This window comes from Bradyrhizobium sp. MI1.3 (genome assembly GCF_055811695.1).
Genome location: NZ_JBVVPQ010000003.1, coordinates 84250 through 139998 on the forward strand (window position 1 = coordinate 84250; position 55749 = coordinate 139998).

Here is a 55749-nt window from a genome sequence, read left to right on the forward strand (position 1 = left end):
TTAAAAAAACGCGGGGGGGTTAAAAAAACCGCGGTGGGGCTAAAAACCCAACCCCGGGCCCCCCCCCCCGGGGGGCCCCCCCCCCCCGGGGGCCCCCACCCCCTTTCCCTTCCGGTCCGCTTCGATGCGCATGATCCGCGCGCCGACGGATATGTCCGGCAGATCGAGCTTCATCGCGAACGTGTCGTGCTGCACCGTGCCGTCCGCGGCATGCGGATGGCGATCAACGTCCGCGTCAGCGACTTCATCGGCGTCGCGCTGCGCGGCAACGACGAGGCCCAGACCCTCGTCCTCGTGCATCGCGATCCCTCGCTCTCCATTCCGCTGCTGGTCAGCGCCGATGGCGACGAACTCGTTGAGGCCTGGGCGATCTGGAGCGAGCTGTTCGCGCTTCCGCAGCTCGACGAAGGCGCACGCCAACCCGCGCCGCGGCGTCGCCGCGCCAACGCGATCCGCCACCGCCGTCCGAAATTTCTGATGCGCCGCCGCACCGGTGTCGCACGCGAGTTGTCGGTGCATCGCGACGAGCGCGAGATCATCGCGCGGAGTTAGGCCGCTCGCAGCACCGCGTCGGCCAGCAAACCCGCAAAGAGCAACAGCCCCGCATCGCGATTCGAGTAGAACAGGCGCTTGCAGAGATCGCCGTCGCTGATATTCAGCCGCGCGATCTGCGAGGCCAGATGCACGGCGAAGGCCCCAAGTCCGAGCCAGGCCGGCCAGCGCGCATCGCCCGACGCCAGCGCCACGCCGATCAGCAGCATCGCCAGGCCGTAGAACAGGATCAGCGCCTGGTGCGTATGCGCGCCGAACAGGCGCGCGGTGGACTTGATGCCGATCAGCGCATCATCCTCTGCGTCCTGATGCGCGTAGATCGTGTCGTAGCCGATCACCCAGGAAATCGCGCCGGCATAGAGCACGAGTGCGGTGACGTCGATGCGCCCGAAGGTGACGGCAAATCCCATCAGGGCGCCCCAGGAGAACGCAAGCCCGAGCACGATCTGCGGCCACCAGGTGATGCGCTTCATGAACGGGTAGATCGCGACGATCAGCAGTGAGGCAATGCCGGTCAGGATCGCGAAGCGGTTGAACTGCAGCAACACCACGAGCCCGATCAGCGCCTGCGCGACCATGAAGGCCAGCGCCTGCTTCGCGCTCACCTGGCCCGACGGCAGCGGTCGCGAGCGGGTGCGCTCGACCTTGTCGTCAAGATCACGGTCGGTGATGTCGTTCCAGGTACAGCCTGCCCCCCGCATCACGAAGGCGCCGATGAAGAACAGGACGATGGTGAGCGGCAGCCCGCGGACGTCATGCGCCATGCCGGCGGCGAGCGCCGCCGACCACCAGCACGGCATCAACAGGAGCCAGGAGCCGATCGGACGATCAAAGCGGGACAAGCGCAGATAAGGCCGCGCCCATTGCGGCGCACGCGTATCGACCCAGTTGCCGGTGGAATCGGCAACTCGGGCGGATGTGTCGCTCATCGCGTCAGGACGTTGCCGTTGAGTGTATCGAAGGTGCTGCCGCCCTTCTTGCCGGCATTGGCCTCGGGCGCCGAGCCCGAACCCAGCACTTCGCTCAGCGACGGACCGGCCGGTCCGCGCGGCTGGTTCTGCATCTGCTGCGCGACGTTGCAGACCTTCGCCGTCATGGCCTCGGTGTTCTTGTGGCCGTCCTTCATCTGCGCGCCGACCTGCGCCGGAATCCCGCATTTCGAGGCGTTGGCCTCGATGTACTTGATCATCTTGGTCTCAGCCTGGCTGAAGTTGCGGATCAGCTTGCAGGCCTCGTCAGGTGGAGCGTGACGGTCGCTCGCGGCCTTGATCAGCTTGCCGCGCTTTTCGGCATCCTCGCGCAGAGGCATGAACGCCTTCATGCAGTCCTCGCCGGGACCGGCTTGCGTGGGGGGCGCGGCGGGGGAGGGGCCCGGGGCCCCCCCCCCCGCCCGGGCGCGGGGGGGGGGGGGGGGGGTGGGGGCGCCCCCCCCTCCCCCCCCCCCCCCCCCCCCCCCCCCCCCCCCCCCCCCCCCCCCCGCCGCGCGGGGGCCCGCGGCGGGCCGCCGGCCCCCCCCCCCCCCCCCCCCCCCCGACAGGCGCGGCGCCGTTTACGGGGAAGGACGATTGCGGCGCGCCGCCGACGGAGGCGACGGGCGCCGAGCCGTTCACGGGCGGAAACGCGGAACTTGTTGGGGCCTGGCCCGGCAGCGGCGCGGGGAAACCCTGCGCATAGGCACAAACGGCGCCCATCGTGACCATGGCGGCAGTGATCGGAACCATCAAATGACGGATCATCAAGGCAGTCTCTCCGGCAGGAGCTTGCGGGGTTCGGCGTCTTCCCAATTGAAGCGCAACCAGCGTGCTCGCGATTTTACGATTCCCGCCGGCCCTTAACAACCCGTTGAATAGGGCAGGAGCGCGGCGCGCCGACGCACCATTTTGGCAAAATTTACCCCGAAAGTACTGCTTTCGGTTAAGAACGGCGGCAAATTGGACTTTTGAACGATGCCCTCCCACGATTTCCGCGGCCCCCGCCTGTTCGTCGATGCCCCCCTGGCCCAGGATGGCAGGGTCGAGCTCGACCGCGACCAGAGCAATTATCTCGGCAATGTGCTGCGGCTTGCCGCCGGGGCCGAGGTCTTGGCGTTCAACGGCCGCGACGGCGAATGGCAGGCCGCCATCGAAGGCCGCAAGCGGCCGGACGGCCTCGTCATCCTCCAGCAGACCCGGCCGCAGGACAGGCTGCCCGACCTCTCTTACGTCTTCGCCCCGCTCAAGCACGCCCGGCTCGACTACATGGTGCAGAAGGCCATCGAGATGGGCGCTGCCTCGCTTCAGCCGGTTCTGACCCGGTTCACCCAAGCTTCCCGCGTCAATACCGAGCGGATGCGCGCCAATGTCGTCGAGGCGGCCGAGCAATGCGGCATTCTCAGCATCGCCACCGTTGCCGAGCCGGTGCCGCTGGAGCGCTTCCTGACCCAGCGCGCCGCTGGCAGGCTGCTGATCTTCTGCGACGAGGCGGCGGAGCTCGAAAACCCCATTCAGAGCCTGCAAGGCGCAGGCGCGGCAGAGGGAATCGACGTGCTGATCGGCCCCGAAGGCGGCTTTGCCGGGGAAGAGCGGGCGCTGCTGCTGCGGCAGCCGAATATCCTGCGGCTGGCGCTGGGACCGCGGATCATGCGGGCCGACACGGCCGCGGTGGCCGCGCTGGCGCTGGTGCAGGCGGTGCTGGGCGATTGGCGTGGCAAAATGGCCTGATGCCGATATTGGCCGACCGTTAAGCGATTGATCCTTTGGAGGTCGAAACCGCTTTCGGGCCATGCTAAGGCCTGCGGCAATTCGCTCCCCTTGCTTGCCCTGCCCGGTTCCACCGGGACGATGGACCCCGACATGACCGCGACTGCCACCTCAAATGCTGCCGGCTCCGCCGCCTGGGCGGACACGCTGCTGCTGTCGTTCGCGCAGGCGGGCTATGTCAGGGCCGAGCCCGCGATCCTGCAGCCGGCCGAACCGTTCCTGGATCTCTCCGGCGAGGACATCCGCAAGAGCCTGTACCTGACCACGGACCTCTCCGGCGAGGAGCTGTGCCTGCGCCCGGACCTGACCATTCCGGTGGCCCGCGACTATCTCAGCTCTGGCCGTGCCGGCCAGCCGGCCGGGTTCAGTTATCTCGGCCCGGTGTTTCGCTACCGCAACGGCCAGAGCAACGAATTCCTGCAGGCCGGCATCGAATCGTTCGGCCGCCAGGACCGCGCCGCGGCCGATGCCGAGATGCTGGCGCTGGCGCTGGAGGCGACCGCCGCCTTCGGCGTCGGCGACGTCGAGATCCGCACCGGCGACGTAGCGCTGTTCAACGCGCTGCTCGACGCGCTCAACCTCTATCCGGTCTGGCGCCGCCGCCTGGTCAAGGATTTCAACCGCAAGATCAGCCTGGAGCAGGATCTGGAGCGGCTGGCAGCCGCGACGACCGCGACCCGCAGCGAATATGAGGGCGTGCTCGCGGCGCTCGCAGGCTCCGACCGCAAGGCGGCACTCGCTTTCGTCACCGATCTGATGTCGATCGCCGGCACCACCAATGTCGGCGGTCGCACCACCGCCGAGATTGCCGATCGCTTCCTCGAGCAGTCGACGCTGAAGGGCGGCGCGCTGCCGCGCGAGGCCATGGCCGTGCTCAAGCGTTTCCTGTCGATATCGGGTAACCCCGATGACGCCGTCGCCGAGCTGCGCGCGCTCACCAATGACGCGAAGCTCGACCTCAGTGCTGCGGTCGACCAGTTCGAAAGCCGGGTCGGCTTCATGGCCGCGCGCGGCATCGATGTGAAGGGGACGCGCTTTTCGACCGCGTTCGGACGCGGGCTCGATTACTACACCGGCTTCGAATTCGAGCTGCATCACCGCGGCAACGGCGCCGAGCCGCTGGTTGCCGGCGGCCGCTATGACGGGCTGATGACCCAGCTTGGATCGGCCGAGCCGATCCCCGCAGTCGGTTTCTCGGTCTGGGTGGATGCGCTGACCCGGATCGGCCGCAAGGTGGGAGCTTAAGTCATGAGCGCGCCATTCGTTCTGGCCGTTCCCTCCAAGGGCCGCCTGCAGGAAAACACCGAGGCCTTCTTCGCCCGCGCTGGGCTGAAGCTGTCGAAGGCGGGCGGCGCCCGCGACTATCGCGGCACGCTCGCGGGTCTCGACAATGTCGAGGTCGCCTATCTCTCGGCGAGCGAGATCGCCTCGCAGTTGTCCCGCGGCTCGGCGCATCTCGGCGTCACCGGGGAGGATCTGGTGCGCGAGACCATCGCGGACGCCAACAAGCGCGTCTCCCTGATCGAAGGCCTCGGCTTCGGCTATGCCGACGTCGTCGTCGCGGTGCCGCAGGCGTGGATCGACGTCCGCACCATGGCCGACCTCGACGACGTCACCACCGGCTTCCGCGAGCAGCATCACATGCGGATGCGGGTCGCGACCAAGTTCATCAACCTCACCCGCGCCTTCTTCCAGAGCCAAGGCATCACCGATTACCGCATCGTCGAAAGCACGGGCGCGACCGAAGGCGCGCCGGCCGCCGGCAGCGCCGAGTTGATCGTCGACATCACCACGACCGGCGCGACCCTCGCCGCCAACGGATTGCGGGTGCTCGACGACGGCGTGATCCTGCGCAGCCAGGCCAATCTGGTCGCCTCGAGAGACGCCGATTGGTCGCCGCAGGCGCGGGAGACCGCGCGAATCATCCTCGATCACATCGCGGCGCGGGCGCGGGCCAACAAATACCGCGAAGTTCGCACCCGCTTCCGCCAGTGCGACGCGGCCATGCTCACCGAGGCCCACGAGCGCTTCGGCGTCGAAGCCCCGTTCGGCGGACCGACCTCGTCGGGCATGCTCACGCTGCACTGCCCGCCGGGCCAGCTCTACGCACTCGCGAGCTTCCTGCGCGGGCATGGCGCCGAGACCGTCTCCGTGGTTTCGCTGGATTACGTGTTCGACCGGGAGAACCCGCTGTTCGCCAGGCTCGAGGCGTTCCTGCGGCAGTGAGCCCAAAGTTTGTTGAGCAATTCCGTTCAGCGTAGCGACAGCAAACGGCAGCTACCATATGCTGTCGGGATGACCTTGCAAGAAAACCTGATCGCCTCTGGAACCTTGATCCATGACGCTGGGCTCTGACGTTTCCGGCATGACGACCACCGCGGCCAGCGCCGCCGCGAAGGGACTGTCGATTGTCGTCCCGCTCTACAACGAAGCGGCGGGCCTCGCCGCCCTGCACCAGCGCATCTGCGATCTCGCAAAGACCTTGCGGCAGCGCTATCGCCTGGCTTGCGAGATCGTTTATGTCGACGACGGCAGCGCGGACGCGACACTGTCGATCGCCCGCGCACTGCCGGCCGACGCGGTCGACGTCCAGGTGGTGTCGTTGTCGCGCAATTTCGGCAAGGAGGCCGCGCTGATGGCCGGCCTCGACCATGCCCGGCTCGGCGCGGTGCTGTTCATGGACGGCGACGGCCAGCATCCGCCGTCGCTGGTCGAGCGACTGGTGCGGCACTGGATCGAGGACGGCTACGACGTCGTCTATACCGCCAAGGCGCATCGCGACAACGAGCCGTTCCTGCGGCGGCTCGCCGGGCGCGGCTTCTATGCGCTGATCAATTGGGGCGCGCGCCAGAAGATTCCGGAAGACGCTGGCGATTTCCGCCTGCTGTCGCCCCGCGCCGTCGCAGCACTGAGGCAGCTGCCGGAGCGCAACCGCTTCTTCAAGGGCCTCGCGAGCTGGATCGGCTTCCGCCAGATCCGCGTCGATTACGAGCCCGCACCGCGCACCCATGGCGTGACAACCTTCAGCGCCGCGCGTCTGCTTGGTCTTTCGATCGAAGGCGTCACCTCGTTCTCGGTGGCGCCGCTGCGCTTCGCCAGCCTGCTCGGCGTGATCCTCGCCGGCGGAGCGTTCCTGTTCGGTCTGTCGATCCTCTGGGAGGTCTTGACCACCGGCAAGCAGGTGCCCGGCTATCCCTCACTCGTGATCGGCCTGATGACGATCGGCGGCGTGCAGCTCATCATGATCGGCATCGTCGGCGAATATATCGGCAAGATCCTGTCCGAGCTGAAGGCGCGCCCGATCTACTTCGTCGCCGAGCACAGTGAAAAGCATTTCGAGACCGACAAGGCCCAGGATGCTTCAAGCCTGGACGCCTCGAAGAGGACGGCGGCCGAATGAGCGCGGCCGCGCCGCCACGGCGGATCTGGCTCTGCGCCGACGATTACGGCATCAGCCCGGGCGTCAATCGCGCCATCCGCGACCTGATCGAACGCGGCCGTCTCAACGCGACGTCGGTAATGATGGTGGGACCTGCGGTCGAGCGCAGCGAGATCGAGGCGCTCCAGGCGGCGGCGCAAGCGAGCCCGCGCTGCGCGATCGGATTGCACGTGACATTGTCGGCACCGTTCCGGCCGCTCACCATGCATTTCCGCCCGCTCGACGGCGACATGTTTCTCCCGTTTCCGAAGCTGCTCCGCGCCGGTCTTGCGCGAAGGCTCGACCGCGAGTTCTTTCGCAACGAGGTCAAGGCGCAGCTGGCAGCCTTCGCGAAAGCGTTCGGGCGCGCGCCTGACTTCGTCGACGGTCATCAGCATGTGCAGCTCTACCCGCAGGTGCGCGACGGCTTTGTCGACGCAGTCGCCGAAGCCGCGCCAAAAGCCTGGGTGCGCCAGGGCGGCCGCGACCTGCCGTTGCTGCAGCGGCTGGCCTCGCCGAAAGCCATGGTGCTCGATATCCTCAGCGCGCAATTCTGCCGCCGTGCCGGCAGCGCGGGCCTCAGCTTCAATCCCGGTTTCGCCGGCGCCTATGATTTCACGCAGGCCGCCGATTTCGGTGCGCTGATGCGGCAATTCCTCGAAGGCCTGCCGGATGGCGGCCTCATCATGTGTCATCCCGGCTTCGTCGACGACATCCTCACCGGGCTCGACCCGATGACGGATGTCCGCGAACGCGAGCACGCCTATCTCGCCGGCGATGCCTTCGCGCGCCTGCTGACGGACAGCGGCGTCACGCTGGGGTGAACCGGTGGAAGTTTGCGAGAAAGCCGCCCGCGAGGCAGCTTGTCGCATACCGAAATTTAATCCTGCCGGCACTGTTGGGGCCACAATGGAACCCTACATCTGCCTCGCGCTTGTTTTGCGCAAGGGAGACTGACCATGACGCCGCAGGAACGCCAGCTCGTCGACGAGCTTTTCGATCGGCTTTCGAAACTGGAAAATGCACCGCGCGATCCCGACGCGATCGCCGCAATCTCCGACGGCCTGCGCAAGGCCCCCGGCGCTGTCTATGCGCTGGTTCAGACCACGCTGTTGCAGGACGAGGCGCTGAAGCGCGCCCACAACCGCATCCAGGAGTTGGAGGCGGGGCAGGCGCCCGAGCAGGCGCAGTCCGGCGGTTTCCTGGACACCATGCGCGACACGCTGTTCGGCGGGGGTCCATCGCGCGGCTCGGTTCCGAACGTACCGCCGCGTGACTCGCGGCCGGTCTGGAACAGCGGCCAGGCGATGCAGCAGCCTCAGCCCGGTTACGGCCAGCCGCCTTATGGGCAGGCATACGGTCAGGGTCCAAATCAGGGTCCAGGCCAGGGCTATGGCGCGCCGCCGGTCGGCGGTGGCGGCTCGTTCCTCGGCACGGCGGCGGCAGCCGCGGCCGGCGTCGTCGGCGGCTCGCTGCTGCTGTCCAGCATCCGCGGCATGATGGGCGGACCGCACCAGCAGGCTTTTGGCGACACCAATGCCCTGGGCGACCGCAGCGCTGGTGGAGGCCCCTGGAGCGGCGGCGACCAGTCCGGCGGATCGCTCGCGCGCGATGCCGGCCTCGACGACATCGGCTCGAACCGCGACCGCGGCGATGCGTCCCGCCAGGGCTTCGCCGACCACGCATCGAACGACGACCAGAATTACAACGATCAGAACGACAATGACGACAATGTCGACCTCGCCGACGACAGCGATTTCGGCGGCGGAGACGATGGCGGCAGCGATTACGCCTGACGCTTCTTACCCGGTGCTCCAAACGAGAACGGCCGCCGATGAGGCGGCCGTTTTTGGTTCCGAGCACTATGCGCCTACATCACGACGACCTTGGTGCCGACGTTGACGCGGCCATAGAGATCGATGACGTCTTCGTTGCGCATGCGGATGCAGCCCGAGGAGACGTTGGTGCCGATGGTCCAGGGCTCGTTCGAACCGTGGATACGATAAAGCGTCGAGCCGAGATACATCGCGCGCGCACCGAGCGGATTTTCCGGGCCGCCTTCCATATGCCTCGGCAGGTCGGGACGGCGCGCGATCATTTCCGCCGGCGGCGTCCAGGCAGGCCATTCGCGCTTGGCCGTGATCGACTTCACGCCGGACCAGGTGAAGCCGGGACGCCCGACGCCGATGCCGTAGCGCATCGCACGACCGCTGCCCTCGACCAGATAGAGGAACTTGTTCGGCGTATCGACCACGATCGTGCCGGCGCTTTCGTTGCCGCTATAGTCAACGAGTTGTTTCTCGAATCTCGGATCGAACTGACGCTGCCGCGGATCGACCGCCTCCTGCTGGAGACCTGCGCCCTGTGTCTGCGGCTCGCCCATCGGCGGCAGGCGACGCTGGTCATAATAACCAGGCTGCTGTTGGTACACCGGCTGCTGCGGAGCGTAGGCCGGACCGCGGCCGGGCCCGTCGCCGAAGATGAACTCGATGAAGCCGCCGCCCATGTTCGAATTGGAGGCGACACGCACCGGCGCAGGCGGCACCTGCGGCTGGTACAGCACCGCGGGCGGATCGTTCGGCACGCTATTGTCGAAGGCGCTGGCGCTGTTGACGCCGGCAATGAAGGTGCAAGCGCTGCCAAGCAGCGCAACAGACATTTTCTTGAACATCGACGTACTCTGTACTGTTTCGTCTAGATCACATGCGTCGTGGCGAGGTGATGGCTGATCCGCACCCGCGACGTGGTCAATAAAGAGCAAAAGCCGTTTTGTTTGGTAAACGGAAACGCCATTTCGATTCACCACGTCGTCGGCAGCGGTGCAATTTGGCGATCAGCGTTTATTTTCGATGAACGCCGCGCACGCATGGTTAATCGCCCGTTTGCAAGCCGTCGCGCACAACCGCACGACAGTTCCGGCTGTGAACTTCGTGTTAAATCGCTTCTGCCTACAAAGACGCGTGAGTGAGGTGGGGGGAGTTCTTGATGGCTATTCACCGCAAACGTTTTCGTGTCGAAGAGGCTATTGTCGGCGAGATGCCAAGCCCCGAAATGATTGAGGAGGCTGCGCCGATGCATAGCGAGATCATGGCCGAGTTGCGTGCGATCCGTGCACAGATGGCGAAGGGCACCGTGCCCTTGTCCGGCAGCGCCGCCATGGCGGCGATCGACGCCTCCACCGCCCATGAGCTCTCCGAAGCCCGTACCATGCTCGATACTTACCGGGCGCAGATCGAGCAGTGCGAGAAGCTGAAGGTCGAGCTCGACCTCATCCACGACGCCATCGACCGCACCAAGCGCGAGATCGCGACACTGCATGGCAAGAGCTTCGACGGCGGCGAAATGGCCAAGGTCAATGGCGAGCTCGGCGCGGTCGTCGGCGGCACCGAACAGGCGACCCAGCAGATCCTCGAAGCCGCCGAGTCGATCGACCAGGCGGCCAGCGCGATGGCCAAGGTGCAATCGGCCGATCAGCAGAAGCGGCTCGCCGACGATATCCAGGAACGCGTCATCTCGATCTTCGAAGCCTGCAACTTCCAGGACCTGACCGGCCAGCGCATCAGCAAGGTCATGAGCACGATGAAGTTCATCGAGCAGCACATCAATTCCATGATGGAAATCTGGGGCGGTGTCGACGCGATCAAGTCCCACGTCGTGCCGCAGGTCGACACCCGCAGCGACGACGACAAGCTTCTCAACGGCCCGAAGCTCGCCGGCGACGTCGGCCACGCCTCGCAGGACGACATCGACGCGCTGTTCGACTGAGCGGACGCGACGCTACGGAAAACAAAACGGCGGCGAGAGCCGGCGTTTTTTTGTTTTGGACGTCATTGCGAGCGAAGCGAAGCAATCCAGATTGTGTCCGCGGAGGCAGCCTGGATTGCTTCGTCGCTTCGCTTCTCGCAATGACGAGTGGCTAGGCCGGCGCCGCGATCACGCCCTCGGCGCGCAGCGGACGTAGACCATATTGCCGTAGCGGGTGGCGGCGTCCTTGTCGATGAAGCGGGTGATGAGGACGCGACCGTCGAAGGAGACGATCTCGCGGTCCTGCTCGCCGGGCGTCGGACCCGCCGGCCCGATATAATTCTTGCCGCTGGGCGACCCCTTCAGCCGCAGCTCCTGCGGTGTTGCCTGGTCCGCCAGATGCATGATCACGCCGCCGGAGGAGCCGGCGGTGATCACGTAAGGATTTTTGCATTGGGCCCGGGCGGCAGCCTCGGTGCGGGCGCGGTCGGCCGGGTTCTGGAACGAGGCGAGGCCCCAGCGCCCAACGATCTCGTCGGCGCGGATCGACGCGGGCATTTCCGGACCGGTGCCGGGCTCGGCCTCGGGGGGCGGTGAGGACGAAGAAAAGGACGGCAGGCTCATGCCGCCGCCGCAGGCGCCAAGCAGCAGCGCCAGGCAAGAAGCCGCCGCCAGATTGGCGACCGTGCGCGCGTGAGCTGAACTGATCATGGCATTCCCCCGGACAGAACCATGGCCGCACCCCTTCCGCAGCCAAGCGCAAAACCGCTGCCGGAGCAATGACGTCCTTTAATACGCCGGCGCCCCGAACAAGTTTCCAATGTCACCATCCTATATCCGTCTCACCAATCGCTTAACCACCTTTGCTTGACAGGATCGCGGCCAAGCCATATTCCCGGACGCACCATTAGCACTCTGAAAGATGGATTGCTAACGCGCGCCGATCGATCCTCGGGAAGGGTGGACGGAAGCGCCGCCCGCCCACTTTCACTCCTTCCGAAGCGAGCCTCCAAAGGGAAACGTCATGACTAAATCCAAATTTCGTCCGCTGCATGACCGTGTCGTGGTCAAACGTATCGACGCCGAGTCAAAGACCAAGGGCGGCATCATCATTCCGGACACGGCCAAGGAAAAGCCGTCCCAGGGCGAAGTCGTCGCCGTCGGCCCCGGTGGCCGCGACGAGGCCGGCAAGCTGATCCCGATCGACCTCAAGGTCGGCGACCGTGTGCTGTTTGGCAAGTGGTCGGGCACCGAGGTCAAGATCGACAACGATGAGCTCCTGATCATGAAGGAGTCGGACATCATGGGTGTGATGGCCTAAGGCCAGACGCCTGAACGGCCGCTGAATGCATGCCCGGGTCACTCGATCCGGGCATGCATCATTCCGCCGGGTTCGATCGCAGATCCCGGAATGAGGCCACCCAATAAACAAGACACATCACGAAAATAGAAGAGGAATTGCAGACCATGGCTGCCAAAGACGTCAAGTTTTCCGGAGACGCGCGCGATCGCATGCTGCGCGGCGTCGACATTCTCGCCAACGCCGTCAAGGTGACGCTCGGCCCGAAGGGCCGCAACGTGCTCATCGAGAAGTCGTTCGGCGCGCCCCGTATCACCAAGGACGGCGTCACCGTCGCCAAGGAGATCGAGCTCGAGGACAAGTTCGAGAACATGGGCGCCCAGATGGTGCGTGAGGTCGCCTCCAAGACCAACGACCTCGCCGGCGACGGCACCACGACCGCGACCGTGCTGGCCCAGTCCATCGTGCGCGAAGGCGCCAAGTCGGTTGCCGCCGGCATGAACCCGATGGACCTCAAGCGCGGCATCGACATCGCGGTCGCGGCCGTCGTCAAGGACATCGAGAAGCGCGCCAAGCCGGTCGCCGCCTCCTCCGAGGTCGCCCAGGTCGGCACCATCTCGGCCAACGGCGATGCCGCCATCGGCAAAATGATCGCGCAGGCGATGCAGAAGGTCGGCAACGAGGGCGTCATCACCGTCGAGGAGAACAAGTCGCTCGACACCGAGGTGGACATCGTCGAGGGCATGAAGTTCGACCGCGGCTATCTCAGCCCCTACTTCGTGACCAACCCCGAGAAGATGACCGCCGAGCTCGAGGACGCCTACATCCTCCTGCACGAGAAGAAGCTGTCCGGCCTGCAGGCCATGCTGCCGGTGCTTGAAGCCGTGGTGCAGTCGGGCAAGCCGCTCGTCATCATCGCCGAGGACGTCGAGGGCGAGGCGCTGGCCACCCTGGTCGTCAACCGCCTCCGTGGCGGCCTGAAGGTCGCCGCCGTCAAGGCGCCGGGCTTCGGCGACCGCCGCAAGGCCATGCTCGAGGACCTCGCGATCCTCACCGGCGGCCAGCTGATCTCCGAAGACCTCGGCATGAAGCTCGAGAACGTCACGGTGAAGATGCTTGGGCGCGCGGGCAAGGTGGTGATCGACAAGGAGAACACCACAATCGTCAAGGGCGCCGGCAAGAAGCCGGAGATCGAGGCCCGCGTCGGCCAGATCAAGGCCCAGATCGAGGAGACCACCTCGGATTACGACCGTGAGAAGCTCCAGGAGCGTCTCGCCAAGCTCGCAGGCGGCGTCGCGGTGATCCGCGTCGGCGGCGCCACCGAGATCGAGGTCAAGGAGAAGAAGGACCGCGTCGAGGATGCGCTCAACGCCACCCGCGCCGCGGTGCAGGAAGGCATCGTCCCCGGCGGCGGCGTCGCGTTGCTCCGCGCCAAGAAGGCGGTCGGCCGTCTGACCAATGCCAATGCCGACGTCCAGGCCGGCATCAACATCGTGCTGAAGGCGCTGGAAGCCCCGATCCGCCAGATCTCCGAGAACGCGGGCGTGGAAGGCTCGATCGTCGTCGGCAAGATCCTGGAGAACAAGTCCGAGACCTTCGGCTTCGACGCCCAGACCGAGGAGTATGTCGACATGGTCGAGAAGGGCATCATCGACCCCGCCAAGGTGGTGCGCACCGCGCTCCAGGACGCCGCCTCGATCGCCGGCCTGCTGGTGACCACCGAGGCCATGGTCGCCGAGTCGCCGAAGAAGGACGCCGCGCCCGGCATGCCGGCAGGCGGCGGCATGGGCGGCTTCTAAGGCCCGCCCGTTCCATTGCAGTGTTGCGAAGGCCGCCTCCGGGCGGCCTTCTTTTTTGGCAATCGTGCCCCGTGCTTTCCAATTCAACCGGCGGCCAAAACCCACTACGGTGACGCCCGATTCGAATTGTTTGGGCATGATCTGATCGGAAAACCGCTTCACATTTTTCCGGATCATGCCCCATTGCCTCAGGGATTTCCTCGATGCGCGCGCTTGTGTTTTGCTCCACGGCCGTTCTGACGGCTCTGCTTGCAGTTTCGCCTGAGGTCGCATCCGCCCAGATGAAGCTGTCGCCGAAGGCCACGGCGCCCGGCGGCGTCGAGACGCGCTATTTCACCTCGATCGACGGGCTGATGGACGGCAATGCCGACGTGATCCTGAAGGAGACACGCCAGGGCAAGACCGTCACCGCAGCCGTGCTCGACGTCTGTTATCCCGTCGCGAAGAATTCCGACCGCAAGGACCGCTTCGTCGTCAATCTCCAGGTCGCCGGCCAGAACCTGACGGGTACGACGCAGAGCCTCGGCGCGAAGGCGCCGGTCACCGTCAAACTGCTGCGCAAACAGGCCGGAGACACCTTCGAATTCCGCGGCCAGATCAGCATCGGCCAGGCCGTGACCGAGGTCACCTCACCCGACAATTCCGATCTCAGCGAGAAGGAATTCCTCGACAACCAGACCTCCGACGACGGCATCACGCCGCAGCCGAAGGATTTCACCGACGTCTCGCCGGAAGCGATCGCGGTCAAGGTCAAGCTGGATGCCGCGACCGAGTTCCTCAAGAGCCTGAAGGGCCAGGACGTCGAGGTGACGCTGGCGAGCCTCACCGTCGGCTGCGACGCGCTGCGCGCGGGCGAGCAGACCATCAACATGTCGGTCGATCCGGAGCGCGCCAGCGCGCTGCTGGCAAAATTCAAGGCGACGCCCGGCGTCACCGCCGCGGGCTGGACCGCGGGCATGACCGAGATGGACCGCACCATCCGCATTGCCGCCGCCGATTGGCGCGAGGGCGACAAGATCAACCGCGACAAGCTCGCGGCCGCGGTGGCCGGCGTGCTGAGCAGGACGCTGGCGGCAAAGCCGGTCTCACAAGGCTTCAACCCGGCGACCGGCAAGCTCAAGCTGGTGTTCAAGCGGCCGAACCAGGATTTTCCGGCGCTCGAGCTCACCGACACGATCGAGGTCGCGGGCCTCGTCTCGCCCGACAAGCCCGGCACGACCGACAAGCTCATGCTCTGGGTCGGGAATCCCGTGACCACGACCACCGACGAGAGCAGCGGTGCCAAGCTCAATCTCTCGGACGAAGCGACCGCCGACGAGGAAGGCGATCAGCCCGACGACAACGGTTCGGTCGAGGCGCTCGCCAAGGAGCTGAAAGGCCAGCGCTGGGACGCCGACAAGTCGGTGTGGAAGTAGCCCGCTGAACTATCGTGCCCCGGACGCAGTGCGGCACGTCAGTGATGCTGCTGAGCCGGGGCCCAGAAGCCGCGCACGAGATCGACGATAGATAACTGGGTCCCGGCTCTGCGCAGCAGCGTTGCACGCTGCAGCGCGTCCGGGACGCGAGAGATCTAATTCCCGTTGACGCGGAAGCGCAGCGGCTTGGGGCCGACGAGCGTGAGCACGTCGCCCTGGCGCTTCCAAGTCTCGACGCTGCCCAGCGCTGCAACGAGATCGTCGTCGGCCTGGGCCCGCGCCGGCGGGCAGGAGCGGTCCTGGATCTGGCCGGGCACGAAGATCACGGTGTTGCCGGCGACCGAGAACTGGCCCTTGCCACCCTTGCACCAGAGCTCCAGCACGACCTCGCCATTGTCGCCGATCTCGATGTTTGGAATCCGCTTCGAGCCCGGCTGCGGCAGCGCCTCCAGCGTCATCTCGGTGCCGAACGGAAAACCGTCCTCCGCACGCGCGAGCGTGGACATCGCCAGCATTGCAACCGCCGCGCACACCGTCTGCCTGAACGAAACCATGAGACCTCTCGACCGACCTGATTTGCGGCACCTTCTATAAGACGGCGGCGCCGTTGAGAAGGTTCGCCCATGCACGACGCAAAAATCCCCGCGAGGACCAACCTCGCGGGGATTTGCGTCGAAGGCGGGCGTGGCCTGCTACTTCAGCACCATCGCCGTGAACGGCCAGACATAGGCCTGCAACGTCACGAACACGCCGACCAACGAGGCCAGCACGATCGAGTGCCAGAACACGAAGCGCAGGATCGTGCCCTCATGGCCGTACCAGTTGGTCGCGGTCGAGGCGACCACGATCGACTGCGCGTCGATCATCTTGCCCATTACGCCGCCGGACGAGTTCGCCGCAGCCATCAGGATCGGCGACAGGCCGAGTTGCTCCGAGGTGATCTTCTGCAGGTTGCCGAACAGCACGTTGGAGGCAGTGTCCGATCCCGTCAGGGCCACGCCCAACCAGCCGAGCAGCGTGCCGAAGAAGGGATAGAGCACGCCGGTTGCGGCGAAGGCGAGGCCGAGCGTCGCGTCGACGCCGGAGAGCCGCGTCAGCGTACCGATCGCGAGCATCGCCGAGATCGTGATCAGCGAGATCGCGCACAGCCGGATGGTACGCCCGTATTCCGTCAAGAGCCGGCCAGGACCGACGCCCATCAGGAAGCCTGAGATGATCGCCGCAATCAGCATGCCCGTGCCGGTGAAAGAGAGATAGGTGAAGCCGAACACCGCGCTCTCTTTCGTCGGCCCTGGCGCGACCGGCGGCATCTTGTTGATCATCTGATGCAGCTCGGGAACGGGATAGTTCCAGGTGAAGATCGAATTCGCCCAGGTCTTGAATCCACCATTGCCCCAGATCAGCATCACGATACAGACGATGATCCACGGCAGCAGCGCGCTGAACAGCTCGCTCTGCGTCAGCGGCGTCTTGTCCATCGGTTTTGCCGCAGCCATGGTGGCGGCCGATTCATCGCGGCCGCGCAGCGCGGGGGACAGCCAGAGCTGCCTCGGCTGCCAGACCTTCAGGAACAGGATCAGCGCGCCCATCGAGATCAGCGATGCGCCGATGTCGACGATCCAGGGATTGATGAAGTTCGAGATTAAGAATTGCGGGACCGCGAACGACACGCCGGTGACCAGGATCGCCGGCCAGACATCCTTCATGCCCTTCCAGCCCGCGAACGCCCACACCACCCAGAACGGCACGATCAGCGAGAAGAACGGCAATTGCCGGCCGACCATCGCGCCGAGGATATAGGGATCAAGCCCGGTGACCGAGGCCAGGCCCTGGATCGGTGTGCCCAGCGCGCCATAGGCGACCGGCGCGGTGTTGGCGATCAGCGACAGGCCGCTTGCTGCAAGCGGCGAGAAGCCGAGGCCGATCAGGACGGCGCCCGTGATCGCGACCGGCGTGCCGAAGCCCGAGGCACCCTCGAAGAACGCGCCGAACGAAAACGCGATCAGCAGCAATTGCAGCCGCCGGTCCTCGGTGACGCCGCCGACCGCGCGCTTGAGCAATTCGAAGCGTCCGGTGCTCACCGTCACCTGGTAGAGGAAGATGACGTTGAGAACGATCCAGCCGATCGGGAAAAAGCCTGTCACGATGCCCAGCACCGAGGCGCGGATCGACATGTTCGCCGGCATGGTGAAGACGAAGATCGTGATCAAATTGGCCACGATCACGGCGACGACCGCCGCGATATGAGCCTGGACGCGGCCGCTCGCGATCAGGACCAGCAATGTGACGACAGGGACTGCCGCCGCGATCGTCGACAGCACGGGGCTGTGCAACGGGTCATAAACTTGATTCCACATGATCTTCCTCCCCCACGCATGTGTGCTGCAGGCGGCCCGCGTGGACAGCCGATCCTGCTTGACGCTGAAGCGATAACCCCCGAGCCGGACGCGAATTCCTCGCGAATGCAGCGGTTCCCGTCCGCTCACAAGCTCGCGAAATCCCGGAGGCCCCCACCCCGCGCCGATGAGCCCCATGCTAGGGTTGCAAGCTGCGACAAGCCAACGCAAATTGCAGGACTCGCGACTTTAGTCTAAGCGCGCCGATTTCCGTCGTCCCAGGTCTTTGGCCCGGGCAGTTGTGCACATCCCCTCAGGAGACAGAGCTCTGTGAAGAACATCAGCGCCACGCTCGCGATCGTCTGGCGAATCGCCGCCCCGTATTTCCGATCGGAGGACAAATGGGCCGGCCGCGGTCTGCTCGCCGCGGTCATCGCGATGGAGCTGGCGCTGGTCGCGATCGACGTCCTGGTCAACCAATGGCAGAACCGGTTCTACAGCTCGCTGCAGGCAAGCGACTGGGATAGCTTCGTCAGGGAGATCTGGATCTTCATCGGCCTCGCCTCCGCCTTCATCGCGCTGGCGGTCTACAAGCTGTATCTGAACCAGTGGCTGCAGATCCGCTGGCGGCAATGGCTGACCCGGCACTATCTGGGCGAATGGCTGCAAGGCGCCACCCACTACCGCATGCAGCTCAAGGGCGATGCGGCCGACAACCCGGACCAGCGCATCACCGAGGACGTCAAGAACTTCGTCGAGCAGACCCTGACCATCGGGCTCGGCCTGCTCTCGTCGATCGTGACGCTGTTCTCCTTCGTGATCATCCTCTGGGGGCTTTCCAACGCCGCGCCGTTGCACCTGTTCGGCGCCGACCTCATGATCCCCGGATATCTCTGCTGGGGCGCGTTGGTCTACGCGATCTTCGGCACGGCGCTGACGCACTGGATCGGTGCCCCGCTGGTCAATCTCAATTTCGAGCAGCAGCGCTTCGAGGCCGACTTCCGCTTCAACCTCGTCCGCGTCCGCGAGAATTCCGAGCAGATCGCGCTGCTCAAGGGCGAAGGCGCCGAGCGCGGCCGCCTGCTGGATCGCTTCGGCTTCGTGATCGGCAATTGGTACGCCATTATGAGCCGTACCAAGCGCCTCACCGCGTTCACCGCGAGCTATCAGCAGGCCGCCGTGATCTTTCCCTACGTGCTGGTGGCGCCGGCCTTCTTCGCCAAGAAGATCCAGCTTGGCGACATGATGCAAACCGCTTCCGCCTTCTCGAGCGTACAGGGCGCATTGTCGTTCTTCGTCACGGCGTACCGATCGCTGGCGGAATGGCGCTCGATCGTCGCCCGCCTCGACGGCTTCGAGATGTCGGTCGATGCGGCCGCGCACCTGCCGCCGCACGAGCCTGCGATTGCCCTCAAGGCCGCCGGCGGCAATCGCAATATCGCCCTCGAACAGCTCTGCGTGAACCTGCCGAGCGGCACGCCGCTGGTCGCCGCCGACGCCTTCTCCGTCCAGACGCCGGAGCGCGTGCTGGTGACCGGACCGTCCGGCTCCGGCAAGTCGACGCTGTTCCGGGCCATCGCCGGCATCTGGCCGTTCGGCACCGGCACCATCTTCGTCCCGGAAAAGGCGAAGCTGATGATGCTGCCCCAGCGCCCCTATTTCCCGGTCGGCGTGCTGCGCGACGCGGTGGTCTATCCGGCCGCGCCGGGCGCGTTCGAAACCTCACGCGTCAGGGATGCGCTGATCGCGGTCGGATTGCCTGACCTGGCCGAGCGTCTTGAGGAGGACGGTCATTGGAACCGGATGCTGTCGCTCGGCGAGCAGCAGCGGCTCGGGCTCGCCCGCGCGCTCCTGCATGCGCCGGACTATCTGTTTCTGGACGAGGCCACGGCCTCGCTGGACGAGCCGTCCGAGGCCCGCCTGTACCGGCTGCTGGCGGAGAAGCTGCCACAGGCCACCCTCGTCTCGATCGGCCACCGCTCGACGCTGGAAGCCTTCCATACCCGCAAGGTGACGATGGTGAAGCACGGCGCGATCCACGTCCTCGGTGACGGTGGTGTGCCGGTCGAGAAGGAGCCGAGCGCGGCGCGCTGAGACGGCTCGACCAAGCCCTGAGGCTATCGCCCTTCGTTGCGGCCATCCTTCGAGACGCCCGCCCTTGGCGGGCCCTCAGGATGAGGTCTGTCCTCGCGGTGAAAACCGTGCCCCCTCATGGTGAGGAGCCCGCCGGAAGGCGGACGTCTCGAACCATGCAGGCCCTCAGCCTGCGCCCCAAAAGTCCCAAAGCAAAAGGGCGGCAGGTTGCCCTGCCGCCCTCATCAAGTCGCTTCGGGAAGAAGCTTACTTCAGGTTGCTCATCGCCGTCAGGTCGAACGACAGCTTGGCAATGCCGGCCGCGCCGCACCAGTTGGATCCAGCGCCGCCCGGATTGATCGCGGTGACGTTGGTGGTGCCGGTGGCGTTGAAGGCGCTGGTGAAGGCGTTGCAATCACCCTTGTTCAGGTCGGTGTCGGAGTAACGCAGGTCCAGCGTGAACACCTTGTAGGTGAAGCCGATGCCGATGTTCCAGGTGTTGTAGTCCTTGTAGGGGATACCGTTGGCGAAAACGGTGCCGACGCCGGTGCCGTAGAAGGCGTCCGAAGTTCCGAACCACTGCCGGCCGAACTCACCCGACACGTACATGCCCATGCCGGAGGGACCGAAGGCCGTGCTGGGCGCCGTGTATTTGGCGGTCAACGAAGCGTAGTTGCCCCAAGCACCCGAGTTCAGGAAGTTCGGCGAGTAGTACTCGGTCGCGCCGACCGTGAAGCTGTCGTTGATGGTGTAGTTCACCTTGCCGTAGACTTCGACGAAGCTGACGTCCTTCTTCATGACGTTGCCGTCGGCGAGGAAGATCGTGGTCGTGCTGACGCCGCAGACGTTGCCGCCGGGAATGCCGCCGGTGAGCACGTTGTCGGCGCAGCTGCCGCCCGGATACAGGTAGCCCCAGACACCGATGTCGAACGCGAAGGCGCCGAAGGTCGGGCGGATACCGCCGTAGATGTCGACTTCAGCAGCGGCGCGATTGGCGAAGGAGATGCTCTCGGCGGACACGCCGACGTAGAGCTGGAGGTCCTTGTTGACGTTGTAGCGCGGCTCGAAATAGGCCGCGACCGACGCTTTGTGGTTCGACTGCGTGACGCCGCGGAAGATGTAGTCGCTCATGATGGCGCCGCCGAAGGCGATATCCCAGGGATCGAACGCAACCACCGGGGCCTTCTTAGCCTTCACCGCCATGTCTGCCGCGAAAGCCGAGCCCGTCACCATTGCCAGCGCCGTTGCCAACAAAGCCACTTTTTTCATTTCGATCCCCATCACCAGTTCTATGACCCCAGCCGGATCCCGGAAGCCCCCGGAACGCACGACCTGATTGCAAATTTCGTAACTGCGGCAATCTGGATGGAGTGGCGCAAACCGAGAAGCAAAAAACGCGGGCATCTGCCGACTTTTTGGGCGTTCTGACGATTCCACGGCAGGTTGTCAGCCTGTGTGTCTTCTCGAACACATTATTTGCAATCCAAAGTGCACTGGGAGGCCCGGGTTAGTACGGGTCCTGCGGTACCGTGCTGCCCGCGCCACGAATCAGGCTGCTTCCGGACAAGACCATCCCTCGCGGCCCGTCTCGCCGATGCAAAAAGGCCGCAGCATCACCGCTGCGGCCTTCCTGTTGTCGATCATGGTCGTCGGATTGGACCCAGCCCTTTGGCCTAACCTTGGGCCTGAACCTTGGGCCTAACCTTGTCCTTCGGCCGGCGTCGAGTCCGCAGAAGACGAAGGCATCGCCCAGCTTGTCTCGGCGGCGGGCTCAGGAGCCGGAGCTGCCGGCGTTGACGGCTTCGGCGCGGGAGCTGCCTTCGCCTTCTTCGGCGCCGCTTTCTTCGCAGCCTTCTTGGCGGCCTTTTTGGGCGCAGCCTGCTTAGCGGCCTTCTTGGCCGCCTTCTTCGGCGCGGCCTTCTTCGCAGATTTCTTTGTAGCCTTCTTGGCAGACTTCTTCGCAGACTTCTTGGCTGCCTTCTTTGCGGTCTTCTTCGCCGCTACTGCCTTCTTGGCCTTTTTGGCCTTCTTGCTTTTTTTCTTCTTCGCTTTCGCCATCGTGGTCCTCCTGTTGCCGCCGAACAATGGTCGATCGGGTGTCTTCAGCCGTCACCTCCGGACGAAAGCTCAGCCCTCGAAAGCTCGGTCTTCGAAAGCTCAGTCTTGCGCGTTCAATGCCGGCCGCGACCCGCCCGTAGCCCAATCGAGAAGCTCAATCGTGTGTACGACCGGAACTGACGTGCCACTGGCAATCTGCACCATGCAGCCGATATTGCCTGTGGCAATCATGTCCGGCTTGACGCTCGCGATGTTGGCGACCTTGCGATCACGCAACCGGCCCGCAAGCTCGGGCTGGAGAATGTTGTAAGTCCCCGCCGAACCGCAACACAAATGGCTCTCGGGCACATCTTTCACCACGAATCCGTTATTGGAAAGCAATTCTTTCGGAAGGCCCGTGATTTTCTGCCCGTGCTGCAACGAACACGCCGAGTGATAGGCGACGACGATGTTGTCCTGTCGCGCCGTGGCCGCGAGTCCAAGGCCGGCGACATATTCAGTGATGTCCTTGGCGAGCGCAGAGACCTTCGCCGCATCGGCGGCAAGCGCAGCGTCCTCGCGCAGAAGGTAGCCGTAGTCCTTGATCACGGTGCCGCAGCCGGACGCGGTCACCAGGATGGCGTCGAGCCCCTCGCCGGCCGCTTCCGCGCGCCACGCCGCGACATTGGCGCGAGCCCGCGCCAATGCGTCCTGGTCGTTGCCGAGGTGATGAGTCAGCGCGCCGCAGCACTGCTCGTCCCTGACCAGGACGACCTCGATGCCGTGGCGCGTGAGGAGACTGATGGCAGCCTGGTTGATGCGCGGCGCCAGCACCTGCTGGGCACAGCCCTGGAGCAGCGCGACCCGGCCGCGCTTCTTGCCGAGAGCCGCGAACACACTGCCGGCGGCGGGCCCCGGCGGCGGCAGCCGGCTCGGCGCCAGCGCCAACATCGCCTTCAGGCGCAGGATCAGGCCGGGCGTCGCCGACGGCCGGGGCGTCGGCAGGAACGCGGCCAGCGGGCGGGCCAGCCGCGCCAGCACCATGCTGGCGCGGAAACGCTGCGGGTCCGGCAGGACGAAGGCCAGCACCCGGCGCAGCAGCCGCTCGGCCAGCGGCCGCTCGTAACGCTGCTCGATCCTGACCCGGGCCTGATCGACCAGATGCATGTAATTCACCCCCGAGGGGCAGGTCGTCATGCAAGCCAAGCACGACAGGCAGCGGTCGACATGTTTGACCACTTCGGCGGTCGGCGTCTGGTCCTTCTCCAGCATCTCCTTGATCAGATAGATGCGGCCGCGCGGGCTATCGAGCTCGTCGCCAAGCAGCACATAGGTCGGGCAGGTTGCGGTGCAGAAGCCGCAATGGACGCAGGCGCGCAGGATCTTGTCGGCTTCCGCGATGTCGGGATCGGCGAGCTGCGCGAGTGAGAATTCGGTCTTCATGCCGCAACGCCCCGCGACAGCCGGCCCCGGTTGAGGATGGTCTTCGGATCGAAGCTGGCGCGGACCCGCTCGCTCAAGGCGGCAAGGCCAGGGCATTGGGGGTGGAATACATCGATCGTGCGCCTGATGTCCTCGGCCGCCCGGATCAGCGTAGCGTGCCCGCCGGCCGCATTTGCACGTTCGCGCACGGCCGCGGCATGCGCGTCCGGCTTCGGTGGCAACGCCGCCCAGATCAGTCCACCACCCCAATCGTAGATCAATTCGCCGCCGGTCTCGCGCGCCAGCAGCGTCCCGAGCGCCGCGCCCGACGCCGGCGGACAGACGATCCGCCAGACTGGCCACGCCCCCAGCGCGCCGTCAGCCGCGAACGGCAGGACGTCGCGGATCGTGGTCCACAGCGCCGCTGACACCGTGTCCTCGACGAGAGTTGCGGTTCCGAACGGCGCCAGCAATTCGCGCAGCGAGCCGGCACGGTGAGCGGCCGAGGCGGTAATGCCCTCGAGCCGCAGCACGGTCAGCGCCTCGCTTTGGCCTGCGATATCGCCGAGACCTTCGATCTTGGTCTGGAACGCCGATGTCGGCAGATGCGCGGCCCCGGAGACGTCGAAGGGCGAGCCGAGCGCCGCCGTCATCGCCTTGTTCGCGGCGGCATCGTCGAGCCCGCGCAGCAACAGCGTCCGCTCCGCCTCCGGCTTCGGCATCACCTTCAGCGTGACCTCGGTCATGATCGACAGCGTGCCCCAGGAACCCGCGAGAAGCTTACAGAGGTCGTAGCCCGTGACGTTCTTCACCACCTTGCCGCCGGTCTTGAAGCTGTCGCCGAAACCGGAGACAGCATGCGCCCCAAGCAGATGGTCGCGCGCCCCGCCCGCCTTGATCCGGCGCGGACCGGCCAGGCCAGCCGCGATCATGCCGCCGATGGTGCCGAGCGCGGGCGTGCCGAGCAGCGGCGCGGTGTTCATCGGCTCGAAGGCGAATTGCTGGTTCTTGGCATCGATCAGCGACAGCACGTCGGCCAGCGGCGCCCCGGCCTGGAGCGTGACAATGAGTTCGTTGGGCTCATAGGCGGTGATGGCATTCAGCGCGGAGACGTCGAGCACGGCGTTGGTCGCCATCGCATGACCGATGGCACGCTTGGAGCCATGGCCGATGATCTCGAGCGGCTGCTCATTGGCAATCGCCGCGCGCACCACCTCTTCGACGTCTTTGGCGTCTCGTACCTTGAGCGTATCCACGCCTGTAGCGGGTACCGAAGTTTGCAGCGAAAATCAAATTTGGCGCGTTGCAGCGAGGCGGCTCTAGAACCGCGGAATGTCGGGAAACGCCAGCTTGCCGGCATGGACGTGCATGCGACCGAGCTCGGCGCAGCGGTGCAGGGTCGGAAACACCTTTCCGGGATTGAGCAGGCCCTGCGCGTCGAAGGCGCATTTCAGGCGCTGCTGCTGGTTGAGGTCGATCTCGCTGAACATCTCCGGCATCAGATCGCGCTTCTCGATGCCGACGCCGTGCTCGCCGGTGAGCACGCCGCCGAACTCGACGCAGGCGCGCAAGATGTCGGCGCCGAAGGCTTCGGCGCGCTCGATCTCGCCGGGCTTGTTGGCGTCATAGAGGATCAGCGGATGCAGATTGCCGTCGCCGGCATGGAACACGTTGGCGCAACCGAGCTGGTATTTTTCGGATAGCTCGCGGATGCGCGCCAGCGCCTTCGGCAGCGCACCGCGTGGGATGGTGCCGTCCATGCAGAGATAGTCCGGCGAGATGCGGCCGACGGCGGGGAACGCGGCTTTCCGGCCGGCCCAAAACAGATTGCGCTCGGCCTCCGAGGTCGATATCTGGCAGGTGGTCGAGCCGCAAGCGTTCGCAATCGTCTCGACCCGCGTGATCAGCTCATCGACCTCGATCTTGGGACCGTCGAGCTCGATGATGAGGAGGGCCTCGACATCGAGCGGATAGCCGGCATGGACGAAGGCTTCCGCGGCGTGGATCGCAGGCTTGTCCATCATCTCCATGCCGCCTGGAATGATGCCGGCGCCGATGATGCGCGCCACGCATTCGCCGGCCGCCTCGACTTGCGCGAATCCGACCATCAGCGCACGCGCCGTCTCCGGCTTTTGCAGGATGCGCACCGTGATCTCGGTGATGACACCGAGCAGGCCTTCCGAGCCGGTGATGACGCCCATGAGGTCGTAGCCGGAGTTCTCCGCCGATTTGCCGCCGATGCGCAGGATCTCGCCGCTCATCAGCACGATCTCGCAGCCGAGCACGTTGTTGGTGGTCATGCCGTATTTCAGGCAGTGCACGCCGCCGGAATTCTCCGCAACATTGCCGCCGATCGAGCAGGCGATCTGCGAGGACGGATCCGGCGCGTAGTAGAACCCGGCATGGGCGACGGCCTGGCTGATCGCGAGGTTGGTGACGCCGGGTTCGGTGACGACGGCGCGGTTGTCGAAATCGATCTCGCGGATGCGCTTGAACTTGCCGAGGCCCAGGAGCACGCCGTCTTCCAGCGGCAGCGCGCCGCCGGAGAGCGAGGTGCCCGAGCCGCGCGGCACCACCTTGATGCCTTGTCCGGCACAATATTTCAGGACGAGCGAAACCTGCTCGGTCGTGTCGGGCAGCACCACGACCATCGGCGGCTGCCGATAGGCCGTCAATCCGTCGGATTCATAGGCCCGCATCTCGGCAGGCGTATCGATCACGCCTTCGCCTGGGACGATTGCGCGCAATGCAGCCACGATCTCGGCGCGGCGCGCGAGCACGGCCTGGTCGCTCGCAGGCATCATGATGGCCATAACATTTCCTTCATGGCGTATCCTTCCGGCTGAGGCCGCACGATCGAATTGTCGCGGCAAATCAACCACGTCCGCGGTGGTTTGGGTAGGCCATCCGAAAGTCGGATCGACGATCTTGCGCGAGTTCGCTCTGGGACAAGTAGGAAATCGTGAAACCTGCCATGGTTTGGCGGCTTGTCCAATCCGGACAGGCCTGCCAAAACCGGCAGGTCCGACCATTGCCGATCAGGCATGCAACTGACCAGACCCCAGGGAAGAGACGAAGAGCACCCGATGACAAAACTGATTTTTGGCGCATTGACCATCCTCACCGCGATTGCCACCGCACCCGCCGCGATGGCGCAGGACGTCGCGGCCGGCAAGTCGTCGTTCAACAAATGCCTGGCCTGTCACGCGATCGGCGAAGGCGCCAAGAACAAGGTCGGCCCCGAGCTCAACGGCCTCGACGGCCGCAAGTCCGGCACCGCGCCGGACTACAATTATTCCGACGCCAACAAGAATTCCGGCATCACCTGGAACGAGGCGCTGTTCAAGGAATACATCAAGGACCCGAAGGCCAAGATCCCCGGCACCAAGATGGCGTTCGCCGGCATCAAGAACGAGAACGAGATCAACAATCTCTGGGCCTATGTGTCGCAGTTCGACAAGGACGGCAAGATCAAGCAGTAAGCGCGTAAGCGGCGGCCGCTAATCGGCGGCCGCCTGCGCCGGGACGATGTTTCCGATCATCGTCTCGATCTCCGTCTTGACGAGATCGGGCACCGCGTTCTGCACCATGTGGCCGAGATCAGGCAGCACGATCAGCTTGGCATTCTGCACGGTGGCAGCGAACGGGCGCGCGTGAATGTCGGTCTTCACCGTCTTGTCGGGTTCGCCGGCGATGATCGTGACTGGCGCCGATATCTCGCCGTAGCGGACGACCTGCACGGCGACCGCTTCCTTCAGCGTCACCAGATCATAGGCATTGGCGATGAACTCGCGCGGGCGCAGCAGCAGCGGCGTCGCGGAGTCCCGCACGAAACCATCCGGCATCATTTGCGGCAGGAAGACGTTGCGCGCGCCGGGCTCGCTCAGGAAATAGCCCAGCGGCAGGGTTATGGTGTAGGCGAGCAGCGGGCCGATCACGGGCGTTGCTATGATCTCGTTGTAGCGGCCGACGCCGCCGCGCCAGGGATGGGTGACGGGCGCGAGCATCACAAGGCCCGCGACGCGGCCAGGATGATCGAGCGCCAGCCGCGCGCCAAGCGCGCCGCTCCAGGAATGCACCACGAAGACCGCGCGATCGATCCCGAGTTTGCCGAGCGCCTCATCGATCATCCGCGCCTGCACCTCCGGGGTCGAATCCTGCCGCCGCGCCCGCGTGCTCCAGCCATGACCGGGACGGTCGATCAGGATGACGCGATGATCCCTGGCGAGGAGATCGCCGAGCGGCCGCCGCATCGCCTCGAGGTTGGAGCTCGCGCCGTGCAGCATCACGATCGGCAGGCCCGAATCGCGCGGGCCGATATCGACGAGGTGAAGCACGGCGCCATCGACCTCGATCATCCGGCCTTGCGGTGGAAAGGCGCGTTGCACGGCAAGGACGCCGGCCTGCGTGACCAGCGCCAGCACAACCAGCGCGGTCACGACTGACATCACGATCATGGATGGAATCCGGGCGATCCAGGGCACAGGGCAGTTACGTGGCTTGCGGGCGGCAGTTTCGCCCGGGGAGCCCCCGCGCTCCACTTGAAATACCGGGGCTGTGGATATGTGCATAATTCAAGCGGTAAAAACGCAACGAAATCAATGCTACTCCCCGCAGCACGCAAGCCTCGAAACAGCTTCATGCAGTCGTCATCGCGGCGTCCATATAATCGCCACGGTCGGTTCCGCCATTTAGACGCAGGTGGGCGCCGATCCTGCTCGCAACCCTCGGGGATGCGGGAAAGACCGGCAGGATTTATCCTGATTTGAACCGGAGAATTTCGATGAGCCTGAGATCCAAAGATACTGCGATCGACGAGATCGTGGCAAGCTGCCACGGCGACCTGCGCGGTGCTGTGCGCGCGCTGCTGCTGATCAACGAGCACCTCGAGACGGAGCTTGCAAAGGCCTACGCCGCAGCAGTCGATCGCGGCCTCGCCGAGCGCGAGGGCAGCGTTTTGCACTAGGTCGCTGTCGACCTAGTTCGTGCTGTCCTCGTCCTTTTCCTCGTCAGGCGTGGGTGCGGGACAGGCGCGGATGGTCGAACGGGCAAGCTTGGCGTCGGCCTTCGATTTGTAAGGACCGTCACCGAACCAGACGTCGCCGATGATCACGGGATTGCTGGTCACGATGTTGCATTTTCCGGTGGCGCGATTGCCGACCACCCAGAACAGTCCGTCGGCGAGGCTCGCCGTGCCCGACGCCAACAGCAATGTACCTGCAAAGATCAAACGCTTCATGGCTGTGCTCCCGCCATGAAGGTAGGCCTGCGGCGGTGCCACCCACACCCCTCGTGACGCAGCGCGTGTCATCGTGGTTAATCCGCCTGCGTTGCATTCGCTCGAGCAATGATCGACTTGTCCGCTAAATATCGCGGCCTTCGACCTTCTCGGTCAGCGCCTTGACCTGATCGGGGATCTTCTCGAGGTGCGGATTGACGGCGAGCGCCTTGCGGTAGGCCTCGAGTGCGCGCTTTTCGTCGCCGACCTCCTGCATGATCATGCCGAGGCCTGCGAGCGCGCCGAAATGGCGGGGCTCACGGATCAACACCTCGCGAATGTCGGCGAGCGAACGGCCATAATCGTTCTGCATGTAGTAGAGCGTCGCGCGACGATTCCAGGCCTCGATATAGTCGGGCCTGAGCTTGACGACCGAATCCAGCAGCTTGATCGCGACCTCGATCTTCTTTGCGTCGACCGCGGTCTTGGCCCGCGCCATCAGCAGCGCCGCGGTGTCGCTCGGGGTCTGGATCCAGATCGCCCAGATCCGCGCCTCGACGTGCTTGGCGCTGGCCTCGTCGGGCGCAGCTTTCAGCGCGCCGAACAGGAAATCGAGATTCTTGGTGCGGTCGACCTTGGGCAGCTTGGCCGGCGCTTCCGGAAGTTTCTTCTGCTTGCCGGGTGGGGTCGGTGGATCAATCTGCTGCGCCAGCGCCGGAGCGAGTCCGGCGGCTCCCAGCACAAGAGCCAGACACAGGGTGCGCGCGACGAAGAATCTCACTGCCATGGCCGAAGTCTAAACGCGCAAAGCCGCCCTTGCAAAGCAGGGGCGGCGTCAAACTCGTGTGAGACCGTGGTCTTGCGGGGCGCTCGCGAGCGTCCGGCAGGGCGAAATCAGCCCTGACGTGCCTTGAAGCGGCGCTGCACTTTGTTGATCACATAGACCCGGCCCTTGCGGCGGACCAGGCGGTTGGCGCGATGGCGACCGCGCAGCGATTTCAGCGAGTTACGGACCTTCATGGCAGAATCCTGAACGTTCGAAAGGCCGTGTTCGGCACTACCGTTTCGGCACGCGCGAATGAGGCAAAATGAGATTTTCCCGCTGGCGGACCGACCGCCCGGGACGGGGCGGTTCTTAAGGCATGGGAGGACCGGATGTCAATGTTAACTGGCCCGATCCCACCCAGCAAATTCAGGAAAACAACCCCATGCAAAGTAGAAGCGGCCGGATCGGCCCAATCAGCATCTCGGGCGACGCCTGTCCCACGACGCCTTGTCCCACAATGCCTTGCCAAATTCGTTATATCATATAATCAATTCGACAACCCGTCGGGAGGAAACCCATGCCGAAGCTGAAGCTGCCCAATATCGACGACGTCGTCGCCATCGATATCCACACCCACGCCGAGGAGCCCTGCGGCACCCATCCCGACGACGGCTATGACGATTTCCAGGCGCAGATGGCCGACTATTTCAAGTCGCCGCACAAGCATCCGCCGACCGTGCCGGAGACTGCCGCCTACTATCGATCCAAGAACATCGCCGCGGTGATCTTTCCGGTCGACGCCGAGCGCGAGACCGGCTTCCGCCGCTACAAGAACGAGGAGATGCTGGAGATCGCCTCCGACCATCTCGACGTTCTCATCCCCTTCGTCTCGATCGACCCGCACAAGGGCAAGCTCGGGGTGCGCGAGGCGCGCAAGCTGATCGAGGAATACGGCGTTCGCGGCTTCAAATTCCACCCGACCATGCAGGGCTTCTACGCCAACGACCGCATGGCCTATCCGCTCTATGAAGAGATCAACAATGGCGGCGCGATCGCGCTGTTCCACACCGGCCAGACCGGCGTCGGCTCGGGCATGCCCGGCGGCATGGGCATGCGGCTGAAATATTCCAACCCGATGTACATGGACGACGTCGCGGCCGATTTCCCCGACCTCAAGATCATCCTCGCGCATCCCTCTTTCCCCTGGCAGGAGGAAGCACTGTCGGTCGCGACCCATAAGCCCAACGTTTACATCGACCTCTCGGGCTGGTCGCCGAAATATTTCCCGCCGATCCTGGTGCGCTACATCAACTCGATCCTGCAGGACAAGATGCTGTTCGGCTCGGACTGGCCGGTGATCACGCCGGACCGTTGGCTGTCGGATTTCGCCAAGATCGACATCCGCGATGAGATCCGGCCGAAGGTGCTGAAGGCGAACGCAAGGAAGCTGCTGGGGATCTAGGGGCGCACTCGTCAGCGCATTGAGGGCTTCGACGCTGCTATCGAAGCCCTCATGCTCAGGTCCTCAAGGCTTAAGACTCAAGGCCGATGCTCGCGCCGCGCAGGTCCAGCACCCAGCTGCGGCCCAAGTTGCGGATGGCGGCCTTGGCGCGGTGAATCCGATGGCGGCGTCGCGCGCGATCAGTTCACGCTTGCGAGGAAGCCGGCCAGGATTGTCCGGCTTTCGCTGAGCGTCTCGATACGTTCGTCGATCAGGCCGACCTGCTGAGTGAGTATTTTTCGCAGCTCGTTGCACGGCGTGAAAGCCGGATCGTTGTTCCTTACGCAGGGGAGCAACCGCTTGATGGTTTCGAGCGTCATCCCCGCGCCGCCGAGCATCTTGATGCGCCGTACGGTTTCCTCTTCGGCCGTGCCATAGTCGCGATAGCCGGAGTTCGTCCGCAGCGGCGCAAGCAGTCCTTCGCCTTCGTAGTAGCGCAGCATTCGGACGCTGACCCCCGTCCGTCGGGAGAGTTCGCCGATTTTCATCTGAAGCCTCTTGACCCTCACAGCGCTGTCAGACCTTACAGACTTCGCTCGTCCAAGTGAATGCCACTTGTGAAGGGAGCAACGATGAAAGCCTACCATTTGAATGGCCATGCTGGTGCTGGCCGCCTTGCGTGCGTCGACGTCGGCAAACCCGAACCCGCCAATGGCGAGGTCCGCATTCGGGTCGAAGCGGCAAGTCTGAATTACCGCGACCTCCTGGTCCTCGACCGTGGAGGCCAAGGCGAGCTCAACGGACGCGTTCCACTCTCCGACGGTGCGGGTGTCGTTGACGCCATCGGCGCCGGCGTCGCGCAATGGCGGCTCGGGGACCGCGTCGCTGCATCGTTCTTCCGCGATTGGATCTCGGGGCCGTTCAAGTCCAGCTATATTCCGTTATCCCTCGGTGGCAACACGATGGACGGAATGCTGGCTGAGTATGTCGTGCTGCCGGCGACCGCGCTGGTCTCGGTGCCGGCGCATCTGTCCGCGGTGGAGGCAGCGACCCTGCCCTGCGCCGGCGTCACGGCTTTTCATGGCCTCATCGCACGCGGCGGGATGCGCAAAGGCGACACGCTGCTGGTCCAGGGAACAGGCGGCGTCGCGCTGTTCGGGCTTCAATTCGCAGCGGCGCTGGGCGCGCGCGCGATCGTGATATCATCCTCGGACGAAAAACTCGCCCGCGCCAAGGCGCTGGGCGGTTCGATCCTCATCAACTACCGCGACACGCCGGACTGGGATGTCGCCCTGATGAAGGCGACGAATGGCGCCGGCGCCAGTCATATCCTCGAACTCGGCGGTCCCGGCACCTATGACCGATCGCTGCGATCGGTCGCTTCGGGTGGCAAGATCGTTCAGATTGGGGTTTTGACGGGGTTCGGTCCCAAGCCCGACCTCGCACGCCTGCAGTGGGAGAATGCCGACATCATCGGTGTCACCGTCGGATCGGCCGAACACTTTGTCGCGATGAATCGCTTCCTGACCGAGCATGCGATCCACCCGATCGTCGATCGGGTCTACGACTTCGACGAGGTTCCCGAAGCATATGCGCACCTGCGGACCGGCTCACATTTCGGCAAGGTCGTGATCAGGCTTTAGAAACCAGAGGCCCAAGTCGCGATTGCCTCTTGGACCGATTTCGCTGCGCCTTGTATAGTCCGTGGACCGCAACGATCCCGGGGGACAGGTGAATTGAGTCTCAAAGCCGTTGTCTTCGACGCCTACGGAACGCTTTACGATATCCAATCGGTCGCGGAGATCACCGAGGATGCGTTTCCCGGCTACGGTGAGATCATCACGCAGATCTGGCGGATCAAGCAGCTCGAATACACCTGGCTGCGCTCGCTGATGCGGCGCTACCAGGACTTTGCAGCCATCACGCGCGACTCGCTCGCCTATACGTTGCGCGTGCTCGGGCTCGCTTACGAGAACGAGGCATTCGAGCGCGTGATCGAGAAGTACCTGCATCTCGATCTCTATCCGGATGCGACGGCAGCGCTCACGGCTCTGAAACCGCGAAAACTCGCCATCCTCTCCAACGGCAGTCCGGACATGCTGAATGCGCTCGTGCGCAACTCCGGTCTCGACGCCCTGCTCGATGCCACGATCAGCGTCGACGCGAAGAAGATCTTCAAGCCGAGCGCGGAGGCCTATGAGCTGATCGGCGAGGTGCTCGGCACCGCGCCGGACGAGGTGCTGTTCGTCTCCTCCAATCCCTGGGATGTCGCGGGCGCGAAAGCATTCGGGCTGAACGTTGCCTGGATCGAACGGGTGACGCCGGAAGCGATGGCCCTGGCTTGCGTCGAGAACGAACTCGTGGCACCGCTGACGATGTTCAAGGCGATCCGCACCCAAATGGACGAGCTCGGCTTTGCGCCGGATCATCGCGTCCGGGCGCTCTCGGAGCTGCCAAGGATTGTTTAGGCATCGCCGCCCGCCCATAAGTCTGGAATGAGCCGATCTGAATGAGCCTTCAATCCGTTCGCGATTTTTTCGCTGAAAAAGCCCCCGACATATCAGTCATCGAATCCCCGATCAGCTCCGCGACCGTGCCGTTGGCCGCCGAGGCTTATGGCGTCGAGCCCGGACGCATCGCCAAGACGCTGTCGTTACGGATCGGCGAGCGCGTGATCCTGATCGTCGCGGCCGGCACCTCGCGCATGGACAACAAGAAGGTGAAGGCGGCGTTCGGCGGCAAGCCGAAGATGCTGGGGCTGGAAGAGGTCGCGGAGGTCACCGGCCACGAGGTCGGCGGCGTCTGCCCGTTCGGACTGAAGGCGCCGCTGCCGGTCTATTGCGACATCTCGCTGAAAGCGTTCGACGTGGTGGTGCCGGCTGCCGGCTCGACCCATAGCGCGGTACGGATCACGCCGGAGCGGATGGCCGAGCTGACCGCGGCGGAATGGGTCGATGTCTGCGAGACCAGATCCGAAGCGCGCTAATCATCCTCGTCGTAAGGCCGGGGCTGGGTCGCCGGAGGCGGCGGCGCAGCATTGTATCGTGGCGCCGGCGCGGCGCGATTGCCCGGAACCTGCTGCTGCGGCGGCATCTGGTTGTTGGACTGGAACACCGCGCGACAACCGCTGGAGAGCTGGGGCGTATTCTGCCGCAAGCAGGCCGTAATGCGGCTCACATCAGGGATCTGGTCGCTGCACAGCCGCCATACATCCGGCGTGCAGGCCATCTGCTGCTCCATGGTTCCGCGATACTCTTCAGCGGATGCAACGCCCTGCGCGGCGATGCCGCCGATCGCAAGCGCCACACCCAGCGCAATCCGCTCTGTTCGCATGTCCGATTCCTTCGCGAGTCTCTCGAATTCTGCTGAATCAATGAGACGCGGGGAGGTTCTGGACCAACAAAAAATTGTGAAAACGGGCCAGGAACCTATTCGACCTTGCCGATCTTCTTCACCGCCGCAATCAGCCGCGCGCTGTCGACCGCCACGAACTGGGCAAACGCCGGCGCGTCCTGATAGGCAACGAGACTGCCCGACGTTTCGAAGGCCTTGAGCACGTCGGGGCTCGTCATCACCTGCGCCATTGCCTCGCGCAGGCGAGTCGCGATCGGGGCAGGAAGTGCATTCTGGGCAAAGAGTCCGGCCCAGATGTACATCTCGACGTCCTTGTAGCCGAGCTCCTGGAAGGTCGGCACATCGGGGAAGCTTGCGATGCGCTTGGCGCCGCAATTGCCGAGCACGCGCAGCTTGCCGTCCTCCACTTGCGGCTTCAGCGTTCCCGGTGCGGCGGCGATCGCCTGCACGGTGCCGCCGAGCAGCGCGGTGAGTGCCGGTCCGGCGCCGCGAAACGGCACATGGAGCAGCTTGATGTCGGCGCTGCTCGCAAACATCTCCATCGCCACATGCAACGTGCCGTAAGGCCCCGACGAGCCATAGGTGATCTGGCCGGGACGCTTCCTGGCATCCTCGACAAAATCCTGCGCGGTCTTCCACGGCGCCGAGGCCGGTACCGCGAGCAGCGTGGGATCGGCCAGCACCCGCGCGATCGGCATGAACTGCGAGAGCTCGTAGGCGACCGGACGGTCGAACAGCCGGTCGGCCTCGGGCAGCACCGCGAGCGAGGACAGCGTCATCAGCAGCGTGTAGCCGTCAGGCTCGGCGCGCGCCGCCGCGGCGTTGCCAACGGATCCACCGCCACCGCCGGCGCGGTTGTCGACGATGACCGCCTTGCCGAGGATTCGCTCCAGCGCCTGTGCGACGGGGCGCGCCGCGAGATCCGCCTGGCCGCCGGCTGGAAACGGCACGATCATGGTGACGTTGCGAGTGGGATAGGCTTGCGCGAAAGCCGCGCTCGACAACACAGGCAACAACGGCAATGCGGCAGCGGCGCGCAGGACATCGCGGCGATCCATGGCAGATTTCCCCCTGTTTTCTTGTTTCGCTGCCAGCCTAGCGTGACCCTCCGCAAGAACAAGCCGCGCGGCGGGATTAACGAAGCATTATCCATGTTCCGCCCGGTCAGGAACGTCCCCTGGACCCTCCCGTTGCCTCCCAGGGAGTGGAGCGATGAATAGACTTCAGACCATTGACGTGGCGCTGGACGAGATGCTGGTGAATCTCGCCGCTATCGTGTTGCGGCTTTCAAAGCCTGACGTGACACGAACGCCGGAAGCGCAACGCGCATTGGCGCAATCCGTGCATCAATACGCGGTGTGTGCGGCACGCTCGAGCGATCCGCGCGTGCACGAATTGAAGACACAGCTGGAGGGGACGTTGCGGCCGGCCTTGCGCGTGGTCGCGATCGACGGCGTGAAGGTATCGTAGTCGAAGATTGGTGGGCACGCTTCGCTTTGCCCACCCTACGATAGCTGTGCGACGAGGTGCCGTAGGGTGGGCAAAGGCGCGCTCTTCGCGCGCCGTGCCCACCATCATTCGCCGAATTGCCCGGCAACGTCCCGCATATCCCCTCCCCAATCCACGGGAAGGGTGCCTTGATCAACATAGCGGTGGAAGCTGCTGAACGACCAATCGCGCACACGCGTGACGAGGCCATGCTTCACGGGATTGAAGTGTATGTAATCAACGTGCCGCTCCAAGTCAGCATCGTCGCGAATTGAGTGCTCCCAGAAGCGGCGCTGCCAGATGCCCTTCTCGCGCTTCCTCGACTTACTGATTGAACGCTCGCCGGCCTCCAGCCGCCGCGAAAACCCACCCTTGATCAGATTCCATCGCGACGAAAAGTCGGCGTCATCCTAAGGCAACGCCCAGATCGCATGGAGGTGGTCAGGCAAGATACAAATCGCGACGGTCTCGAACGGCCGGCGTTGCACGACCGTTCGGTAAATCTGGCGTAGGCGATCAACCTGGTCGACGAGTAGCGTACTTGACCGATCAGCTAGCACGACGGTGAAGAAGAACATGTTGCCTTGCGCTCGGCGGTACTGAGGCACTTGCGATTCCTCGCGTGAATTGGTGGGCACGCTTCGCTTTGCCCACCCTACGGCACCTACGCTGTTCGCTCGCTCTTCTTCACCCGCCGTTTGCACGTACCCGGCAGTTTCGCTGCGAGAAAATCGCCGAGCGCCTCGACGCGTGCGGGGCGCGGGCCGCCGGGTGGCGTCACCAGATGCACGGCGCCTTCGACCTGCTTCCAGTCCTTCAGGATCACTTCGACCTCGCCGGAGGAGATGGCGTCGCCGACGATGAATTCTGGAAGGTCGGCGATGCCGAGGCCGGCGATCAGCGCCGGCATCACCGCGTCGCCGTTGTTGGCACGGAGCTGTCCGCCCGGACGCACGCTGGCCTGCTCGCCGGCCGCATTGGTGTAGTGCCAGACGTTCGGCGTCGAGAGATAGGCGTAGCTGAAGCATTTGTGCGCGGCCAGATGCATCGGATGCGTCGGTCGTCCCTCGCGCTTCAGATAGGACGGCGCGGCCACAGTGAAACGCGGCATGGTGAAGAGGCGCCGCGCGATCAACGAGGAATCCGGCAGCCGCGCGATCCGCACAGCCATGTCAAAGCCCTCGCCGATCAAATCGATGGTCGCATCGCTCAGATGCAGGTCTACCGAGACTTCGGGATAGGTTTCGAAGAACTCCGGCAGCAGCGGCGCCACCGCCTTGATCCCGAATGTCATGGGCACGGCGAGCCGCACCAGGCCGCGCGGCGCGACCGACTGCGCCAGCGCCTCGTTCTCCGCGGCTTCGCCATCGGACAGCAGGCGCGTCGCACGCTCGGCGAGCTTATGGCCAGCATCGGTCAGCGCGAGCCGGCGTGAGGTGCGGTTGAACAGCCGGGCGCCGAGCCGCTCTTCGAGGCGCGTGACCGCCTTGGACACCGTCGCCTTGGACATCGCGAGCTCGCTCGCGGCCCCCGCAAACGACCGTAATTCCACGACTTTTGCGAAAATCGCGAGTGCCTCGAAATCGGGAAGTTTGGCCATGGCGGGTCCGATCGGGATGTTTTTGGAAACAATACGTTTCAACAGTTTCTATTTATATACCACAGGCGGAGGCTTATCCAGGGGTCATCAGACATTCAGGGCTGGAGAAATCCAATGACCAAGAAGCTCTCAGGCAAGGTTGCCCTCGTCACCGGCGGCTCGCGCGGTATCGGCGCGGCCTCTGCCCGCGCACTCGCCGATGAAGGCGCTGATGTCGCCATCAGCTACGTTGCCTCTCCCGAAAAGGCGGAAGCGGTCGTCACCGAGTTGAAGGCCCGGGGCGTCAAGGCCCGCGCCTTCAAGGCCGACCAGGCCTCGGCCAAGGACGTGACGCAGCTCGTCAACGCCGTCGCGAAGGAGTTCGGCCATCTCGACATCCTCGTCAACAATGCCGGCGTCGCGAGCGGCGGCGCGATCGACGATGCCAATGCCGACACCGAAGCGCTCGCCCGCCAGGACGCGGTCAACGTGCATGGCGTGATCGCGGCGATCCGCGCCGCTTCGCAATTGATGGGCGAGGGCGGCCGCATCGTCACCGTCGGTTCGATGCTTGCCGACCGCGCCTCGTTCCCGGGCCTTGCGGACTACGTCGCCACCAAGGCGGCCGTGGTCGGTTACACCAAGGGCGCAGCCCGCGACCTCGGCCCGCGCGGCATCACCGTGAACGTGGTGCAGCCCGGCTCGATCGACACCGACATGAATCCGAAGGACGGCGGCGAGTTCGCCGAGACCCAGCGCAAGCAGCACGCGCTGCAGCGCTTCGGCCGTCCCGAGGAAGTCGCCGCCGGAATCGTCTTCCTCGCAAGCCCGGAAGCCTCCTTCGTCACCGGCGCGGTGCTCAACGTCGACGGCGGTTTCGGCGCCTGATCAAGGCGCCACCCGCCAAAACAAGGAATTACGCAGATGATCGAACTCAGACCTTTCGCAAAGCTCGGCGGCGCCGATCACGGCTGGCTCAACGCCAAGCATCATTTCTCCTTCGCAAGCCATTATGACCCCGACAACATGGGTCACGGCGCCTTGCGGGTGTGGAACGACGACGAGATCGCGCCGAACACCGGCTTTCCAGCCCATCCCCACGCCAACATGGAAATCATCACCTATGTGCGCGAGGGCGCGATCACCCACCAGGACAGCCTCGGCAACGAGGGACGCACCGAAGCGGGCGACGTGCAGGTGATGAGCGCCGGCAGCGGCATCCGCCACTCCGAGTACAATCTCGAGCCGACCAAGACACGCATCTTCCAGATCTGGATCGAGCCGACCGCGCGCGGGGGGCAGCCGACCTGGGGCTCGAAGCCGTTTCCGAAAGGAGACCGCTCCGGCAAGCTCGTCACCATCGCGAGCGGCTTCGAGCAAGACACCGACGCGTTGCCGATCCGCGCCGATGCGCGGGTGCTCGCCACCACGCTGAAGGCAGGCGAGAGCGCGGAGTACGTGCCGCACAAGTCGCGGCACCTCTATCTCGTGCCCGCGGCGGGGTCGGTCGAGATCAACGGCGTGCGCGTCAACGCCCGCGACGGCGCCGCGATCCGCGACGAAGACAGGCTGAAGATCACGGCTCTGGAAGATTCCGAGATCGTGCTCGTCGACGCGGCTTAGCAACGCATTCGTCATGCCGGCTTGTCCCGGCATGACGCTCCCGACACCCACCATCAAATCTGCATCCAACGGAGATCATCATGACCAAAGTTCTCGTCCTCTATTATTCCGCCTATGGCCACATCGAAGCGATGGCCAATGCCGTCGCCGAGGGCGCGCGTGAAGCCGGCGCCACCGTCGACATCAAGCGCGTGCCCGAGCTGGTGCCGGCCGAGGTCGCGAAAGCCTCCTATTACAAGGTCGACCAGACCGCCCCCGTCGCGACGATCGAGGACCTCGCCAATTACGATGCGATCATCGTCGGCACCGGCACCCGCTTCGGCCGCATGGCCTCGCAGATGGCGAACTTCCTCGACCAGGCCGGTGGTCTCTGGGCCAAGGGCGCGCTGCACGGCAAGGTCGGCGGCGCCTTCACGGCGACCGCGACCCAGCATGGCGGCCAGGAGACGACGCTGTTCTCGATCATCACCAACCTCTTGCATTTCGGCATGGTCGTGGTCGGCCTGAACTACGGCTTTGCCGGCCAGATGAAGCTCGACGAGGTCACCGGCGGCGCGCCCTATGGCGCCACCACGATCACCGGCGGCGACGGCAGCCGGCAGCCCAGCGCCAACGAGCTCGCCGGCGCACGCTATCAGGGCCGCCAGATCGCGGAGACGGCCAGGAAGCTGCACGGCTGAGCGCGGTTAAGCTTTACGCCTGAACCACTGCATGGCAGGTGCGATCTGGGCGGCATTCTCTTCGGGGGATGCCGCCCCATCTCTGTGGTCAGGATATTTCACCAAAAGCGATACGAATGGCTTTCGAACTCTTGTTGATCGCGCAGATGATCCGCAGGCCCGCTCAGGCGCTGGCGCGGCGATGGTATTGCCGAAGCCTGTTCCGCGCCTCGCGCGGCCGCTTTCATTGTGCCGGCTGCACGAAGGCGTGACCGGCTAGGCCTGCGTGATGTCCGCGTTGGGCTTGATGGGCGCAGTCGCGACAGGCGCCGGTGCCGTCGAGAGCCACCAGCCGTCACCGCCGAACCAGCACGTCTCGTCGGGAGCGCCCTCTCTCCGCAACGACTGCACGCCCTCCCATCCCCTTGCGAACGCCTCCGCCAGTCGCCGGGCAGCATCCGCATCCTGCAATCCCGCGCAGCCGATGAATTGGGCACGCCCGAGGAATTTGACGGGCCAGGCTGCACCCTCGTCCGGGCGCGTGATCATCAGCATGCCGCCGAGCATGCCTTCAGGCGCGAGCGGAAACACCAGCCGCCCACCGGGCAGCAAGGCATCGAGCCATTCGGCAGCCGGCTGCGCCGCACCCGCGCAGACATAGATCACGTCGGCTCTGGGCAGATCGGACGCGATGCCCGAACGATCCCACACATCCACATGGTCGATGTCCTTCAGATTCTCGCGCGCGAGCCCTGCCAGACGTTCGTCGATCTCGTAGGCATGGACGCGGCCGCCGGGGCCGACGAGATGCGCGAGGATCGCGGTGTAGTAGCCGCTCCCCGCGCCGATCTGGATCACGATCTCGCCTTGCTTCACCGCGCAACCGCTGAGCCAATAGGCGTGCGCGCCGGGCATCCCGATATTGAGACCCCGCGCGCTGTCGAGCGCGAGCAGCGTGTTCTGGTAGAGGAAGGCGGGATCATCGTCGGGCGTCACGACATAGGGGTGTCCGCCAACCGAGATCGACCACGGCCCGGGTCCGGCGAACGGCTCGCGCCTGACGGTGCGATAGGCTTCCTCGATACGGGGGTCTGTGGCCCTCGCCGCGGCGCAGATCAACTGCGCATAGAATGCGCGATATTTTGCCGAACGATCTTTCATGTCGCCTCCGGGAAACAGGCGACGATAACACAACGATTGCGATAATCGCGTGACCCTGCAATCCAGGGCAGCGCGTCAGCGCGCGCTCTTGCCCATCGCCTGCGCCGCAAAGGCGGCAAGCCTGGGGTGACGGCGCAGGCCCTGCGCGACATGGTCACGCCACGCGAAGGGCATGCCGCGCCAGGACAGCGCGACGCTGACATCAGTCAGCGGCACCGGCTCGGCGCCGAAGCGGCGCTTGTAGTCCTGGTTGCCGATGCTGAGGTCGAAACGGCGCACGCCGTCCGCATGCAGCGCCGCCATGGTGCGCTCGGTCACGAGCAGCCCCGGCGAGCAGTTCGACCAGGAATCGCCGGCGTGGCTGATGCGCAGCAGGAAATAGGTCGCACCAGACCTGACGCCGAGCGTGGTGGCAACGACGGCCTCGTCGCAGACCAGCGCCGAAATGACGGCGTAACCGTCCGCAGCACCCTGGCGGGCGACCTCGCGATAGAACTGCGCATGGGTTTCGTCGTTGAGGACAAAGCGCGAGCCGAGCTTTCGCATGCGCGCCTGCTGCTGGGCATCCATCACGTCCAGCAGCTCGCGCGCACGCGCGACATCGGTGGCGATCTCGAATCGCGCGCCGGCGTGACGGCTGAAGACGCGCCAGCAGCGTGGCATCTGCATGCGCTTGATCGAGGCCTGGTAATCTTCATAGTCGTCGCCGGTCAGCACGAGGTTGCCGTTGAGCGAGCAGGATCCGATCCGGCCGAGCGACACCAGCGGGTTCGGGTTGCTGCCAATCTGGGCCGGCATCTTCTTCAGGCGCAGCAAATCGAAGCGGTCCGGCAATGCGCGCAATGCGTCGATCAACGCCTTGCCGATCGCATCCGCCGCCGCCGCCGCGTCCAGCGCGGCATCGAGCGCCAGAATCGGCGCGTTGTTGTCGGAGACGCCGAGATCGGCGAATTCGACGATGCGGATGCCGCGCCTGAGATGGCTGATCATCGGCACCATTGCGATGTCCTTGCCGGTCGTGGCATCGGAGATCAATGCAATCAGCGGCGAGAGATCGTGGAACGCCTCGTACCAGGCGCTAAGCCAATAGCCATGCTGGAATGCAGTGCGATGGCCAGCGTTCAGGCGCGATGCGGCCTGCTTCCAGTCACGCACGAAATCGACCGCGATTCCCGACGTGCTGGACACAAGACCATCTGGTTGCTCGACGCTGAGGATCGTCATCCGCGGGACATACGATTACTGGGTGTTTCCAGATAGATTATGTTTTGTCGCGGCCACAAGTGACCTCTGCTTATCGTTAAGCCGATGCCACTGCGGCAGCACCGGCTGCGACAAGTCGTCCGGTTCCGTTTCCGCGACGCATTGGAACCTGGCCAGGAAGTGCAGGCCGGTCACGGCAACGGCGAACATGAACCAGATCGGATTCTGCCGGTCGAGCAGGAAGGTCTCGGTGGCCCCGTAGTACAGGCCGAACAGCCACACGGTCAGGAACAGCTTTGCCAACGCACCGCTGCGGTTGTGAGTTCGGGCGGCCTGAAAATTGCCGAGCGGCGCGAGCACGAAGACGAGGATCACCAGCAACAGCCCCGGCATGCCGATGGTGACCGCGAGGTCGAGATAGCTGTTGTGACTGTGCGCGGCGCTCGTCGCCCATTCGGCGCCCTGGACGGTCTGCCGCGCGGTCACGTCGTCCCAGAACGCGGCGTAGCCGTGACCGATGATCGGCTTCTCGGCGACAGCTGCGAGCGCGAATTCCCAGATGGCGGAGCGCCCGGTGAAGGTGGGATCGAGCGGAAGCAGCCGCGTCATCGCACCGAGCGCCGGGCTCAGGACGCTGCCGACCGTCAGCAGGTTCATCACGATCAGCGGCACGAAGCAGATCATCCGCTTCAGCCACAGGCTCGGGGTGACGCAGACCAGCGAGGCGAGCGCGTAGATCGCAAGACACAGCACCGACGACGTCTTGCCGCCGGTAAAGATCAGGAAGATTCCGGCCAGCGCGGCGACGGCCGGGCCCATCACGAACGAGCCGACGCCGGACAGATAAATGCCGACATAGATCAGGATGGTCATCACCGGCGAAGCGATGTTCTTGTGACCAAAGCTGCCGCGCCAGTCGCCGGCCAACTGCGGCTCGGTGACGTCGAGTGCGGTGTGCATCGAGTATTGCGGCGCCAGGAAGACGCCGAGATAGCAGAGGGTAAGCAATACGAGCGCGGCGCCGCCGAGACACAGGTTGAAGCTGCGCTGCGTCGGCGGCAGCAACGGCAACAGCACCGCGAGCGACATCACGCTGGCTGCGAGCACGAAGCGCTGCATCGAGACTCCGCGATTCTCGGAGAAGACGATGTTGATCAACAGCCATCCGACCAGGCAGAGATGCAGCGGCGTCACCAGCGTCTTCAGCGCGGGCGCATCCGTTGCGGCGACCAACAGTACCGCGACCGCCGCCAGCAAGCCCCAGGAGACATAAGTGAGCGCCATCCGTCCGCCGACGACGGTGGTGACATCCTCGTTGCGCAGGTCAGGAAACGGATCGAGCGTCACCAGCACCAGGAGCAGGGCTGCGACTGCGACGAGGCAGCGCGCCGCCCGCACGGCGTCGATCCCCGCAAGCCCATCGCGCAGGACGTGGCCTAACGATCGGGCCTCGACGTCGGTCATTTCAGTGGCGCTGCGATCCATGGCTCGAGAGTAGTGGTGAAGCCGGGGGAAGCTCCAAGAGTTAGCCGATCCCTGTTAAGCATCCGTCAACCAGTGGGCCCTGCGGCACCGCGTGCGGCCGCACGATGCTCCGCGCGATTTCGTAATATTGAAGCGCGCGCTGTTCCAGCGTGAGGTTGTCGAGCACGAAGCCGCGCGGATCGAACGTATCGGCGGCGCACCCGGCCCAGAAATCATCCCAGCCCGCCTCGAACCCGGCGATGTCGACGAACTTGGCGCCGCAACGATCGTCCCAGTACGGCACCGACGAGACCGGGGCGAACTGGACGCGATGCGGATAATAATCGGGGTCCCGCCAGGGGCCGCCGGGATCCCAGGCGAGCACCGGGACGCCGCAAGACAATGCCTGCTGATAGGCGATGCCCTGGCTCTCGTTCTGGCAGAGGAAGATCATCGCACGCGATCGCGCGAGCGCGGCCCGATAGTCCTCTTCCTTGTAGCTGCCGTAACGCAGCTCGGTGAACGAGCGGCCTTCCCTCGTGAGCCGGGCGCGGACGGGTTCGATCAGCTCCGCCGCGTAGCGATCGCGGTCCCAATGCACCTTGTCGTAGATCAGGACGTCGACACTCTTTTGCGAGGTCGGCGACGGTGCCCAGAGATCCGTGTCGATGCCGATCGGCCAAGCCTCCGTGTCGGGCCAATGCGGCCGATACATGTCGGCGTACCACGGGCCGGGCACCACGACCTTCTTGACCGGCAGGCGCTTGAACAGGTCGGGATCGTCGAGCGGATGATTGTGGGCGGCAACGCCGAGCAGGATCGGATTTTTCCAGGCGAATTTGTCGAGCAGGAAGGTGCGGCCGATGATGCAGGCGAGTTCGCCCGGATGCCGCGCGATGTAGCCATAGTCGTTGACGCGATAGCGGATACCGAGCCGATCGAGCCCCGCACAGAGATTGAGGAACACGCGGAGCTGCCCGCTCATGCGCGGCTCGCCGAGCAGCATGCGACGCGCCACGCGCCGCAGATGCCGGTCGCCGGGAAACCAGCGATCGTCCTTGTCCTCGTAGAACAGGTTGAGGACCATATCGTCCGGATCGTAGTCGAATGTCTTTGCGGGCACTGGGGTCCATCCGCGGCGGTCTGGCGCACATTCTCGCATGGGACCGGCTGTCGCACTCTTCCAAATTTGCCACAGGCTTAATGCCGGCGGCTTAACGCTAATTGACGAAACCAACACTGCGGCAGCCTTCGTGGCGACGCTTTTTTCCCAATGCGAGTATCATTCGCGACGGCCAAGGTTGCGATCGATCGCATTACCAACTCGCAGAAGCGCCCTGGTTAACAGACCGTTAAAGGCGAGCCGTATCTTGATCAGCGCGGAAGAAATTCTCGAATTACCGGCGACATCGCGCGTCGCTCCGGCGGCGCGCCTCCCGCTGCAGGTCGGCTCAACCACATCGGTGTCCGTCGTCATTCCCGCCAAGAATGTTGCGGCCTATGTCGGCGAAACCCTCGCCAGCGCACTGGCGCAGGCCGAGGTCAACGAAGTGATCGTCGTGGACGACGGCTCGACCGACGACACCACCGCCATCGTCCGCGCCATTCGTGACCCGCGACTGCGCCTGATGATCAACGGCGCAGCCGGCGTATCGGCTGCGCGTAATCTCGGCGCACAGCATGCGAGCAGCCAATGGCTGCTCTTCCTCGATGCCGACGATCGCCTACGACCCGGCGCGGTCGCGGCCCTGCTGGCCGCTGCGCGTGCCGCGCCGCGAGCGGTTCTTGTCTACGGCGACTACAACACGATCGACAGCGAGGGACGGCAGATCGGCCGCCGGGATCTGCTGAAAGGACGCCGCAAACCGTCCGGCGACGTGCTGGCGCGGCTCGCGGCCGGAAACTTCATCGTCAATGGCGGCATTGCGCTGGCACGTGCAGAGGCCTTCCGCGCTATCGGCGGCTTCGACGTCTCGCTCAGATATTGCGAAGACTGGCACTGCTGGTGCCGCCTTGCCGCGATCGGCGAATTCGAATTTGCGCCAAACCTTCTGCTCGACTACCGCCTGCACACGGCCAACACCATGAACGCGGCGGTGCGGACGCCACAGGATTTCTTTCCGGCGATCGCACGAATATTCGACGACGGGTTGATCATGGCGCGACTGCCCGCGGGCATGGCAGCCGGGCTGCGCCAGGCCGCCGAGGTTCATCTCGTCACGTATTCGGCGATGCAAGCGGTCCGCTTCGGCAGATATCGCCAGGCCTTCGCCTATCTCGGGATGGTCGGGCGCCGCTCGCTCAAATCGCTGCCGCGTTCCGCGGTTAGGGTCGCCCTCGCCTGCTTCGGTATTTAGACCGCGACCTCGGCGTCAGGACGCGATCTTCGAGGCCTTATAGGGTTTCGGCTCGATGCCGAACGCGGCGAGCGCCGAGCCGAGCGCGACCATCACGGGATGCATCGCGAAGAAGGCTTTCGACGATTTCAGCAGAGCGGCCGCGCGCACCAGCGACAACGGCAACCTCCCGAGCATCTGCGCAAACACCCACACTCGCGCCGCGGCGCCCTGCGCGGCCTTGGACTGCACACGATAATTGATCGCGCCGATGCGCAGGCCTCGCTTCACGATCCAGCCGAAACTGGTGCGGCTTTGCGGCACCGTCTCGGTGATGACTGCCTCCGCCGTCCAGTGGAACGTCATGCCGGCATTGCGGCAGCGCACGAAGAAATCGCAGTCGCCGCCCCCGAGGAAATTGAAGCGCGGGTCGAAGGCCGGACGGGCGAACCTCTCGAACGCCGCACGCGTGATCAGGCAATTGCCGCAGCCGTAGATCACGGGCACAGCGCCGCTGTAATCATAGGCGGGGCAGAAAACGGGGTGGCGCGAAAGCCAGGGCATGCTGCGATCCTCGAAGACCGGCAGCACCGGCCCGCCGACCAGATCGGCGCCGGTCGCCTCCGCGGTGCGAACCATCAGCTCGAGCCAATCGGGCGAGGCGATCTCGTCGTCGTCGATCATCAGGAACCGGATCGCGGCGGGAAACAGCGCCAGCGCCGTCTCGAACGCGGCGTTGATCGCCTGGACGTTGCCTTGCCGTTTCTCAACCAGGCAGACACCCTGGAGCCTGCCATCGGCGAGATATTCCGCGGCCACCGGCGCGCTTTCACGCCGGACCGTATCGTTCTCGACCATGACGACGGCGAAGGAGCGCGGGGTGCGCTGACTGACGAGCGAGTCCAGCGTCGACCGCAGATGCTGCGGGCGGCGGAAGCAGGGAATGCAGACGACGATCCCAACCGACAGGTCGATAATCCGGGAGCTGGACGCGATCTCCCGGTCGGGATCGCGCACGGCATCCGAGATACGCGTGGCGGACAGGTCTGTCGGGATCAATGTCATGACGTTCTAGATGTCCGAGATAGATTGAAAAAGCCCTGCTTCGATCCGGGGATCAGCGCCGTCCCGCGACGGCACATCGCCGCGGGACAGGCACGTCCCAAAATGAACGGCCGGTTTGAGCCTCGCGACGGCGCCACGCCGCCGATTTTCCGCCATCCATGCACTTAACTGATTTCGGGTGTTTCTGCTGCGAAGCCTTGCGCGCGTGATACTGCAATTCGCGGTCCACCGTGCCGACGGTGGCTGGCGTGGACGATACCGTAGTTAATGCACATGCTCATTAACCCGATCGTAAGTACCGCGACGGGTGAAGCGTCGCGGTATCGGATTTGCTCTACGGGCACACGAGATTTTTCCTGTAAATTTAAGTCGAACAAGCGCGGTCAGAAAATATGAACAAGCCAGCCACGATCGATTTCGCGACAGCCACGACGGTCCAAATTCCCGCGGCCATTGCACACACTCAGGCGCTGCACGATCTCGTCCCCGGTGAAGCCCGCGACAGCCTGCTCGCCGTCCACGACGTACTGCGCCGCGGACTGCCGCAGGGCCAGCTCGCCACCTACGAAGCCGGAGGCGGCTCGTGCAGCGTCCTGCCACCGGAATTGCTGAGCCGCAGCAAGGTCACCGTCGTCGATATCGACGAGGACCAGGTCCGCAACAACAGCTACGCGGACGAAGCGATCCTCGGCGATGTCCAGACCTACCGCTTCGGGCGCGAGACCTTCGATCTGGTGATCTGCTACAACGTGATCGAACATCTTCCCAACGTCGACGCCGCACTCCTGAATTTCCGAGATGCGCTCAAGCGCGGCGGGATGATCCTGATCGGCGCGCCCAATCCGCGCTCGTTGTCCGGGGTCGTCACCAAATACTCGCCGCACTGGTTCCACGTCTGGTTCTACCGGCACATTCGAGGCATCAAGGATGCCGGCTTGCCGGGCGAGCCGCCGTTCCCGACCTTCTTCCATCCCCTGGTGTCGCTACCGAGGCTCGAAGCGTTCGCCGCCGCCAATGGCCTCGAGATGATCTACCGCCGTGAGGTCGAGAGCCCGCGCTATCCCGAGATGCGCCGGCGCAAGCCGCTGTTCGCAGCCCTGGTCGACGCCGGCGCCGCCGTGCTCAACGCCATGCTCCCGCGCGGGACCGACGTCCGCCGCGGCGATTATCACGTCATCCTGCGGAAAAGCTGACGGCCATGGTGCGCGCGCAGCCGATCGCAAGACCAGCGAAGCCTCGCGGCCACGATGCACGCGGTAACGAACCGTTAATCTCTGAAGGACCGCGCCATCGCATGCGTCACGGCGACGCGTCGAAGAGTGGCATGCGCTTAAACGCTTTTTTTGCCATTTCGGTGAATAGTCCCTCAATGAGTATGGTTAATTTTCCCTGTTGCGTTGAGTGGGCACCTATATCTGAGGTGCGTGGCGTAGAGCGAAGAGTACCCCCTCAGCTCGCGGCACTTGGAATGAAAGCTGGGGATCATGCTTGACTATAACCAGCCGATAGATCGGGCCGGACCGGAGGCCCCGCAGCAGCGGCCTCGGGTTGGCTTCAACGTGCTGGAGCTGGTCAATCTGCTCTGGCGGCGGAAGGTCGCGATTGCCGTTGCCGCGCTGCTCGGTGCAACGGCCGCCGTCACCGTGGGCAAGAGCCTGACGCCCCGCTACACCGCCACCGCCCAACTCTATGTCGACCCGCGCGAGCTTCAGCTCGTCGATCGCGAGCTAACGCCTCGCGCGCAGGACGTCTCCGGCATGTCGATGGTGGTCGAGAGCCAGGCGCGCCTGATCACCTCCAACAGCGTGCTGCTCCAGGTGATCCAGCAGGCTGATCTGGACAAGGATCCCGAATTCGGCGGCGGCGCCGACGGCAAAGGCGTGATGTCCTCGCTGCTCGGTCTGATCGGCCTTCAGCCCCGCGCGCCCTCCGCCACGGAGAAGAGGGAAGTGCAGCTCGCCGCCCTCGAGGCGCTGAACCGGCACATCACGATCCGCAAGACCGAGAAGAGCTTCATCGTCGACATCGAGGTCTGGTCGACCGATCCGGCGAAAGCGGCGATGCTCGCCAACACGCTGACCAGTGCCTACCTCGCGGAATCCCGCAACTCGCAGGCGTCAGCCGCGCGGCGCGCCACCAACGATCTCTCCGGCCGCTTGAAGGAGCTGCGCGAGCGGCTGCGCAACGCCGAGACCGTGCTTGCGACCTACAAGGCCCAGAACAATTTCGTCGGTACCCAGGATGCGCTGATCAGCGACCAGCAGCTTTCCGCCAGCAACCAGCGGCTTTCCGCCGCCCGCGCCGCGACCATGGACGCGCAGGCGCGCCTCGATCAGATTGAGGCGAGCCGGCGCACCACGGCAGATGCGGGCGCGAACTCCGAAGCGCTGCAATCGCCGACCATCGCGAACCTGCGCGCGCAATATGCCGACGCGCGCAAGAAATATGCGGAGCAGGCCGGCGAGCTCGGCCCACGTCATCCGGCGCTGCGCCAGACCGAGAAGCAGGTCGAAGATCTCAAGCGCACCATCAACGAAGAGATCGACCGCTTCGCGCAGTCCGCCAAGAACGATTTGACGCGTGCCCGCGACTTTGAAGCCTCGCTCAGCCGGGCGCTGGAGGCACAGAAGCGGCAGAGCGTCCAGCTCAGCCAGGCCGCCGTGCGCTTGCGCGAGCTCGAGCGCGAAGCCGATGCCAGCCGTGACGTCTATCAATCCTTCCTCAAGCGTTCGCGCGAGACCGAGGAGCAGGAGACGCTGAACACCTCGGCGGCCCGAATCATCGGCGAAGCGACGGTGCCGCAGCGGCGCTCGTTCCCGCCGGCGATGAGCCTGTTCGCCATGATCGGCTTCATCTTCGGCGCGATCGCTGCATCGAGCTGGTTCGTCGCGGCCGAACTGCTGTTCGCCGGCGCATTCGCGCCGGCGCCGGCGCCGGCCCGGCCCAATCGCACTCCGTTGCCGCAAGCTCCGCGAGCTTCAGAGCCTTCGCGAACGGCGGAGACCGCCCGGCCCCACCCGGCCTCGCGAGCCCCGGAAATCGCGCAGGCACTGCCGGAACTCACAGCCCCGCCGCTGCAACCTTCGATGGTCGAGAAGCCCCTGATCGAAAAGCCGCTGATCGCGCGCCTCCAGGAGGCCGACGTCATCCACACGCTCGGTGCCATTCTCGCCACCGGCGGCGGCATCGACCTCACCCGGCTGGGCTGGCCGACGCTGCGCCCCGGCTTTCCCCTGACGACGCTGCTCAACGCCTGGCGCGACATGCGCGCTACGGCGGCCCGGCGCGCCGGCGGAAAGACAATGCCTGTTATCGCGCTCGTCGGTGCCAGTGAGACCACCGGGCGCAGCGTGACCGCGCTGAATTTCGCGCTCGCGGCCGCGCGCGACGGCGCTCGGGTACTGATGATCGATGCCGACCACCAGGCCCACTCGCTCTCGAACAAGGTCAACCGTCCCGGCAAGAGTGAGCCGAGCAAGGTTGGATGGCTTTCGATCGGCAGCAAGGCCGCGCGCGAGATCAAGACACTCAACGGCATCTCGGTATTGCCGGCCGCCGAACGCGACGCAGGCAAGGCCACTGACGCCATCCGCAAGGCCATCGAGCAGGCGCGCTCCGCCGGCGGTTATGACCTCGTGATCCTCGACGGTCCCGCGGCGCCACTCACGACCGGCAGCCGCAAGCTGCTCGATGATGCCGACGCGCTGGTGGCGGTGCTGCCGACCAGCCTCGACATCAACGACGGCCTCGAAGAGATATTGAGCACGCTCGGCCGCGCCGAGCGCAAGCTCGTCGGCGTCGTGCTCGACGAACTCACCCCTATGGCCCAAGCTCGCCAACGAGGCAGACAATATGCTTGAGCGCCGCATCAATCTCGATGGCCGGACCGCAACTGCCGACGTGCCGCGGATCACCATCGGCGGCCTTCGTATGGCCGCACTCGACCTGGAAGCGACCGCGGATTTCATGATCGAGGCGACCGATCCGCGCCATCGCATCGGCCGTCCGCTGCACCTGACCTCGGCCAACGGCGAGGTGCTGGCGCGGTGCTCGACCGAACCGGAGACCGAGCGCCTGTTCCGCGGCGCCGACCTCATCAACGCCGATGGCCAGCCGCTGGTGGCGGCGTCGAGGCTGCAATCCTGGTTTCCGCTGCCCGAGCGCGTCGCCACGACGGATCTGTTTCACGTCGTCGCGCGCAAGGCCGAAGCGGTCGGCCGCACCTTCTACATGTTCGGCGCGAGCGAGGACGAGAACGCCGCTGCGGTCGAGAACGTCCGGAAGATGTATCCAAACCTCAAGATCGTCGGCTACAGCCACGGCTATCTCCGTGGCGATGCACTGCGCGCGAAGGTCGACGAGATCAACGCGCTAGCACCGGATTATCTCTGGGTTGCGCTGGGCGTGCCAAACGAGCAGGCTTTCGTCGAGGAATTCACGCCGCATCTCACCAATGTCGGCGTCATCAAGACATCCGGCGGCCTGTTCAACTTCTTGTCGGGAAGCCGCGCCCGCGCGCCGCGATGGATGCAGAAGATCGGCCTGGAATGGGCCTGGCGCACCTTGCTCGAGCCCCGCCGCCTGTTCTGGCGTTATTTGACCACCAATCCTCGCGCGATCTATCTGCTGTTCAGCCGCAATCGGCCCCTTAATCGCTGAGTAGAACGACATGACCGCCGCCGGTTATCAGCCCCGCCTGCGCTGTTTCAACGCCGGCGGCGCCGTATTGCGCCTTGCGGGTCGGGCTCATAAGCGGCTAAAGAGACTGTCACAGTCGGCGCCGGCAACTTTCGCGGCCGCCGCATGTTTTTGTATGGCCGCCGACACAAGCGGCACAATCGGCTCAGCCAATAGCGCGAGCCAGCTTTTCACAGCGAAGGCCACGATCGAGTCCGCGCATCGGCCTGCTTTCAGGCGCGACCCAAGGGAGCACGGAACGAATGCATCAGGCCGCAAGCCTGCAATTCGAGCGCATGATGAACGAGCTCATCCTCTGGCATGCCGTGCCGGAGGACGAACGATCGCCGGCGCCGGCCTGGTGGTGGGGTCCGGCGATGGCGGTATTCGACACGCACGAGCCGATGCGACAGGCCTGGTGTCGTGAGCTCGGCCTTGGCGACGGGTCGAGCTTTGCCGATGGAGCGCATGTCCTTATCGCGCTCTTCGCCGAACAAACCTCGCTTCCGTGGCCGGATGATTTTCCACGCAAGGCGGAGATCAGGGAAGAGGACGTCCGCGAGCTCCACCCGCAGCCATCAGACGACAGCGCTTTTCAACCGTAGCGCCGCGGCCGCGGTGGCGGCATGGTCCGGCTCCGGCTGGAGCGGCGGCGCGACAGGCGGCTCCGTCGGCCGTAGCAGCTCGGCCATCTGCCGCGCCGGCACCGGCTTGGAGATCAGGAAGCCCTGCATCTCGTCGCAGCCATGGGCGCGCAGGAACGCCTCCTGTTCAGCGTTCTCGACGCCTTCCGCCACCACGGTCATACCGAGCGCCTTGCCCATGCTGATGATCGCCTGCGCGATCGCCTGATCCTCCGCATCCTGCGGCAGGTCGCGCACGAAGGAGCGGTCGATCTTGATGGTGTCGATCGGAAAATGCTTCATCAGCGACATCGACGAATATCCGGTGCCGAAATCGTCGATCGCCAAGCGAATGCCGCGGCTCTGGATGGCGTCGAGCACCTTGATCGCACGTCCGACATTGCGCATCATCATACTCTCGGTGACTTCGAGCTGGAGCAGCACCGGCGACATGCCGCTTGCGGCGAGCGCTTCGTCGACGTCCTGCAAGAGATGCTCGTCGACGAACTGGCGCGGCGACAGGTTCACCGCCATGGATACCGGCAAGAGGCCGCGCCGCTGCCAGGCCATGGCCTGCGCGCAGGCCTCCTTCATCACCCAGCGGCCGATCGGCACGATCAATCCGGTCTCCTCCGCCAGCGGAATGAACTGCGCCGGCGAGATATTGCCGAGATCGGGATGCGTCCAGCGCAATAGCGCTTCCACGCCGGTGATCTGGCCGGTCACCATGTCCACCTTGGGCTGGTAGTTCAAAGTGAACTGATCCCGCTCCAGCGCCCGGCGCAGCGCGCTCTCCAGCGACAGCCGCTCGATCGACTGCGTGTTCACTTCCTTGGAGAAGAAGCGATAGCCGTTCTTGCCGTCTTCCTTGGCGAGATACATCGCCATGTCGGCATTCTTGGTCAGCGTCAGCGCGTCGGCACCGTTGGCCGGATACATCGCAATGCCGATGGAGGCGGTGGTGTGGCACTCGTGGCCGGCCAGCTCCATTGGCTTCGCGAGCACGCGGAGCAGTTCCGTCGCGATGCGCTGGACGTCGTCGATCTCGCCGCACTGGTCGAGGATAACCACGAACTCGTCGCCTCCGAGGCGCGCCACCACGTCGCTCGCTCGCAGCGCGCTGCGCAACCGGTCGGCGACTTCGAGCAGGAGCAAATCGCCCGCCTCGTGGCCGAGCGAATCGTTGATGACCTTGAACCGGTCGAGATCGATGAACAGCACCGCGAAACGATGGTCATGGCGCTCCGCCGCATCGATTGCCGCGCGCAACACGGCACTGAATGTCTCGCGGTTGGGCAGGTTGGTCAGGCTGTCATAGGAGGCGAGATACTCGATCCGTTCGTCGGCCTTGTTCTTCTCGTCGGCGCGATCGAAATTCTCCATCGCGAAGGAGACGTTTTCGGCGAGACGCTGCAGCAGCTCGACGAACTCGTCGGTAAAGGCGGCAGGCTCCGCCGACAAGTAGATCATGACGCCAACTGCCTGGTCGTGGGCGACCAGCGGGAATGCCGCTCCCGAGCGCGCGCCGTCGCCGCGGACGATGGCGTGGAAGGCGCGGACGCGATCGTCGTTGAGATAATCGTTGCTGATGCAAGGCTGGCGCGTGCGGAATGCCGTGCCGCTCATCCCACGACCTTCCGGGCAATCGGGGTCGATGGAGAGGCGGACGGTGCGCGTGGTGCCGGCCGCGGGTCCGGCGCTGGCGACGATTTCCAGCTGGTCGCTCTCGGCGCTCGCGAGCGCGATGGTGGTGGAGGTGAATTTTGCGCCATTCGAAGCAGCAAGGCAGACGAGGTCGAACAGTTCGGCGCGCGACTTCGCCCGCATGATCGCCTCGTTGGTGGCGCTCAGCGACGCAAACATCCGCGTCAGGCGTTCCTTCTGCGCTTCGGTGCGGGCCTTCTCCTCGGCACGATCGAAATTGTCGAGGGCGAAAGAGACGTTTTCAGCCAGACGTCCGAGCAGCTCGACCAAATCGGGTGTGAACGTATTCTCTTCCGGTGCGAGGAAAAGCAGGATGCCAATCGGCTCCTGGCCGCCCCGCAGCAGCGGGAAGCTGGCAGCAGCCCGGGTTCCATCCTCGATCGCCTTGGAATGCCAGTACACCGATCGCGGATCATTCAGATAATCGTTGATGACACTGGCCCGGCGGGTCCGCAGCGACATCCCTATGATTCCCTGGCCTTCAGGATGGTCGGCGGAAACAAGGCAGGTGCGTCCCACCATTCGTTCCTGCAGGCGTCCCTTCACGGCGACGACCCGGACAAGTTCACGTTTGTCGTCCAAAGTGGCGATTGTCGCGGAGGCGAACACCCCGCCGAGCACGGCGGCCTGGCACGCGACCTCGAACAGCTCCTCGCGCGTCTTGGCGCGCATGATGGCTTCGTTGGTCGCGCTCAGCGCCTCGAACATGCCACTCAGGCGATCGCGCTGCTTGTCGGCCCGCGCTTTTTCGTCGGCTCGATCGAAATTCTCGAGCGCAAAGGCGACGTTGGCCTGGAGCTTACGCAGGAGCTCGACGAACTCGTCCGTGAAAGTGCCGCGCTCGCGCGAGTTGAACAGGAATACGCCTTCGACCTTGTCGCCATTGAACAGCGGCAGCGCGGTTGACGACGCAATGCCGTTGCGACGCGCGCTGGCGTGCCAAGGCTCGAGGCGGGCGTCTGCCAGGATGTCGTTGCTAATGCAAGCCTTCCGGGTCCGGAACGCAGTGCCGGTCAACCCACGTCCCTCCGGCACCTTGTCGCTGACCCGCAATCTGAAGGTTCGTACCTCAGCGGCGTTCGGTCCAAAGGATGCGACAACGCGAAGCAGTCCCGCGTCGCGGTCGAGCAACGCGATCGAGGTCGAGGCGAACTTCGCGCCCTGCGCCGTGGCTTCGCAAACCAGGTCAAACAGTTCGCTGCGGGATCTTGCCCGCAGAATGGCCTCGTTGGTCGCGCTTAGCGCCGCGTACATGCGCGCCAGCCGTTCCTCCTCCAGCGCGATCTGGGCCTTCTCCTTGTCGCGGTCAAAGTTCTCGAGCGCAAAGCATACGGTTTCGGTCATCCGCAGCAACAGTGCGACGATGCCTTCGTCTTTCGCCCAGGCTTTGCTCACGAAGAAAAACAGCACGCCGATGCTGGTGCCACGCTTGATCAAGGGAGCAGCCACGCAGGCGACGGCGCCGGCATCGACGTTGGTTTGCTCCCAGGTCGTCCCCTTGGTACGATTGAGGAGGTCGTCCTCGACGATCGCTTTCTGAGTCCGGAACACCTGGCCGGAGATGCCCTTGCCATAGGGACTCTCCGCATCGATCGAGTAGCGCGTGCGTCTGATCAGATCCAGATTTTGTCCGGTCGCTGCCACCGGCGTCAGCCATTCGGAATCCGGCTCGCGCAGCAGAACGAAAGTGGCAAGCGATTTGCCGCTATGCACAGCGGCATCGCAGACCCGCTGGTATAGATCCTGCTCAGTGCTGGCGTGAAGGATTGCTTCGTTGGTCGCAGTGAGGGCGCCGAACATGCGGTTGAGCCGCCGCACTGCCCGCTCGCCATCCAGGCGCGCTGTCTCGCGCGCGAAATTCTCCAGCGCATGTGAGATATTGCTCGACATCCGCTCGAAGAGCGAGACCATCGCCTCGTCGAGCGTGCCTGCCCCCGAGCGCGTCACATACAACACGCCGATGCTGCGACCGCCACAGATCAGGGGAAGCGCCGCGGCTGCCCCGACACCCGCTCCGGCAGCGCCTTCGCGCCACGCGAGCGAGCGCGGATCGTTCAGATAATCGTTACTGATGCAAATCCCCTGGCTGCGAAAGGCTTCGCCGCCGACGCCCGACCCCTCCGGCGTGCCGGCCTCCGTGGTGATCGTGATCGCACGCAGCCGCGCAACGTCGTCGCCGCAGCCGGCCGCAAATCGGAGCCGCTGGCCATCCGGCTCCGCCAGGAACACGGCGACGGCCATGAAGTCCCCACTCGAAAACCCGGCGTCGCAGACCTTCTGGTACAGCTCGTCCGGCGACTTCGCGTAAAGGATGGCTTCGTTGATGTCGCTCAACGCTGCAAGTGTGCGCGCGAGGGTCGTCTGCACGATCTCAACTCCCCGGCATTTCTGCCATTTTCTCCCGGGTAGCTTATGAGGGCGATGGCCTAAGTGGTGGTTATTGGTTCCCGCAAACCGTCGATCAAAGTGAACGAGCTGCAAACAGCTGTCGCGAACCTGTCAAAATCGCTATACTGGATGGCGGTTTCAGCCACAGACGCGCTCCCTTTACGAA

At 64.8% G+C, this 55749-nt stretch carries 52 protein-coding genes and 2 pseudogenes; 27 read left to right on the top strand and 27 right to left on the bottom strand.

Annotated features, from left to right (window positions below):
* Window positions 1–33: 33 nt before the first annotated feature.
* Window positions 34–552, top strand: a complete 519-nt coding sequence (locus AC0L3A_RS02760; protein ID WP_473253593.1) for a DUF6101 family protein — start codon at window positions 34–36, stop codon at window positions 550–552.
* Here the strand turns inward: AC0L3A_RS02760 and ubiA are convergent.
* From ubiA to AC0L3A_RS02775, 3 genes and pseudogenes are all read right to left on the bottom strand, one after another.
* On the bottom strand, window positions 549–1481 hold the full coding sequence (gene ubiA / locus AC0L3A_RS02765) for a 4-hydroxybenzoate octaprenyltransferase (protein ID WP_007596935.1): 933 nt from the start codon (window positions 1479–1481) through the stop codon (window positions 549–551). The two genes, AC0L3A_RS02760 and ubiA, sit on opposite strands and share 4 nt — an antisense overlap.
* Window positions 1478–2089: a hypothetical protein gene (locus AC0L3A_RS02770; RefSeq protein ID WP_473253594.1), complete on the bottom strand. Its 612-nt coding sequence runs from the start codon at window positions 2087–2089 to the stop codon at window positions 1478–1480. Before AC0L3A_RS02770 ends, ubiA begins: the two co-directional genes overlap by 4 nt.
* Window positions 2070–2288, bottom strand: a pseudogene (locus AC0L3A_RS02775) (hypothetical protein); the annotation flags it as partial. The pseudogene AC0L3A_RS02775 and the gene AC0L3A_RS02770, both read right to left, overlap by 20 nt.
* Window positions 2289–2498: 210 nt before the next feature.
* Here AC0L3A_RS02775 and AC0L3A_RS02780 point away from each other — a divergent pair.
* The 6 genes from AC0L3A_RS02780 to AC0L3A_RS02805 all read left to right on the top strand — a co-directional run bounded on the left by AC0L3A_RS02780 (window position 2499) and on the right by AC0L3A_RS02805 (window position 8504).
* Window positions 2499–3251, top strand: coding sequence for a 16S rRNA (uracil(1498)-N(3))-methyltransferase (locus tag AC0L3A_RS02780; RefSeq protein WP_007596940.1), 753 nt, complete (start codon window positions 2499–2501; stop codon window positions 3249–3251).
* Between the two features lie 132 nt (window positions 3252–3383).
* On the top strand, window positions 3384–4535 hold the full coding sequence (locus AC0L3A_RS02785) for an ATP phosphoribosyltransferase regulatory subunit (RefSeq protein ID WP_473253557.1): 1152 nt from the start codon (window positions 3384–3386) through the stop codon (window positions 4533–4535).
* A gap of 3 nt (window positions 4536–4538) precedes the next feature.
* Complete coding sequence (gene hisG, locus AC0L3A_RS02790; RefSeq protein ID WP_473253560.1) at window positions 4539–5516, top strand: ATP phosphoribosyltransferase; 978 nt, start codon at window positions 4539–4541, stop codon at window positions 5514–5516.
* Window positions 5517–5628: 112 nt separating this feature from the next.
* Window positions 5629–6690, top strand: coding sequence for a glycosyltransferase family 2 protein (locus AC0L3A_RS02795; protein ID WP_007596946.1), 1062 nt, complete (start codon window positions 5629–5631; stop codon window positions 6688–6690).
* On the top strand, window positions 6687–7532 hold the full coding sequence (locus AC0L3A_RS02800) for a ChbG/HpnK family deacetylase (protein WP_473253562.1): 846 nt from the start codon (window positions 6687–6689) through the stop codon (window positions 7530–7532). Before AC0L3A_RS02795 ends, AC0L3A_RS02800 begins: the two co-directional genes overlap by 4 nt.
* 135 nt (window positions 7533–7667) lie before the next feature.
* Complete coding sequence (locus AC0L3A_RS02805; protein ID WP_007596950.1) at window positions 7668–8504, top strand: DUF2076 domain-containing protein; 837 nt, start codon at window positions 7668–7670, stop codon at window positions 8502–8504.
* 74 nt (window positions 8505–8578) lie between these two features.
* On the opposite strand, the gene AC0L3A_RS02810 is transcribed toward AC0L3A_RS02805, so the two are convergent.
* Window positions 8579–9379, bottom strand: a complete 801-nt coding sequence (locus AC0L3A_RS02810) for a L,D-transpeptidase (RefSeq protein WP_007596951.1) — start codon at window positions 9377–9379, stop codon at window positions 8579–8581.
* Between the two features lie 314 nt (window positions 9380–9693).
* On the opposite strand from AC0L3A_RS02810, the gene AC0L3A_RS02815 reads away from it, so the two are divergent.
* Window positions 9694–10473, top strand: a complete 780-nt coding sequence (locus tag AC0L3A_RS02815) for a protein phosphatase CheZ (protein WP_007596952.1) — start codon at window positions 9694–9696, stop codon at window positions 10471–10473.
* Window positions 10474–10641: 168 nt separating this feature from the next.
* Here AC0L3A_RS02815 and AC0L3A_RS02820 read toward each other — a convergent pair whose 3' ends face one another.
* The gene (locus AC0L3A_RS02820) at window positions 10642–11163 is read right to left on the bottom strand and encodes a hypothetical protein (protein ID WP_007596953.1); all 522 of its coding nucleotides are present in this window, start codon (window positions 11161–11163) and stop codon (window positions 10642–10644) included.
* Window positions 11164–11476: 313 nt separating this feature from the next.
* Here AC0L3A_RS02820 and AC0L3A_RS02825 point away from each other — a divergent pair, with 313 nt between their 5' ends.
* From AC0L3A_RS02825 to AC0L3A_RS02835, 3 genes are all read left to right on the top strand, one after another.
* Window positions 11477–11773 carry a co-chaperone GroES gene (locus tag AC0L3A_RS02825; RefSeq protein WP_007596954.1) on the top strand — a complete coding sequence of 99 codons (297 nt, stop codon included), beginning with the start codon at window positions 11477–11479 and terminating at the stop codon, window positions 11771–11773.
* Between the two features lie 146 nt (window positions 11774–11919).
* Window positions 11920–13551 carry a chaperonin GroEL gene (groL, locus tag AC0L3A_RS02830; RefSeq protein ID WP_027520435.1) on the top strand — a complete coding sequence of 544 codons (1632 nt, stop codon included), beginning with the start codon at window positions 11920–11922 and terminating at the stop codon, window positions 13549–13551.
* Window positions 13552–13754: 203 nt separating this feature from the next.
* Window positions 13755–14966 (top strand): hypothetical protein, encoded by a 1212-nt coding sequence (locus tag AC0L3A_RS02835; RefSeq protein ID WP_354201630.1) that lies wholly within the window; start codon window positions 13755–13757, stop codon window positions 14964–14966.
* Window positions 14967–15121: 155 nt separating this feature from the next.
* Here the strand turns inward: AC0L3A_RS02835 and AC0L3A_RS02840 are convergent, their stop codons facing one another.
* Both AC0L3A_RS02840 and AC0L3A_RS02845 read right to left on the bottom strand, forming a co-directional pair.
* Complete coding sequence (locus AC0L3A_RS02840; RefSeq protein ID WP_007614988.1) at window positions 15122–15520, bottom strand: META domain-containing protein; 399 nt, start codon at window positions 15518–15520, stop codon at window positions 15122–15124.
* A 138-nt stretch (window positions 15521–15658) separates the two neighbouring features.
* Window positions 15659–17323 (bottom strand): L-lactate permease, encoded by a 1665-nt coding sequence (locus tag AC0L3A_RS02845; RefSeq protein ID WP_007596960.1) that lies wholly within the window; start codon window positions 17321–17323, stop codon window positions 15659–15661.
* A 309-nt stretch (window positions 17324–17632) separates the two neighbouring features.
* Here AC0L3A_RS02845 and AC0L3A_RS02850 point away from each other — a divergent pair, with 309 nt between their 5' ends.
* Window positions 17633–19396 (top strand): ABC transporter ATP-binding protein/permease, encoded by a 1764-nt coding sequence (locus AC0L3A_RS02850; RefSeq protein WP_007596961.1) that lies wholly within the window; start codon window positions 17633–17635, stop codon window positions 19394–19396.
* Window positions 19397–19642: 246 nt separating this feature from the next.
* Here the strand turns inward: AC0L3A_RS02850 and AC0L3A_RS02855 are convergent, their stop codons facing one another.
* From AC0L3A_RS02855 to AC0L3A_RS02875, 5 genes are all read right to left on the bottom strand, one after another.
* Window positions 19643–20644, bottom strand: a complete 1002-nt coding sequence (locus AC0L3A_RS02855) for a TorF family putative porin (RefSeq protein WP_007596962.1) — start codon at window positions 20642–20644, stop codon at window positions 19643–19645.
* Between the two features lie 429 nt (window positions 20645–21073).
* Window positions 21074–21433 carry a hypothetical protein gene (locus AC0L3A_RS02860; RefSeq protein WP_007596963.1) on the bottom strand — a complete coding sequence of 120 codons (360 nt, stop codon included), beginning with the start codon at window positions 21431–21433 and terminating at the stop codon, window positions 21074–21076.
* Window positions 21434–21532: 99 nt separating this feature from the next.
* On the bottom strand, window positions 21533–22855 hold the full coding sequence (gene glcF / locus AC0L3A_RS02865; protein ID WP_354128665.1) for a glycolate oxidase subunit GlcF: 1323 nt from the start codon (window positions 22853–22855) through the stop codon (window positions 21533–21535).
* Window positions 22852–24090 carry an FAD-binding protein gene (locus AC0L3A_RS02870; protein ID WP_473253565.1) on the bottom strand — a complete coding sequence of 413 codons (1239 nt, stop codon included), beginning with the start codon at window positions 24088–24090 and terminating at the stop codon, window positions 22852–22854. Before AC0L3A_RS02870 ends, glcF begins: the two co-directional genes overlap by 4 nt.
* 63 nt (window positions 24091–24153) lie before the next feature.
* Window positions 24154–25647 (bottom strand): FAD-linked oxidase C-terminal domain-containing protein, encoded by a 1494-nt coding sequence (locus AC0L3A_RS02875; RefSeq protein WP_007596965.1) that lies wholly within the window; start codon window positions 25645–25647, stop codon window positions 24154–24156.
* Window positions 25648–25920: 273 nt separating this feature from the next.
* On the opposite strand from AC0L3A_RS02875, the gene cycA reads away from it, so the two are divergent.
* Window positions 25921–26316: a cytochrome c-550 CycA gene (gene cycA, locus AC0L3A_RS02880; protein WP_354201635.1), complete on the top strand. Its 396-nt coding sequence runs from the start codon at window positions 25921–25923 to the stop codon at window positions 26314–26316.
* Between the two features lie 18 nt (window positions 26317–26334).
* Here cycA and AC0L3A_RS02885 read toward each other — a convergent pair whose 3' ends face one another.
* Window positions 26335–27291 (bottom strand): alpha/beta fold hydrolase, encoded by a 957-nt coding sequence (locus tag AC0L3A_RS02885; protein ID WP_354128666.1) that lies wholly within the window; start codon window positions 27289–27291, stop codon window positions 26335–26337.
* Between the two features lie 326 nt (window positions 27292–27617).
* Between AC0L3A_RS02885 and AC0L3A_RS02890 the strand changes: the two genes are divergently transcribed.
* Window positions 27618–27800, top strand: a complete 183-nt coding sequence (locus AC0L3A_RS02890) for a hypothetical protein (protein WP_007596968.1) — start codon at window positions 27618–27620, stop codon at window positions 27798–27800.
* Between the two features lie 12 nt (window positions 27801–27812).
* Here AC0L3A_RS02890 and AC0L3A_RS02895 read toward each other — a convergent pair whose 3' ends face one another.
* The 3 genes from AC0L3A_RS02895 to ykgO all read right to left on the bottom strand — a co-directional run bounded on the left by AC0L3A_RS02895 (window position 27813) and on the right by ykgO (window position 29072).
* Window positions 27813–28073, bottom strand: coding sequence for a hypothetical protein (locus AC0L3A_RS02895; protein ID WP_007596971.1), 261 nt, complete (start codon window positions 28071–28073; stop codon window positions 27813–27815).
* 124 nt (window positions 28074–28197) lie between these two features.
* Window positions 28198–28839: a tetratricopeptide repeat protein gene (locus tag AC0L3A_RS02900; RefSeq protein ID WP_007596972.1), complete on the bottom strand. Its 642-nt coding sequence runs from the start codon at window positions 28837–28839 to the stop codon at window positions 28198–28200.
* Window positions 28840–28946: 107 nt separating this feature from the next.
* Window positions 28947–29072 (bottom strand): type B 50S ribosomal protein L36, encoded by a 126-nt coding sequence (gene ykgO / locus AC0L3A_RS02905; RefSeq protein WP_006611362.1) that lies wholly within the window; start codon window positions 29070–29072, stop codon window positions 28947–28949.
* 323 nt (window positions 29073–29395) lie between these two features.
* Here ykgO and AC0L3A_RS02910 point away from each other — a divergent pair, with 323 nt between their 5' ends.
* Window positions 29396–30280, top strand: coding sequence for a 4-hydroxyphenyl-beta-ketoacyl-CoA hydrolase (locus tag AC0L3A_RS02910; protein WP_007596981.1), 885 nt, complete (start codon window positions 29396–29398; stop codon window positions 30278–30280).
* A 179-nt stretch (window positions 30281–30459) separates the two neighbouring features.
* Here the strand turns inward: AC0L3A_RS02910 and AC0L3A_RS02915 are convergent, their stop codons facing one another.
* A complete protein-coding gene (locus tag AC0L3A_RS02915) occupies window positions 30460–30807 on the bottom strand; it encodes a MerR family transcriptional regulator (RefSeq protein WP_219685374.1) in 348 nt (115 codons plus the stop codon).
* 84 nt (window positions 30808–30891) lie between these two features.
* On the opposite strand from AC0L3A_RS02915, the gene AC0L3A_RS02920 reads away from it, so the two are divergent.
* The 3 genes from AC0L3A_RS02920 to AC0L3A_RS02930 all read left to right on the top strand — a co-directional run bounded on the left by AC0L3A_RS02920 (window position 30892) and on the right by AC0L3A_RS02930 (window position 33245).
* Window positions 30892–31902 carry a zinc-dependent alcohol dehydrogenase family protein gene (locus tag AC0L3A_RS02920; RefSeq protein WP_473253567.1) on the top strand — a complete coding sequence of 337 codons (1011 nt, stop codon included), beginning with the start codon at window positions 30892–30894 and terminating at the stop codon, window positions 31900–31902.
* Between the two features lie 93 nt (window positions 31903–31995).
* Window positions 31996–32727 carry a haloacid dehalogenase type II gene (locus AC0L3A_RS02925; protein WP_219685375.1) on the top strand — a complete coding sequence of 244 codons (732 nt, stop codon included), beginning with the start codon at window positions 31996–31998 and terminating at the stop codon, window positions 32725–32727.
* Window positions 32728–32768: 41 nt separating this feature from the next.
* Window positions 32769–33245 (top strand): YbaK/EbsC family protein, encoded by a 477-nt coding sequence (locus AC0L3A_RS02930; RefSeq protein ID WP_007596986.1) that lies wholly within the window; start codon window positions 32769–32771, stop codon window positions 33243–33245.
* On the opposite strand, the gene AC0L3A_RS02935 is transcribed toward AC0L3A_RS02930, so the two are convergent.
* Together AC0L3A_RS02935 and AC0L3A_RS02940 are read right to left on the bottom strand one after the other, a co-directional pair.
* Complete coding sequence (locus tag AC0L3A_RS02935) at window positions 33242–33592, bottom strand: hypothetical protein (protein WP_007596988.1); 351 nt, start codon at window positions 33590–33592, stop codon at window positions 33242–33244. The two genes, AC0L3A_RS02930 and AC0L3A_RS02935, sit on opposite strands and share 4 nt — an antisense overlap.
* Before the next feature lie 95 nt (window positions 33593–33687).
* The gene (locus tag AC0L3A_RS02940; protein ID WP_473253568.1) at window positions 33688–34671 is read right to left on the bottom strand and encodes a tripartite tricarboxylate transporter substrate binding protein; all 984 of its coding nucleotides are present in this window, start codon (window positions 34669–34671) and stop codon (window positions 33688–33690) included.
* 154 nt (window positions 34672–34825) lie between these two features.
* Between AC0L3A_RS02940 and AC0L3A_RS02945 the strand changes: the two genes are divergently transcribed.
* Window positions 34826–35083 carry a hypothetical protein gene (locus AC0L3A_RS02945; protein ID WP_007596992.1) on the top strand — a complete coding sequence of 86 codons (258 nt, stop codon included), beginning with the start codon at window positions 34826–34828 and terminating at the stop codon, window positions 35081–35083.
* Window positions 35084–35187: 104 nt separating this feature from the next.
* Here the strand turns inward: AC0L3A_RS02945 and AC0L3A_RS02950 are convergent.
* Window positions 35188–35709, bottom strand: a pseudogene (locus AC0L3A_RS02950) (REP-associated tyrosine transposase).
* A 56-nt stretch (window positions 35710–35765) separates the two neighbouring features.
* Window positions 35766–36701 carry a LysR family transcriptional regulator gene (locus tag AC0L3A_RS02955; RefSeq protein ID WP_007596993.1) on the bottom strand — a complete coding sequence of 312 codons (936 nt, stop codon included), beginning with the start codon at window positions 36699–36701 and terminating at the stop codon, window positions 35766–35768.
* A 114-nt stretch (window positions 36702–36815) separates the two neighbouring features.
* On the opposite strand from AC0L3A_RS02955, the gene AC0L3A_RS02960 reads away from it, so the two are divergent.
* The 3 genes from AC0L3A_RS02960 to wrbA all read left to right on the top strand — a co-directional run bounded on the left by AC0L3A_RS02960 (window position 36816) and on the right by wrbA (window position 38983).
* On the top strand, window positions 36816–37568 hold the full coding sequence (locus AC0L3A_RS02960) for an SDR family NAD(P)-dependent oxidoreductase (RefSeq protein ID WP_473253569.1): 753 nt from the start codon (window positions 36816–36818) through the stop codon (window positions 37566–37568).
* Window positions 37569–37604: 36 nt separating this feature from the next.
* Window positions 37605–38303: a pirin family protein gene (locus AC0L3A_RS02965; protein WP_473253570.1), complete on the top strand. Its 699-nt coding sequence runs from the start codon at window positions 37605–37607 to the stop codon at window positions 38301–38303.
* Between the two features lie 80 nt (window positions 38304–38383).
* Window positions 38384–38983 (top strand): NAD(P)H:quinone oxidoreductase, encoded by a 600-nt coding sequence (gene wrbA / locus AC0L3A_RS02970; RefSeq protein WP_473253571.1) that lies wholly within the window; start codon window positions 38384–38386, stop codon window positions 38981–38983.
* Window positions 38984–39238: 255 nt separating this feature from the next.
* On the opposite strand, the gene AC0L3A_RS02975 is transcribed toward wrbA, so the two are convergent.
* The 4 genes from AC0L3A_RS02975 to AC0L3A_RS02990 all read right to left on the bottom strand — a co-directional run bounded on the left by AC0L3A_RS02975 (window position 39239) and on the right by AC0L3A_RS02990 (window position 43913).
* Window positions 39239–40123, bottom strand: a complete 885-nt coding sequence (locus tag AC0L3A_RS02975; protein WP_473253572.1) for a protein-L-isoaspartate O-methyltransferase family protein — start codon at window positions 40121–40123, stop codon at window positions 39239–39241.
* Between the two features lie 75 nt (window positions 40124–40198).
* Entirely contained in the window at window positions 40199–41347 is a 1149-nt protein-coding gene (locus AC0L3A_RS02980; protein ID WP_473253573.1) for a GNAT family N-acetyltransferase, read from the bottom strand.
* Window positions 41348–41362: 15 nt separating this feature from the next.
* Window positions 41363–42811, bottom strand: coding sequence for an O-antigen ligase family protein (locus AC0L3A_RS02985; RefSeq protein WP_473253574.1), 1449 nt, complete (start codon window positions 42809–42811; stop codon window positions 41363–41365).
* A gap of 40 nt (window positions 42812–42851) precedes the next feature.
* Window positions 42852–43913 carry a glycosyltransferase gene (locus tag AC0L3A_RS02990; protein WP_473253575.1) on the bottom strand — a complete coding sequence of 354 codons (1062 nt, stop codon included), beginning with the start codon at window positions 43911–43913 and terminating at the stop codon, window positions 42852–42854.
* Between the two features lie 247 nt (window positions 43914–44160).
* On the opposite strand from AC0L3A_RS02990, the gene AC0L3A_RS02995 reads away from it, so the two are divergent.
* Window positions 44161–45147: a glycosyltransferase gene (locus AC0L3A_RS02995; protein ID WP_473253576.1), complete on the top strand. Its 987-nt coding sequence runs from the start codon at window positions 44161–44163 to the stop codon at window positions 45145–45147.
* Between the two features lie 15 nt (window positions 45148–45162).
* Here the strand turns inward: AC0L3A_RS02995 and AC0L3A_RS03000 are convergent, their stop codons facing one another.
* Entirely contained in the window at window positions 45163–46191 is a 1029-nt protein-coding gene (locus tag AC0L3A_RS03000; protein ID WP_473253577.1) for a glycosyltransferase family 2 protein, read from the bottom strand.
* A gap of 392 nt (window positions 46192–46583) precedes the next feature.
* On the opposite strand from AC0L3A_RS03000, the gene AC0L3A_RS03005 reads away from it, so the two are divergent.
* The 4 genes from AC0L3A_RS03005 to AC0L3A_RS03020 all read left to right on the top strand — a co-directional run bounded on the left by AC0L3A_RS03005 (window position 46584) and on the right by AC0L3A_RS03020 (window position 51473).
* On the top strand, window positions 46584–47384 hold the full coding sequence (locus tag AC0L3A_RS03005) for a class I SAM-dependent methyltransferase (RefSeq protein WP_473253578.1): 801 nt from the start codon (window positions 46584–46586) through the stop codon (window positions 47382–47384).
* A gap of 291 nt (window positions 47385–47675) precedes the next feature.
* Window positions 47676–50051, top strand: a complete 2376-nt coding sequence (locus AC0L3A_RS03010; RefSeq protein WP_354128667.1) for an exopolysaccharide transport family protein — start codon at window positions 47676–47678, stop codon at window positions 50049–50051.
* Window positions 50044–50850: a WecB/TagA/CpsF family glycosyltransferase gene (locus AC0L3A_RS03015; protein WP_007597006.1), complete on the top strand. Its 807-nt coding sequence runs from the start codon at window positions 50044–50046 to the stop codon at window positions 50848–50850. Before AC0L3A_RS03010 ends, AC0L3A_RS03015 begins: the two co-directional genes overlap by 8 nt.
* A 281-nt stretch (window positions 50851–51131) precedes the next feature.
* Window positions 51132–51473, top strand: coding sequence for a hypothetical protein (locus tag AC0L3A_RS03020; RefSeq protein WP_007597007.1), 342 nt, complete (start codon window positions 51132–51134; stop codon window positions 51471–51473).
* Here AC0L3A_RS03020 and AC0L3A_RS03025 read toward each other — a convergent pair.
* A complete protein-coding gene (locus AC0L3A_RS03025) occupies window positions 51447–55562 on the bottom strand; it encodes a GAF domain-containing protein (protein WP_354128668.1) in 4116 nt (1371 codons plus the stop codon). The two genes, AC0L3A_RS03020 and AC0L3A_RS03025, sit on opposite strands and share 27 nt — an antisense overlap.
* Between the last annotated feature and the right edge of the window lie 187 nt (window positions 55563–55749).

Excerpts from the sequence above, each read along its gene's own strand:
- ubiA (WP_007596935.1), bottom strand. The coding sequence starts at position 1,481 with ATGAGCGACACATCCGCCCGAGTTGCCGATTCCACCGGCAACTGGGTC.
- AC0L3A_RS02780 (WP_007596940.1), top strand. The coding sequence starts at position 2,499 with ATGCCCTCCCACGATTTCCGCGGCCCCCGCCTGTTCGTCGATGCCCCC.
- AC0L3A_RS02785 (WP_473253557.1), top strand. The coding sequence starts at position 3,384 with ATGACCGCGACTGCCACCTCAAATGCTGCCGGCTCCGCCGCCTGGGCG.
- hisG (WP_473253560.1), top strand. The coding sequence starts at position 4,539 with ATGAGCGCGCCATTCGTTCTGGCCGTTCCCTCCAAGGGCCGCCTGCAG.
- AC0L3A_RS02795 (WP_007596946.1), top strand. The coding sequence starts at position 5,629 with ATGACGCTGGGCTCTGACGTTTCCGGCATGACGACCACCGCGGCCAGC.
- AC0L3A_RS02800 (WP_473253562.1), top strand. The coding sequence starts at position 6,687 with ATGAGCGCGGCCGCGCCGCCACGGCGGATCTGGCTCTGCGCCGACGAT.
- AC0L3A_RS02805 (WP_007596950.1), top strand. The coding sequence starts at position 7,668 with ATGACGCCGCAGGAACGCCAGCTCGTCGACGAGCTTTTCGATCGGCTT.
- AC0L3A_RS02810 (WP_007596951.1), bottom strand. The coding sequence starts at position 9,379 with ATGTTCAAGAAAATGTCTGTTGCGCTGCTTGGCAGCGCTTGCACCTTC.
- AC0L3A_RS02815 (WP_007596952.1), top strand. The coding sequence starts at position 9,694 with ATGGCTATTCACCGCAAACGTTTTCGTGTCGAAGAGGCTATTGTCGGC.
- AC0L3A_RS02820 (WP_007596953.1), bottom strand. The coding sequence starts at position 11,163 with ATGATCAGTTCAGCTCACGCGCGCACGGTCGCCAATCTGGCGGCGGCT.
- AC0L3A_RS02825 (WP_007596954.1), top strand. The coding sequence starts at position 11,477 with ATGACTAAATCCAAATTTCGTCCGCTGCATGACCGTGTCGTGGTCAAA.
- groL (WP_027520435.1), top strand. The coding sequence starts at position 11,920 with ATGGCTGCCAAAGACGTCAAGTTTTCCGGAGACGCGCGCGATCGCATG.
- AC0L3A_RS02835 (WP_354201630.1), top strand. The coding sequence starts at position 13,755 with ATGCGCGCGCTTGTGTTTTGCTCCACGGCCGTTCTGACGGCTCTGCTT.
- AC0L3A_RS02840 (WP_007614988.1), bottom strand. The coding sequence starts at position 15,520 with ATGGTTTCGTTCAGGCAGACGGTGTGCGCGGCGGTTGCAATGCTGGCG.
- AC0L3A_RS02845 (WP_007596960.1), bottom strand. The coding sequence starts at position 17,323 with ATGTGGAATCAAGTTTATGACCCGTTGCACAGCCCCGTGCTGTCGACG.
- AC0L3A_RS02855 (WP_007596962.1), bottom strand. The coding sequence starts at position 20,644 with ATGAAAAAAGTGGCTTTGTTGGCAACGGCGCTGGCAATGGTGACGGGC.
- AC0L3A_RS02860 (WP_007596963.1), bottom strand. The coding sequence starts at position 21,433 with ATGGCGAAAGCGAAGAAGAAAAAAAGCAAGAAGGCCAAAAAGGCCAAG.
- glcF (WP_354128665.1), bottom strand. The coding sequence starts at position 22,855 with ATGAAGACCGAATTCTCACTCGCGCAGCTCGCCGATCCCGACATCGCG.
- AC0L3A_RS02875 (WP_007596965.1), bottom strand. The coding sequence starts at position 25,647 with ATGGCCATCATGATGCCTGCGAGCGACCAGGCCGTGCTCGCGCGCCGC.
- cycA (WP_354201635.1), top strand. The coding sequence starts at position 25,921 with ATGACAAAACTGATTTTTGGCGCATTGACCATCCTCACCGCGATTGCC.
- AC0L3A_RS02885 (WP_354128666.1), bottom strand. The coding sequence starts at position 27,291 with ATGATCGTGATGTCAGTCGTGACCGCGCTGGTTGTGCTGGCGCTGGTC.
- AC0L3A_RS02890 (WP_007596968.1), top strand. The coding sequence starts at position 27,618 with ATGAGCCTGAGATCCAAAGATACTGCGATCGACGAGATCGTGGCAAGC.
- AC0L3A_RS02895 (WP_007596971.1), bottom strand. The coding sequence starts at position 28,073 with ATGAAGCGTTTGATCTTTGCAGGTACATTGCTGTTGGCGTCGGGCACG.
- AC0L3A_RS02900 (WP_007596972.1), bottom strand. The coding sequence starts at position 28,839 with ATGGCAGTGAGATTCTTCGTCGCGCGCACCCTGTGTCTGGCTCTTGTG.
- ykgO (WP_006611362.1), bottom strand. The coding sequence starts at position 29,072 with ATGAAGGTCCGTAACTCGCTGAAATCGCTGCGCGGTCGCCATCGCGCC.
- AC0L3A_RS02910 (WP_007596981.1), top strand. The coding sequence starts at position 29,396 with ATGCCGAAGCTGAAGCTGCCCAATATCGACGACGTCGTCGCCATCGAT.
- AC0L3A_RS02915 (WP_219685374.1), bottom strand. The coding sequence starts at position 30,807 with ATGAAAATCGGCGAACTCTCCCGACGGACGGGGGTCAGCGTCCGAATG.
- AC0L3A_RS02920 (WP_473253567.1), top strand. The coding sequence starts at position 30,892 with ATGAAAGCCTACCATTTGAATGGCCATGCTGGTGCTGGCCGCCTTGCG.
- AC0L3A_RS02930 (WP_007596986.1), top strand. The coding sequence starts at position 32,769 with ATGAGCCTTCAATCCGTTCGCGATTTTTTCGCTGAAAAAGCCCCCGAC.
- AC0L3A_RS02935 (WP_007596988.1), bottom strand. The coding sequence starts at position 33,592 with ATGCGAACAGAGCGGATTGCGCTGGGTGTGGCGCTTGCGATCGGCGGC.
- AC0L3A_RS02940 (WP_473253568.1), bottom strand. The coding sequence starts at position 34,671 with ATGGATCGCCGCGATGTCCTGCGCGCCGCTGCCGCATTGCCGTTGTTG.
- AC0L3A_RS02945 (WP_007596992.1), top strand. The coding sequence starts at position 34,826 with ATGAATAGACTTCAGACCATTGACGTGGCGCTGGACGAGATGCTGGTG.
- AC0L3A_RS02955 (WP_007596993.1), bottom strand. The coding sequence starts at position 36,701 with ATGGCCAAACTTCCCGATTTCGAGGCACTCGCGATTTTCGCAAAAGTC.
- AC0L3A_RS02960 (WP_473253569.1), top strand. The coding sequence starts at position 36,816 with ATGACCAAGAAGCTCTCAGGCAAGGTTGCCCTCGTCACCGGCGGCTCG.
- AC0L3A_RS02965 (WP_473253570.1), top strand. The coding sequence starts at position 37,605 with ATGATCGAACTCAGACCTTTCGCAAAGCTCGGCGGCGCCGATCACGGC.
- wrbA (WP_473253571.1), top strand. The coding sequence starts at position 38,384 with ATGACCAAAGTTCTCGTCCTCTATTATTCCGCCTATGGCCACATCGAA.
- AC0L3A_RS02975 (WP_473253572.1), bottom strand. The coding sequence starts at position 40,123 with ATGAAAGATCGTTCGGCAAAATATCGCGCATTCTATGCGCAGTTGATC.
- AC0L3A_RS02980 (WP_473253573.1), bottom strand. The coding sequence starts at position 41,347 with ATGACGATCCTCAGCGTCGAGCAACCAGATGGTCTTGTGTCCAGCACG.
- AC0L3A_RS02985 (WP_473253574.1), bottom strand. The coding sequence starts at position 42,811 with ATGGATCGCAGCGCCACTGAAATGACCGACGTCGAGGCCCGATCGTTA.
- AC0L3A_RS03000 (WP_473253577.1), bottom strand. The coding sequence starts at position 46,191 with ATGACATTGATCCCGACAGACCTGTCCGCCACGCGTATCTCGGATGCC.
- AC0L3A_RS03005 (WP_473253578.1), top strand. The coding sequence starts at position 46,584 with ATGAACAAGCCAGCCACGATCGATTTCGCGACAGCCACGACGGTCCAA.
- AC0L3A_RS03010 (WP_354128667.1), top strand. The coding sequence starts at position 47,676 with ATGCTTGACTATAACCAGCCGATAGATCGGGCCGGACCGGAGGCCCCG.
- AC0L3A_RS03015 (WP_007597006.1), top strand. The coding sequence starts at position 50,044 with ATGCTTGAGCGCCGCATCAATCTCGATGGCCGGACCGCAACTGCCGAC.
- AC0L3A_RS03020 (WP_007597007.1), top strand. The coding sequence starts at position 51,132 with ATGCATCAGGCCGCAAGCCTGCAATTCGAGCGCATGATGAACGAGCTC.